The sequence below is a fragment of the Rhodoferax sp. AJA081-3 genome (assembly GCF_017798165.1).
In the GTDB taxonomy this organism is placed as follows: domain Bacteria; phylum Pseudomonadota; class Gammaproteobacteria; order Burkholderiales; family Burkholderiaceae_C; genus Allorhodoferax.
Window position 1 is genome coordinate 1,321,190 of record NZ_CP059068.1, and the last position, 56,270, is coordinate 1,377,459.

Sequence of the window (56,270 nt, forward strand, 5' to 3'; positions counted from 1 at the left end):
CCTCGGGCACCTGCCGGACCAGCTTCTCCGCCTGCTGCGCCAAGGCAGATGTCTCGGCCAGTGTGACACCCGGGTTGAGCCGCAGGCCGATCAGCAAGGTGCCTTCGTTAAAGGGCGGCAAAAAGGTCTTGGCGAAAAACGGCACGGCCACCACGGCCAGCAACACCGCCACGCCACTGGCCACCAGGGCCGCCTTGGGCGCAAGCAGCACCCGCTGCAGGCTGCTTTGGTAGCCCCGTTTGAGCCAGGCCAGCAACCGGGTATCCCCATGGTCTAGCGCGCGCATGCTGGGCAACAGGTAGTAGGCCAGCACCGGTGTGACTGTGACCGACACCAACAGCGAAGCCAGTGTGGAGACGATAAAAGCAATGCCCAAGGGCACGAAGAGCCGACCTTCCATGCCTGGCAGCGCAAACAGCGGCAGGAACACCAGCACGATGATGACGGTGGCGTAGAGGATGCCCGAGCGCACTTCCATGCTGGCTTTGGCGACCAGCTCCAGCGGGTTCAACCGGTGGTCGGGGTGGCGTTCGCGGTCCACCTTGAGGCGGCGCATCACGTTCTCCACATCCACTACCGCATCGTCCACCAGACCACCAATGGCGATGGCCAGGCCACCCAGTGTCATGGTGTTGATGGACAGCCCGAAGTACTGGAACACCAGCGCCGTCGTGAAGATGGACACCGGAATCGCGGTCAGCGCAATGATGGTCGGCCGCAGCGTGCCCAAAAAGAAGAACAGGATCACCGCAACAAAAATCGACGCACCGATCAGCTTGCCCTGCAGCGTGGTGATGGATGCCTCGATAAAACTGGCCTGGCGGAAAGTGACCTGGGGTTCGTCCATGCCCGCAGGCAAAGAACGCTTCATGTCTGTCAACGCGGATTCGATGGTGCGGGTCAGCGCAATGGTGTCGGCTGTGGGTTGTTTCTGGATGCCCAGAATCACCGCCGGCTTGCCTTCAAAACCCGCGTCGCCCCGTTTGATGGCAGGTGCAAATACCACCTCACCAATCTGGCGCAACAAGATGGGTTGGCCGTTCTTGGTCGTCAGTGCAAGGTTCTTCAAATCGTCCAGGCGCGAGGTTCGGCCCAGGTTGCGGATCAGGTATTCGCGGCCATTGAGCTCCAGAAAACCACCCGAGGTGTTGGACGAAAAACCTTTGAGCGCGTCCTCCAGCTGGTCATGGGTGATGCCCAGCTCGGCCATACGCGCCGTATTGGGCTGCACCTGGAACTGGCGCACCTCGCCGCCAATCGGTATCACCTGTGCCACGCCGGGCACGGCCATCAGCCGCGGGCGCAGCACCCAATCGGCATACTCGCGCACCTGCATCGGTGAAATTTTTGCTGTGTCGATGGGGATCGCAATTTGCAAAATCTCGCCCATGATGGAACTGATGGGCCCCATACGCGGCACCACACCGGCGGGCAAGCCTTCTTCCATGGCCGACAGGCGTTCGGACACCATCTGCCGCGCGCGGAAGATCTCCGTACTCCAGTCAAAGGTGACATAAATAAAGGACAGGCCGGCGCTGGAGACCGAGCGCACACTCTCCACACCGGGCAGGCCGTTCATCGTTGTTTCCAGCGGGAAGGTGAGCAGTTGCTCCACCTCTTCGGCTGCCATGCCACCGGCCTCGGTCATGATGGTGACAGTGGGTTTGTTGAGATCGGGGAACACATCCACCGGGGTGCGCGACAGCGTGAACGCGCCATAGGCCATCAACACCAGGGCGGCGATGAGGACCAGCAATCGGTTGGACAGGCTGTTATGGAGAAGCCACTTGAACATAATGTTTGTGACTCCTGCTTAGCGGATCTGGTTGATCAAGGTAGCCCCTTGTGTGGCGAAACGGTCACCCGCCTTCAGGCCCGATGTCACCGCCACCGATGCACCATCCAGCACCTCTACCGTGACGGTGCGCGGCTCAAACCGCTCGGGCGCGGTCTTGACCCACACCACGGCCTGGTTGGCCGGGTTCTTCAGCAGTGCCTGGGCAGGCACACGTAGGCCTTTGACACGGGTGGCTGTCTGCACATAGACCGTAACCGGCTGGCCCACGGCGAGTTTGGACAAGGCCGAACCCTCAGCGCTGAACAGCATGGGCAAGGCCTGCTCGCGCAGACTGCGTGCCGCGCCGATAAAGCGCAAAGCCACGGTGTCGCTACCCAGAGCCAGAGTGGCACCCGCCACATTGCTGGCCACGGCTGTGTCATAGGCCAGGGCCTCGATGCGCAGGCGGGCCGGGTCCACCACCTCAAACACCAGCTCGCGTGCATCCACCACCTGGCCAGCCACCGCGTTGCTGGACGCGATGACGCCTGAGACAGGGGCCACCAAAACGTCGCGGTTGTTCAGCCCGCCACTGACTGCGGCCATGCGTTCGGTCAGGCTGCTGAGTTCGCTCTGCGCAGCCTCTATGTCCTTGCGCGGCACGGTGTCAGCCAATGCTTGCAAGCGTGCCACACGTTTCTCGGCCAGCGCCTTGGAGGCCCGCAACTCGGCCAACACACTGGCCTGGTTGGACCGCTCGATGGCACCGCTGGACGGCACCACATAGGCCAGCACATCGCCTTTCTTGACCGCCTGGCCCACGCTGGGCAGACCCCGCGCACCGGCTTCCAGCCGCCCAGCGACCAGGGCCTGGACCTTGCCACCGGCATTGGGGTCCATCACCACCTTGCCCGCCAACTCCAGCGAGCGGGGCAGTTCGGCTTCCGTCACCTGCAGCGTGCGCACGCCGATTTGGCGTTGCGCGGGTTTGGGCAAAAACACGCTGCCATCGGGCAGGCGTTTGGGACCGTCGCCGCTGGCGGCGGCAGGGGCCGCATCGCCATGGTCGTGGCCCGCATCTGCCCACACAGGAGCGGCTACGGTCAGCAACACGGCACTGAGGACTTGGCAAGCGGCCAGTGTGAGAAAACGGGGCTTGTTCATGCGGCACCTCCAACACGGTTGTTGCGCTCTGCGCCCAGACGGCGCACGGCAAAGGCCAGCAGAGCCAGGACCAACAGCCCGCCGATGGCCCAGGCGCTATAGGTCTTCCACGTTGTGCCGTGTGCGCCGTCGGCATGGGTGTCGGCATGGATATCCAGATCACCGGCCAGCAGGTCGGTCACAGCACCTGCGACCACCGTTGCGGACACACTGATCTCACCGGGCTGCAGTTCTGCGGCCAGGGTGGCCTCAAACTCACCTTCGCCATGGGGTTGAACGGCGACTTTGGTACCACCCAGTTCAAGCTCCAGTGTTGCGCCCTTGACCGGGCTGTTGTCCGCCGCGTGGTCCAGGTACAGCACGATGTGTTTGCCGTCGACCACACCCACCAGTTCAAAGGCTTCGGAGGTGGCGGTGAAGCGGGGTTTGGCCGGGCCACCCACAGCGGCAGGTGCCTCGCCATGGTCGTGGCCTTCGCCAGACCAGCTGCTAAGGGATGCGGCAGCTAACAGTACCGCCAGTACAAAAGGCTTGCGTCGTGTCAAAAAATTCATCATGTCTGTGTTTCTTAGAAAGGGATAGGTAGTGCCGAGGGATGGCCGGGCCTATTCCGGCAACAGCCCCAGGGTTTGGCGCAAGTGGGACTGGGCCGCGGCCCGGTCTATCTGCGCGCGGGCGGCCTGGCGTTCGGCATCCGCTGCCTCGCGTTCGATGCGCAAACGGGTGGGCAGGTCGGTCTCGCCCATGTGATACGACTTTTGAAAGAACGCACGTGACTCTCCCGCCAAGTGCGCACGCTGCTGCGCAGCTTCCAGTTGGGTCTGGGCGGAGGCCAGGCCCACGCGGGCAGCCAGCACCTCACCCTGCAGACGTTCGCGTTCCATGCGCAAGGCCGCTTCGGCTTCGATCGCATCGGCCTGGGCGCTGGCGCGTTTGGCCATGTTGCGGCTGTCCGATCCCAGCGGTATGCGAATGCCCAGCGTGATGCTGTGCTGGTAAGCCTCATCGCGTTGCCCGCGGTCGCGGCTGGTGGCCAGTGTTATCTCGGGGTTGGCGCGGGTTTGCACCTGGGCCAGCTCGGCAGTGCGCTGGGCCACGTCGACACTGAGCTGCAGTTCGGCCACGGCCGGGTGGTCAACGTCCAGGGGCACAGCATCCTCTGGCCCAGTGCGCTCAGGCTCGGCCCCGGCGACGGCAGCAGATGGCGTTGCAACAAGCGTCGCGGTCGGCGTGGGAGACTGTGACACCAGACCGGTCAATGCGCGCAGCCGCTGTTCAGCGGTCGCAACTGCAGCCGTGGCTTCGGCAAGCGCCACCTGCGCACCCGCCACGGCGCCATCGGCTTGGTGCTGATCGGCTCGCGCCATATCACCGGCGCGCACACGCTTGGCCACATCCTGTGCCAACTGTTGGGTGTGCACCAACAGATCACCGGCCAGACCGTGGTCCGCGCGGGCACGGGCCCAGGCCCAATACGCCTCACGCACCTGCGCCGCGGTGCGCAACTGGGCCGCCCGCACCCGGCTACCCGCCGCGCGGGCCTGCGCATCGGCCACTGCAAGCGTGCGTGTGCGTTCGCCCGGCAGCCACAGTGGAATGCTGATGCCAGCCACGGTTTCATCACGCCCCAGGTTTTGGTTTATGCGGTCGGTCTTGGTCGACAACTCCAGCGCCACCGGCTCTACTGTCCAGCGGGTAGCCGCCTGTTGCTGGGCCACGGCCGCGTCTTGCCGGGCTTGCTGCGACAGGGCTTCGGGCTGGCGCTGCCACGCGGCTTCAAACGCCTGATTCAGCGTGGTGGCCGTTGTGGTGGTGGCTGTTGAGGGGCCAGCAACCGGTTCAGCGGCGGCGCTGACCGTGGCAGCCAGGGCCAGCACGGCACAGGGCCACCAGATAACTTGATTGTTTCGGAACATCCGATTCTCCAAAAATGAAAAACATTTGGGGGAATCGGCGAGAGGTGATCAACAGGACCCGGCACCACCGCCACGCACTGCACAAGGCATTGCGTACACGCGAGAGGGGTCGGGATTAAGAAGCCAGCCTCGCCGATCAGGCGAGGTGGGCCCAGTTGGGGCGTTCTGGCAGAGAAGCGGGTTGGGAGGACAAACGCAGTGCAGACAGGCTGTGTGTCTCGGACGGCAAGGTTGCCATAACCAGGGAGAGCGACTGCAACATGGCGGTGCAACAGCCGGCGTGGCAGGTGCCACAGTCCACATCAACCGCACCGGTTGTGGCGGGGTTGGCGCTTGCATCGTTGCCATCAGCGGAAGCTATGTCATCCGCCTCGTGCTGGTGTTCGTGGTGCCCCAGATGCTGGGTCGTGGCGGCTGTGTCACTTTCATGCTGGCAATAACTGGCCACTGCAGCCCAACTGAGCTGCATCGGTAAGAGAACCACGAGAAAGATGAGGAGCCAGCGACGCATAACAGCCAAAGTGTAGCAGCCGACTTTTATTGACCTTGACCCGCGTGTGTGTTTCATGCTGTGGCTCGGATACGCGCGACATTGCGGTTCATGCCGTGGCGAACAACGTTCACATAGAGCCAACGCTTGAACCCGCTCAGGTTGACGCCATGCTGCATGTAAAAGTCGTCTGGTGTGTCGTATAGCCCGAAGTCATGGTTGATCCCGTCCTTCTGGATAAAGGTGTCCTTGCCAACCCAGTCCACTGGCGCGCATTGCAGATTGGGCGTTGCCGCACCGTAGCCACAAAACGGTCCCTTGTGGTCCACAAATTTACGTTGCAGCGCTTGCAGGTAGGGCCGGTCCAGTATGAAACCTTCCAGGCGAACCCACTGGCCTGCGCTCCAGATCTCCACCCAGCTGTGGATGATGTTGCGCGGTGCAAGCTGGTAGGCCAGGCCGGTGATGGCCCCCTTTTGCAGCGCCTTGTCGATGGTGAACCCGTGGAAGCGGCAGGCCACGCCGACCGCACGCAATAGCGCCATCAACAGGGTGCCTTTGGTGTTGCATTGACCAATGCCATCGGCCAGCACCGTGGAGGCCGGAAGGTCATCGGATGCGTTGTAGCCAAAGGCGATGTCGTCACGTACAAAGTTGTAGACCGCGCCGATGCGTTCGTGTTCGGCAAGTTGCATCCATCCGCGTTGCGCGATCAGGCGCTGTATCGCCGCATGTTGGTAGTCCAGCACCGGACTTGTTTGCCGCCAGCGGGCCAGATCTGCAGCCATTGGTGCCACGGAAGAGGGTTGAAGAATGTCCATGGTCTCAAGCCTCGGCGCGCACACGCAACAGGCGCAGCCCATTTCCCACCACCAGCAGGCTGGCACCCACATCGGCAAACACCGCCATCCACATGGTGCCCGTGCCAAGCAGTGTCAGCACCAGAAACACGGCCTTGATGCCCAGCGCCAGAGCTATGTTTTGCACCAGCACCGCATGGGTGTGGCGGGACAGGCGCACAAAACGCGGCAGCTTGCGCAGGTCGTCGTCCATCAGCGCCACGTCGGCCGTTTCGATTGCAGTGCCGGTGCCAGCGGCCCCCATCGCAAAACCGATGTCGGAGCGCGCCAACGCAGGTGCGTCGTTGATGCCGTCACCCACCATGCCTACAACTCTCTTTGCACCGCCCACACCCATTTTGGCCTCGATGGCCTTGAGTTTGTCGTCGGGCAACAGGTCACCATGCGCTTCGTCCATGCCCACCTGCGCGGCAATGGCGTCTGCGGTGTGGGCGTTGTCGCCGGTCAGCATGAGGGTCTGGATGCCCAGTGCGTGTAATTCAGCAATGGCCTGGCGACTGCTGTCCTTGACCGTGTCGGCCACGGCAAACAAGGCGTGCACCTTGTGTTCGTCGGCCAACAGGATGACGGTTTTTCCTTGTTGTTCCAGCGCCGACAACTGCGCCTCCAGCGCGTCGGAGCAACGGCCTTGTTCATGGATCAGGCGGTGGTTGCCCAGGTAGAACAAGGTGTCGTCGATGCGGCCTTGGGTGCCACGGCCTGGCAAGGCCTCAAAGCCGTCCACATCTCGAAGCGCAACAGCATCCGCTTGCGCAGCCTGCGCCACGGCACGCGACACCGGATGGTCGGAGCGGCTGGCCAGGCTGGCGGCCAGGCTACGCGCCTGCACCGCATCACCACCGTTCAGTACCGCAAAGTCGGTTTGTACGGGCTTGCCGTGGGTGATGGTGCCGGTCTTGTCCAACGCCAGCCATGTGAGCTTGCGCCCTTCTTCCAGGTAGACGCCGCCTTTGATCAAAATGCCCTGTCGCGCCGCCGCGGCCAGACCGCTGACGATGGTGACCGGCGTGGAGATCACCAGCGCACACGGGCAGGCAATCACCAACAACACCAGCGCCTTGTAGATCCAGTCAAACCAGGCACCACCCATCAGCAAAGGCGGCAAGATGGCGACGACCAGCGCAATCGCAAACACCACCGGCGTATAGATTTTGGCGAACTGGTCCACAAAACGCTGCGTGGGTGCGCGCGCACCCTGGGCCTCTTCCACCGCGTGGATGATGCGGGCCAGCGTGCTGTTGTTCGCCACGGCGGTTACCGTGTATTCAAACGAGCCAGACGTGTTGACCGTGCCAGCGAACACCGGGTCGCCCTCGGCCTTTTCCACCGGCAGGCTTTCGCCCGTGATGGGTGCCTGGTTGATGGCCGAGCGGCCGCTGAGGATGGTGCCGTCCAGCGCGATACGTTCACCGGGTTTGATGCGCACCCGCGCTCCCACTGCCACCAGTTTGGCATCCACATCGGCCCACGTGCCGTTGGCCTGCATCACCGTGGCGCGCTCGGGGGTCAGCTGCATCAGCCCTTGGATGGCGTTGCGGGCACGGTCCAGCGACTGGGCTTCGATCAGCTCGGCAATGGTGAACAGCACCATGACCATCGCCGCCTCGGGCCACTGGCCCAAAAACAGCGCACCGGTCACGGCAATACTCATCAACGCGTTGATGTTGAGATTGCCGTTGCGGATGGCAATCCAGCCTTTCTTGTAGGTGGTCAAGCCGCACGCCAACACGGCAACCAATGCCAGTGCGGCAGCCACCCATGTGGGCAGGCCAAACCAGTGAGCGGCTTCAGAGCCTGCGGCTGCCACACCGGCCAGTGCCAACGGCCACCAGGGTTTGTGGTGTTCGGCAGCGGGCGCCTCCTTCGTCGATGCTGCACTGGTTACTTCGGGCGTAAAACCCAACGACCGCACGGCCGCCAGAATCGGCTCCAGGGCCAATGGCGCATGGCGCACGGTCAGCACACGCTGCATCAGGTTGAACTCCAGACCCGCCACACCCGCCATGCCACCCAGTTTCTTGCGCAGCAGGCCTTCTTCTGTGGGGCAATCCATTTGCAGGATGCGGATGGCGGTTTGTACGTTGCCGTCCTGCGCCACAGGCGGTGGCGCTTCGGGCGGCACCCGCACCGGGTTTGCGGCTACAGGCGGGTGGTCATGGCCGCAACAAGGGGCATGGGGCGGAAGTGGATGTTGGGCTGGCATAGGGTTTCCGTTAACAGATTCAGCCTATTACACAAGCTGTAGTTACTATAGAGTCAAGCTGTTTCTGGAGTTTTGTGATGAAAATCGGTGAACTGGCACGCAACGCCCAATGCACGGTCGAGACGGTTCGTTATTACGAGAAGGCTGGCCTGCTGGCCGAACCCGCCCGCACCGAGGGCAATTTCCGCGTCTACGGGCCGGAGCACCTGGAGCGCTTGCGCCTGATCCGCAACTGCCGCGCGCTGGACATGAGCCACGAAGAAATCCACGCGCTGCTGAAGCTGGCCAACACGGCAGATGGGGACTGTGGTGCAGTCAATGCGGTGTTTGACCAGCACATGGCCCATGTGGACACCCGCATCCGCGAACTGACCCAGCTCAAACTACAACTCAGCAGCCTGCGCCAGCGCTGCAACAGCGGCACGTCGGTGGACGCCTGTGGCATTCTGCAGGGGCTGGCAGCCATGGAGACCGAACAGCAACCGGGGCGCCACACACATTTGGGTTAACAAACGGTTACTATAAAAACAATAGCGCATTAGGTATATTCCACGGGGGCTACAGGCCAGTTTTTTGCAAATCACTTGGTCCTGCGACCCAACGCAGGCTACACTGTTTGTCCCACATCAGGAGTTCAATTGCCCCCGGTCGCTCCCACTGCCAATGGTTATGTCTACACCCGCCTGCGCCGTCTGGGCCTGTCGGACGCGCTGGCTGCGCAGACGGCGCCCGGCGTAAAGGTGCAGGCATTTGAAGCGGGCAAAAAAATCTGGACCAAGGGCAGTGAGGTGCAGCACTGGCAGTACATCATGAATGGTCTGGTGTCGGCCTCCATCCCCACCACCAATTCCGAATCCACACCCATATCAATCTACGGCAAGGGCTCATGGTTTGGTGAGCAATCCATCATCAACCGCAAGCCCAGTTTTGCGGACTATGTGTGCCTGACGCCAACCGAGGTGCTGCGCATGCCGGCTGCTACCTTTGACGCACTGTTTGGGCAAGAGCCCGAGTTCGCGCGTTATGTGGCCAAGCTTATGGCCTGGCGGGTGCAAAAAACATCCGAGACATTGACACTGATGAAGCTGGGCAACCCCTGCCTGCGCGTGGTGATGGGCCTGGCCCAGTTTGCCGAGGCACTGGCCTACCGCTCGGAGCGACCGCCCACCGTCGCCATGGGCGAAGGGGTAGAGATTCCGATTGCGCAGAACACGCTGGCGTCGCTGTGTGGTGTGTCACGCACGCTGTTTTCGGAGTATGTGCAGCAGCTGGCGCAGAAGGAATGGCTCAAGCTGCACTACGGCAAGCTGGAGATTTTGAACATTGCCACCTGGCTGCGTTTTGCGCGGCGCCAGCGTGAGGACAACGTGAACACCCTCAACCCCACCATCTCAGAACTACTGGAAGTTCTTCGCGTCCTCGGTGAGATGAAGCCTGCGCAGTAGAGAACGCGTGAGGGGCTTTTCTTAAAACGCGACTTCGGTCAAAACACCGCGGGCGCGCAGGTTCAGGCTGGAGATAGGGTCTTGTGCCGGGCTGCCCAGAAAATAACCCTGCGCCAGATCGACACCCAGCTTGCGCAAGGCACGCAGCTCGGCCTCGGACTCTACCGATTTGGCCAGCAGCACACAATCGTGGTTCTGGGTCAGGCGCACCAGGCTGTGGAACATGGCGCTGTTTTCGGTCACCGTATCCACATTGCGGGTCCAGCGTGCGGCTACTTTGACAATGCTGGGCAGCAGCTTGGTCCACACCCGCATGCTGTTGTCCGACACCTTGAAGTCATCCAGCGCAATGGCCATGCCCGCAGCGCGCAGCGGTTGCACGGCCTCCACCAGCGTGGTGATGCTGGGGATGCGGGTGTAGCCCGTGATGTCCAGCCCCATACGTTTGGGCTGCAGCTTGTGTTTGCGCAGCACTTGCAAGAGGGTGTCAGTGCCACCCGACTCGTGCAACTGCACCAGGGTGTAGGCGCTGATATTGACAAACAGCTGGCCCTTGGGCTGGTCGGCCAGAAAATGCTCAATCGCAAGCTCCAGACAACCCAGCTCAAACTGCTTCTGGAAGTGTTGCTCTTTGGCGGCCGCCAGCAGATCTTCGTACGACCAGTCCCCCACGCTGCGGGGCGTGCGTATCAGGGCCTCGTGGCCCATCACCGAGCCGGTGCGCAGGTCAACCATGGGCTGGAACACGGTTGCCAGGGATCGGCTGTCCAACAACTCGCTCACCCGCGGCGCACCAGTGGCGTCAGGGTTCTGGCGGGCGCGCCACCAGTGTTGAATGTTTTGGGTCCAGAAACGCACGGAGGAGGTTTTCATAAGGCAAACGGGGCAATGGGCTACTACAGGTGTATGTATTACAGACAATTCCCCCGTGGGCCGCAAACCCAACCGTCCAGCGCTGAACAATTCAGGGTATTCACCGTGAAAAGGCAAACTCCGTCTGGTCCCGCTTGGCCCGGTACATGGCCATATCGGCCTGTTTGACCAGCGCATCCACTGTACCCCCATCCAGCGGGAAACAGGCAATACCCATGCTGATGCGGATGCTGATACGCCCCACGCTCAGGTGGCACGGGGCCTGCACACAGTCAATGATCTTCTGGGCCAGACTGGCGAGTGTGGGTGTGTCGTTTTCACCCATGACCAGGTACAAAAACTCGTCACCCCCCACGCGGGCAACGGTATCGTCCTCCCGGGTGTTTTCCCTGAGCCGGTCGGCCACCGTTTGCAGCAGCGCATCACCCACATCGTGGCCGTGGGTGTCGTTGACGGCCTTGAATCCATCCAGATCCATAAACATCACGGCCAGTGTGAGGCCGAGCCGCTTGGCCTGCGCCAGCCCGTGTTCCAGCCTGTCGTTGAACAGGGAGCGATTGGCCAGGCCAGTCAACGCATCGTGCATGGCCGCATGGCGGGCCGTCAGCTCCTGCTCGGTGATTTCGGCCAGTTGCAGGTGCAAGTCCTGGCGTTCACTGACCTCCGCACCCAACGCCGCTGTCACCTTGGCCAGCTTGCCCGATGCCTCCTGCACCTTCTCCTCCACCGCCTGGGTTTTACGCAAGGCCGACTTCAGGCTGCCGGAGGGGCTTCCTGGCCGATTCTCCTGCTTCAGGGAGGTGTGGATGGTGGAAAGCTCGGCCGCACTTTCGTCCACCAGCACTTTGACATGCCGGGTTTGCCCCAGCACGTCGGTCAGAGACTCGGTGGGCTCTGCGCCATTCGGCGGGTTGGAGTCTGCGATCATGGGCTGGCCTTATCTGCGGTAATACGCCGAGAGTAACGCCGCCAGAACGGGGCGTCTGTTCGCAAACACACGCTCGGGTGTGGCTCAACGCGTCAGTGCAGACAGCGCAGCAAAACCAATGGGCGCCTTGGCCTTCCAGGGCAGCACATAGGTACGTTGGGCCAGGCCTTGGGCAATGCGCTGCATCTGTTTGTGCTCACCCTCCAGGCGGGCACGCAGCAAGGGGTCTTGTGTGCCCGCCGCGGCAATGCTTTTGTTGATGACCCAGGCAAAGGGTTCAATCTGGGCGCGGCGCAAATCCTCTTGCAGCGCCTGGGCCTGTGACACGGGAGTGGTCTCGGGCAATGTGACCAGAATGATGCGGGTGTAGTCCGGGTCCTGCAGGCGCATCAACGGGGTCACCATGCGCCCGGCGGTATGCCCTTCCAACTCCCGCACCATCTGGCGATGGTAGGCGCCGGTGGCATCCATCAGCAACAACGAGTGGCCGGTCGGCGCGGTGTCCAGCACCACAAAGGCACTGCGCGCCTCGCTAACCACCTTGGAGAAAGCGTGGAACACGGCCACCTCTTCGGTGCAGGGCGAGCGCAGGTCTTCGAGCATCAGCGCGCGCTCGGGCTCACTCAGGCCCGCACCCTTGGTCGCCATGATTTTGTCCACATAACGCTGGGTTTCGGCGACAGGGTCGATACGGTCTACCCGCAAGCCTGGCACCGCGCCGTCCAGCGTTGCAGCCAGATGGGCTGCGGGGTCGGTCGTGCTCAGGTGCACTGTTTTGCCACGCTGCACCAGGCCAATGGCCACAGCAGCGGCGATGGTGGTCTTGCCCACACCGCCCTTGCCCATGACCATGATGAGGCCATGTTCGGCCTGTGCCAGCGCGTCCACCAGGGCATCCAGGCCCTGACCCGCGGGCATGGCGGGGAGCGCCGTGGTCTGCATGCCCACCGCGTGTGCCGGGTCACTAGAAAGCAGTGCCCGCAGCGCCGCCAGCCCCACGGTGTCAAAGGCGCGCAGGGGCACACGGTCTTGCGGCAAGGCCAGCAGGTTTTGGGGCATGGCTTGTAGGGCCTGGGTGCCCAGCGTTTCTATGGCCGCGGCGATGGCATCGTCCGGGTCGCTGGCGTGGAAGACACCGTTGACCACCAGGCGCTGGTTGTGCAGACCCAAGGCAATCAACTCGTCCGATGTGCGCGACGCCTCGTTGATGGCGCCGGCTTCTGCACGGGTGACCAGGACCACGGTTGTTTGGGCGGGGTCACTCAGCGCACCCAGTGCAGCCTTGAAGCGCTCTTCCTGCATCTTCAAACCCGAATGGGGTCCCAAACAAGACGCGCCCCTGTCATTACCCGCCAGAAAACCGCTCCAGGCCTTGGGCAGGCTTAACAGGCGCAGCGTATGGCCCGTAGGCGCGGTATCAAACACGATATGGTCATACCGCTGGTCCGCATCGGACAGCAGCGAGGCAAACTCGTCAAACGACGCAATCTCGGTGGTGCAGGCGCCCGACAGTTGCTCTCGCACGGTGGAGAGTTCGGCGTCGGTTGTCCCCTCCTCCATCTGCGCGACCACACGCTGGCGGTAAGACTCTGCGGCGGTGTTGGGGTCGATATTGAGTACCGACAGTCCGGCTACGTTGGGCACGGGCGTCGGCGTGTTCTTCAGTTCCACACCCAGCATCTCATCCAGGTTGGACGCCGCATCGGTGCTGACCAGCAAGACCTTTTTGCCCGCGTCCGCCAAGTGGATGGCCACCGCGGTGGACAACGAGGTTTTGCCCACGCCGCCCTTGCCGGTGAAGAACAGGTGTCGGGTGGGGTGGCTCAGCAGGTCCAGGCGCTGGGTTCTAAGCCAGCTCTCTACTTTCTGGTGTGTAGGGATGCCGCCGCTATGCACCACCACGCCCCTCATCATCACAGCGGGTGTCGCGGTAATTCCGAGCCGGTGTATTTCGTCTCGGTCTTCGGTTTTGGTGATGCTGACAGCCACGCCCATATCAGTAGCTACCCGTTCAATCATGGCAACTGTGCTTTGACACTTTGCGCAGCCTGACCCTAAAACAACAAGTTCCATATTCATCTCCTCACGTCGAATGACAGCAGCCAATATGGCCCCATAGTTGCAGAAACACCCTTGTATGGCGGTACTCCAGCGCACGTTATTTGGTAGGCGCCGCCAACTGGCTTTGCTGCACGACGGTATGCGAAGCCTGGCATGGGCGCTTTCAAAGCTGTTTCAGCATTTGCGCCAGCTTAGTAACCTTGGCTCGGTACATGGGTGCGATCAGGCAGTAGGTTGACCTGGGTCAAACATTTGGCGGCCTGCCGCGCAGTCTTTGCGCTGGATTGGCGGCATCATTATGAACAAAATGTGCCTCTAGCCCCCGTGAAATATAAGCTTATAGCTATCTATTTCATAGCATATTTCATACACCACGCTTTCACGCTTTACTTCTTTTGCGCACAGGCACCATCGTCGCAGGAAGTCCGCGGGTGCTGCGCGCCTATCGCGGCCCCATCGGGCACCCACAGCACCGGCGCGAAGCCACCACCCTCCGTGCGGAAGTTGGTGGTCTGGCCGCTGTAGGTGCGGGCGGCCAGCAGTTGCACACGCCCAGCATAGGCATAGGCGCGCAGGTCAAACTTCAATTCGGTGGCAGAGTCACCCACCTGTATGGCGCGCAGCGGTGGCGGCACCAGCGCCTGGGCGATGTACTCGCCTTGCAGGATCTGCTCCCACACTTTTTTGGTGAGCTTGTCGCCCCGGTAAACCGCGCGGGCACCGAAGCCATCCAGCGGTTTGAAGAAGAAGTGCTTTCGTTGTTCCCAAAGCGCTGCGGCGTTGTCAGCATTCACGCGCTCACAGGCGGGCACCGCGGACAGTAAGGTTTTCTGGTCAGCGTCCGAAACTCCCAAGGCCTGCAGTGCCACCGCCTGACCGAGCGTGACCAGATGTTGCTTGTTGGCGCGCAAAGCGTGTGCACGCGGATGCGGCGTCACCGCCACCACATCGTCGATGTACGCTTGCGCCAGCGCCGTATGGTCAGGTTCAGAGAGGTCAAAGTCGGTCAGGCGGTTGTAGACCAGATCCAGAGGTGTGTCTGTGGGTAGCGCGCCGCTGTACAGCACGCCGTCACGCAGTTGCAGGCTGGCCGGGTCGGTCACTACGGCCTGTATGCCGTGGCGCTGGAACAGCTCGGCAAACAGCGCGAACTCGGGCGCCAGGTACTGGCTTTGTGGCGCCGCATCCACGATGGCGACGGTGCGCAGGGGGCGTGATGCTTGCCCGCGGGACTGGTTGAACAGGTCCCACTCGGACTGGAACATGGCCACAAACTCTTCTTCCAGCGTGGCCATGTCGCGGTAGCCGTTGAGCGCCTGGTTCATCAGCCCACAGCACACGGCTTGCGCGCGCAGCAACACGGCGTTGAGCATGGCGCCACCGGCGTTGGTGTTGATTTCAATGAGCTGCGGGCCTGTGGGCGTAATGTGAAAGTCGTAACCCATGAACACGCCCAGTGGGCCGCGGTCCACTTGCGCAATGGCGCTTGCTCCGGGCAGCACCTGATCTGCCCAGGTGGGCAGCGATAGTGTGCATTCAATGGCCGCCACCGCAGCCTGCACCGCTTCTATGGTGGCTTGTGCGGCAAACACAGCCGTGCTGGAAAACAGGTGCGGGTGGGTTTGCGCCAATGTGCTGGCTACATCGCGCAGGCCCGCATTGCGGCCAATCTCCTGGCGCAACTGGTCTGCGTCAAGTGTCTGGCAGCGGCAGCCGTGGTTGAGAGCATCCGCCAGCGCGGTGGGAGCAAGGTTTGGGGGATGCATAACTTCTATGGATTTAGCTGGCGCAAGGTGTAATTAGGGGTCTTGTGTTCGTTTGCAAGGTGACATGGGTGATTTCAAACCTATCGTGCAGTTGGTCTGTTGCCGCCTCCAGAAAGTCATCGTCCCCGCCACCTTGCGGCATCACCAGGTGGGCAGTCAAGGCAATCTGTGATGTGCCCATTGCCCATATGTGCAAATCGCTGACTCCTGCCACGCCGGGCAAACCTTCCAGTAGCTTGCGCACCGCTAGCGGGTCCACGCTGTCCGGTACGCCATCAAACAGCAGGTGCAGCGACTGTTTGAATAGTCCCCAAGTCCCGAGCAATATGACGCCCGCAATGGCCAGGCTGACCACCGGGTCCAGCCAGGTCCAACCCATCCAGAGCGTCAATGCGCCCGCGACCACCACGCCCGCCGATACCAGTGCATCCGCTGCCATGTGCATGAAGGCCCCGCGAATGTTGAGGTCGCTATCGCGCCCGCGCATGAATAGCAGGGCCGTTGCGGTGTTGATCACAATTCCTACGCTGGCCACCGCCATGATGGTGACGCCCTGCTCCTGCAGCGACACGTCGCCCGACACAACGCGGCCAATGGCTTCCCATGCCAGACCACCCATGGCAACCAGCAACATCAGAGCGTTGGCAAACGCAGCCAAAATAGTGGCGCGCTTCCAGCCATAGGTATGGCGTGCATTGGGTCGCACTTTGACGGCCAGAGCACCGCCCCAAGCCAGCACCAGACCGGCCACATCACTCAGGTTGTGGCCCGCATCGGCCAAGAGCGCCAATGAGTTGATGCGCCAGCCGTAAAAGGCTTCGATGACCACAAAAGCAATGTTGAGCGCAATGCCAATGGCAAACGCACGGTTGTAGCTGGCGGGGGCGTGGCTGTGGCCATGGTCGTGCGTGTCGCTCATACTGAAACCCCAAACAGCATGCCCACTCCCGCCGTAATCGCCATCGCCAGGCTACCCCAGAAGACCACACGCAAAATGCCTTTCACTATGCCCGCGCCACCGGTATAGGCGGCCAGTGCGCCCAGAACCACCAGAAACAGGAGCGAAGTCATCGCCACCACCGGTGACAGCAGGTCAAAGGGCGTTAGCCAAGCGGTAAGCAAGGGCAAGCCTGCCCCCACCACAAACGACAGTGCCGACACCAACGCAGCCTGTAGCGGGTTGGCGCTGCTTGTCTCAGAGATACCCAGCTCATCGCGGGAGTGCGCGCCCAACGCGTCATGTGCAGTCAATTGTGCGGCTACCTGTTGGGCCAGATTCACGTCCAGCCCGCGCTGCACGTAGATGGCGCTCAGCTCGGCTAGTTCACGAACACCGTCGGTGGCAAGTTCATTTTTTTCGCGCGCAATGTCAGCCCGCTCGGTGTCAGACTGCGAACTCACCGACACATATTCACCGGCAGCCATCGACATGGCCCCTGCCACCAGGCCTGCCAGGCCAGCGACCAGCACTGGACCTTGTGTAGTGCTGGCAGCCGCCACACCCAATATCAGGCTGGCGGTGGAGACAATGCCGTCGTTAGCACCCAATACTGCTGCACGCAGCCAGCCTACGTGTTGGGTTCGATGAGCTTCTGAATGCATAGTGGATCAAATCTTTCTTACGACATTAGTCGCTAAAACTCGCGCGCCAAAGAGGCCGCACTGTATTCCGATCGTCTACTTTGGGCCATGTGTCGCAGCGCCTCTGTGCGCTAAGGCGCCGACAGTCAGGTTCTACGCCTCTATTTCGCACAAGGGCCAAGACTTTTTAGGAAGGCTAAGTGTGCGCATACCGATGAAGACGCTGGGCTACTCAAAAAGATGCACCCTCCAGAAACTATTTACGCAAAACGTGTCCCTAGCCCCTATGCACACAGCGTTATATGCTCCTGAATTGATAGCTACTGCAACGCAGGACGTGACACCAAGTCTTGCACATGGTCCGAGGCATCCAGTTGCACCTGGCAGGCCACCGTCATCTGCTGCTTGACGCGCAACCGGTCGCCGAGAGTGTTGCGCGCCGCTTCGAATAGCCAGGCGCGGGCATTGTTGACCGAACCAAACCGCTCACCTTCCCGCAAGGCCGTGAGAATCATGGCGGGTGCTCCTTGGTGCTGAGGCCTAGATTGAACGCTGGTTGACACGTTTGCTCAGTGCGTCAGCAGACTCTTTGCGTTCGCTGTAGCGGTCTACCAGATAGGGCGAAACGTCGCGCGTGAGCAGCGTGAACTTCACCAACTCTTCCATCACATCTACCACGCGCTCGTAGTAGCTGGACGGCTTCATGCGGTCGTCGTCGCCAAACTCCAGAAACGCCTTGGCCACCGAGCTTTGGTTGGGAATGGTGAGCATGCGCATCCAGCGGCCCAGCACACGCATCTGGTTCACCGCATTGAAGGATTGCGAACCACCACTGACCTGCATCACCGCCAACGTTTTGCCTTGGGTCGGGCGCACTGCGCCCAAACTCAGCGGAATCCAGTCGATCTGCGACTTCATGATGCCGGTCATGGCGCCATGCCGCTCGGGCGATGTCCATACCATGCCTTCGGCCCAGGTCACCAGTTCGCGCAGCTCTTGCACCTTGGGGTGGGAGTCGGGCGCGTCATCGGGCAGCGGCAAACCACTGGGATTGAAGATGCGTGTCTCGGCCCCCATGGCTTGCAACAAGCGCGCGGCCTCTTCGGTCAACAAACGGCTGAAGGACCGCGCCCGCAACGAGCCGTACAACAAGGCGATGCGGGGTGAATGGGACGATGGTGCGCCTGCGTGCAACTGGCCCGCGTCAGGCTTGCGAAAGTGTGCTGCATCCAACTGCGGTAGGGATGGATACATGGGCTCGGTATTGGAATCAGACACGTTGACCCTGTGTGTTGATGACTGCTTCGCCGTCTTCCTTGGTAAACGCGCCGCGCTGGGGATCGGGCAAGATGTCCAGCACCCGTTCGCTGGGGCGGCACAGCATGGCGCCCAGTGGCGTCACCACCACGGGGCGGTTCATCAGAGCGGGGTGTTGCACCATGAAGTCCAGCAGTTGGTCTTCGGTCCACTGTGGGTCGGCCAATCCCAATTCTGCGTAGGGCGTGCCTTTCTCGCGCAGCAGTTCACGCGCGCTTATGCCCATGACTTGCAGCAGCTGTTGCAAACGCTGCTTGTCCGGTGGTGTCTTCAGGTATTCGATGACTTCGGGCTCGGCTCCGCTGTTGCGGATCAGGGCCAGGGTGTTTCGGGATGTTCCGCAGGCAGGGTTGTGGTAAATCGTGATGTCAGACATGTTTGTGTTGTTCGGGTGTGTCGGCTTCAAGCCAGGTAAAAAATGCCACGGCCAGGCCAGCGCCGGCTATCTGCGCCAAGATGAAACCGGGCGCATCGGCGGGCCGGATGCCGGAGAACGTGTCGGTGAGTGAACGGGCTACCGTAACCGCGGGGTTAGCAAAGGATGTGGACGCGGTGAACCAATAGGCCGCGGTGATGTAAGACCCCACGGCCACCGGCACAAAGTCGGGCCGTGTTTTGGCCACATTCAGGATCACGGTGAGCAGGCCGAAAGACGCTACCGTTTCGCTCCACCACTGGTGGGGCCCAGTGCGGGTGTGGGTGGATTCCATCAGCAGCGGCAGCTCGAACATGTAGTGGGCGGCCACCACACCGGCAATGGCACCTAGCACCTGCGCTAGCAGATAAACACCCGCGGTGGCCCAAGCCAGGCGCTTCAGTGCTGCTTCCGTCAACGTGACCAGGGGGTTGAAGTGTGCGCCAGACCGCGGGCCAAAGGTCGCAATCAGCGCGATCAAAGCAGCACCGGTGGCCAAGGTATTGGCCAACAGTGCCACGGCGACATTGCCACCGGCCAGCCGCTCCCCCATGATGCCGGAGCCCACCACGGTGGCCAGCAGCAGGGCCGTGCCCATGAACTCGGAGGCGATGGCTTGTTTACTCACACCCATAACCTCAGTCCTTTGCCAAGGCACGGGCCGTGGATTGCAGCATGGTCTTTTCCAGCTTCTCGGGTGGCAGACTGGTCATCAACTCCAGGCGGCGGTGGAGCGCATGCAGGGTGTGGCGAAAGGCCTCCAGTTTTTCCGTATCCGTGCCGTCGCCAGCAGACGGGTCGGGGTAGCCCCAATGGGCTGTGGCTGGTTGACCCGGCCAATAGGGGCACACCTCGCCCGCCGCGTTGTCACACACGGTGATGACCAGGTCCATGTGCGGTGCACCGGGCGCGGCGAATTCGTCCCAGGTTTTGCTGCGCAGCCCCGCGGTTGAAATACCCGCAGCGGCCAGCACCTGCAGGCCCAGTGGATTGGGTTGCTGGTTGTCCCGTGGGCTGCTGCCAGCCGAATAGGCCTTGAACCGGCCCTGGCCGATGTGGTTGAGGATGGCCTCGGCCAGGATGCTGCGCGCCGAATTGTGGGTGCACAAAAACAATACGTTGATCGCTGTATCTGACATGTCAGTTGTCTCTCTCAGTGGGTTGGGGTTTAGGGTGTGCAGCACACGTCTGCAGGCTGATTTGCTTCACATGCCTGGCCACCGCAGCAGTTGGCGGTGAGGTAGGCAATAAGGTCGTTCATAGCCGCAAAGTGGGCGCTGTAATAAATCTTGCGGCCATCGGGGCGCGCCCCGATCAAGCCCGCATGGCTCAGCTCTTTGAGGTGAAAGGAAAGCGGTGACGCGGCAATGCCCAGCGTCTCGGCGATGCCACCGGGCGTGAGCCCGTCGGGCCCTGCCTGCACCAGCATGCGAAAGACCGCCAGGCGGGTCTCATGGGCCAACGCCGCCAGGGCTTTCACCGTTTCAGCAGATGTCATGGGCATGCTCAATCATTTTAATATTCATTGAATTATAGTATCAACGAAATGAAAGATGGCATGCTGCCCGCTGCTGCACAACAGTCCCAGGGTCAAGCGTGTTGCTGCGCCCAGGCCAAGGCCGCAACACCCACCAAGGTGGTGATCAGCATCGCCCACAGGCCTGGGGTGTAGCCCGCCGATGCAGACCACATCCACCCCAGGGCCAGGGGCGCCGTGGCACGTGCCAATGCCACCGGAACACCCAAAGCACCATTGAGCGTGGCCACGTGTTCGCGGCTGACGTACTGGGCCATGGCGGTGCCTTTGACAATGGTCAGCATGCCATTGCCCATGCCAAACAACACCACAAACAGCACCACGACCCCGGTTTGTGCAGGCCCTGCCCACGGCGCGGCCAGCAAGGCCAGCAGACCCAGCGGTATCAGGGCGGGTATCAGGCGGTTGGCCAGGTGCAGGTCAAAGTGGTGCTCAAAAAAATACAGCAGCAAACGCCCCAGCACCTGAAACGCGCCAATACTGGCCGGAATGGCGATGACCCAGGCCTCGCTCAAGCCGTGTTCGCGCAGCAGGTTGATCATGTGCGCTGGCAGCGCTGACGCCACGGCAGTCATCAACACCAGGAAACTGCCCACCAACAAAAAAGCGGGGGACCGCATCAAACTGGCCAAACCCGCTGCAACCTTTGCGCGACCCTGCGCCGTGTGGACCTTGGCGGGCGGTGCGTGGCGCAACTGCATGGCATGCAAGGGCGCGCAGACCAGCAGGTGAATGGCCGCCAGGCTCAGCATGGCAGCACGCCAGCCCCAACCGCTGATCAACCAGGCCGTCAGCGGAATAAATACCGTGCTGGCCAGCCCGCCCAGAAAGGTCATGGTGATGATGGCCCGGCGAAAGTCGAGCGGAAAACGCCGCGTGACCACCGCAAACACCGGCGTATAAAGAATCGCCGCCATGGCCGCACCCAAACCAGCCCAGGCCAGGTAGAAACCCATGAGACTTTGCACGTTGGCCAAGCCAACCAGACAAATGCCCGCCAACACGGAGCCCGAGGTCATGACGATGCGCTCATGCCCCCGGTCTATCCACCGCCCCACCGGGTAAGCCAATGTGCCCTCCACCAGCAGCGCCAGGCTAAAGGCGAGTGACACCTCCACGCGGGTCAGTGCCAGTTCGGTCTCCACCGGCCCCATGATCAGCGCAAAGGTATAGAAGATGCTGCCCCAACTGATGAGTTGGGCCAGAGATAACCAGCCGACCAGGCCGCGTTGGTAGGTGTTTGTTGCGTGCACTGCTGAATCGTACCGTGGTACCTGCAGCCTATGCGCAGCAACTCACTTTCGCCGCCTGCCCCTTGGCAGGAATGGCGCAACAAGCGCTACCACTGGCCACCGGTGCATGGCCCGCCAGGTTGGTAGAGCAAACACCGGTTTGCGGTAGATCCAACTGCACTTGGTCAGCGGCTGCCATATCGCCGGTAATAGCGGCGACCACCGAGCGGGCCTGCTCGTAGCCGGTGGCCATCAGGAAGTTTGGCGCACGCCCATAACTCTTGGCACCGATGGCGTAAAAACCCTGCTCTGGATGCGCCAGCTCGCGGTGCCCGTGTGGGCGCACCGTGCCGCAGCTGTGTTCATTGGGGTCGATCAGGGGCGCCAAAAGCTCGGTGCTCTCCAACCAGGCATCGTGCTGGGTGCGTAACTCATTGGTGATGTGGTGGTCGGGTCTGGCGCCAGTGGCACCAATGATTGCGTCAACCCCTGACACAGCGGGTAAATCGGGGTTGTCGGCCATGACCGTGAGCGCACCATGCACCTGCACCAGGGCCGCAATCCGAAAACCCAAGTGCACCTCCAGTCGCCCCGCATCCACCAGCTTGCGCAAACGCTCGCCCAGCGCCCCACGTGCGGGCAGACCATCTGCGGCGCCCCCGCCAAACACCTTGGTCGTGTCGCTGCCGCGCACCACCCACACCAGGCGGGTGTGGGGCTCTTGCTCGGCCAGGCTCGCCAGTGCAATCAGGCTGCCCGCTGCAGAGTGCCCGGCCCCCACCACCAGCACCTTCTTGCCAGCGTAACGCACACGTTCCGCGCCCAAAATGTCCGGCATGCCATAACGGATCTGGTCGGCATGCTCCCGCTCACCCAATGCGGGCAGGCCATTGCCACCCAACGGATTCGGCTGCGACCAGGTACCCGACGCATCGATAACAGCCCGCGCGTGGAACTCCTGCACACCCCCGGGCATGTCTACACGCAACACAAATGGCGCAGACGCCCGCCCGCGGGTCTTGACCTTGTCAAACCCCTGGCGGCTGACAGCCTGCACCCGTGCATTGAGATGCAAATACGGTGCAATGCTGGGCAGGCGGCTCAGCGGCAACAGGTAGGTATCGACCAGTTCGGCGGCCGTGGGCAACACATCAGCGGCAGGTGTTAACCAGCCTGCCTGGGCCAGCAGGTCTACCGCCGCCTTGTCGGTGTTGTACTGCCAGGGAGAGAACAGCTGCACCTGGCGATAGCCCTGCAGATGGGCGGCAACGCTGTTACCGGCCTCAAACATTACAAATGGCTGGCCGCGTTGCACCAGGTGGGCAGCCGCGGCCAGGCCAATGGGGCCAGCACCAATAATGGCCACTGGCAATAGGGTTGAAGGAATCAAGTTTTGCATGAAATGTCTCTCGGTGGGTTGATGGATACACACCGGTAAAGACGCAGCTTGCAAAAAAGGTCGCATCTGCCATGCGTTTTGCGCAGCGGCCATTGGTTCAATAATGGAGGCAGCGCGTGGCCCCCAAATTTCTTGCAACCTTTTGGAAGTATTACGTCTTTGGTCTTGTACAGACTGCAACCCCCTACCCACCATGACCCACCAGACGCTCACCGCCACCAACGCCCAAACCATGGAACTCTCGGTGGCCTACCGCACCATGCGCCAGACGCTGCTGGGGTTCTTGCGCAACAAAGTATCAGACCCGACAGTTGCCGAAGACCTGTTGCATGAGGTGTTCCTCAAGGCTTTGACGGCTTTGGAGCGCGGCAATGCGCCCAGCAATATGAATGGCTGGCTCTACACCATTGCCCGCAACGGTGTAGTCGACTTCTACCGCAGCAAGCGCCCCAACGAGGTTTTGCCAGAGGATCTGGCGGCCGTCGAAGCCCATGACGACCTGGCCGAGCAACAACTGGCGCTGTGCCTGAAACCCTTTACCGAAGAACTACCCAGCCTCTACCGCGAGACGCTGCTGGCCACCGACTTTGGCGGACGCAGCCTGCAAGACCTGGCAACACAGTGGGACGTATCGGTATCCGCCGTCAAAAGCCGCGCCAGCCGCGGCCGCAAACTGCTCAAGCAAAAGGTGCTGGATTGCTGCAAGGTCGAAGTCTCCAACACCGGGCATGTGCTGGACTACCATCCGCACGTCAAGTAGCCAGGCGTTTCAGAATTGCATCCCAATGCACCGGCTCGACCGGCGTGATGGACAGGCGGCTGCCTTTTTTGAGCACCAGCAGTTCTTGCAGCTCGGCATCGGCCCGCAAGGCGGGCAATGTCAGATTGCGGGTCTTGCGCAGCACCTGCACATCCACCATCAGCCAACGCGGTGCTTCGGGTTTGGAAGCCGGGTCGTAGTAATGCGACTGCGGGTCAAACTGCGTGGGGTCGGTGTAGGCGCCTGAGGCCACCCGTGCAATGCCCACAATGCCCGGCTCGGCGCAACTGGAGTGGTAGAACAACACGCCGTCGTCCACCCGCATACCATCACGCATGAAGTTGCGCGCCTGGTAGTTGCGCACACCGGTCCACGGCACGGTGGCCTTGGGGGCGGCCAGCGCGTCGTCCACCGAGACTTCGCTGGGTTCCGACTTCATGAGCCAGAATTTGGCCATGTCTTATTGGCCCGTCGCAGGCTGGCGCCCACGCCGCTCCTTGGCTTCAATCAGGCGCTGCACCATGGTGCACACCGCCTTGGCCTGCGCTTCATTCACGTCGATGTTTTCAATGACCGAACGCTTGAACTTGATACCGCTGACGTGGCCACTGCCTTCCACAAAACCCAGGGTCAGAGTGCGGTTCAGGAAGTAGTAACCCAACGCGAACACAAAGCCCACGGCGCCGGCGCCCAAAAAAATGGACGCGCCATTACCCACGGCGCCGGTCCGTGCGGCGTCGGACGCAAACGAGGTGCCAATGAACAGGAAAAACGCCACGATGCCCACCGCAGCCTTCCAGGGCTTGTGGTAACCGTAGTAGGTGGAGCACACACTCTGCAACGGTATCAGTCGCGACTGCGTACCCGCCAGTGACGAACTGGAAAACTCCACCCGGTCCATGCCCACCCGGATGGTGGTCACAGGGTCCACACCCATCAGCGACAGGATCCAGGCGACCAGGCCACTTTCGCGGCCGGTGATGCTGACGTAGTTGTTCTTTTCGTCTATGGGTTTGCTGTCAGCTTTCCAGGATTTGATAACCAGTGCGCTCATGAATAAATTCCCTGCTTGATGTGGTGTAGTTGACGCGCCCGAAAGAGGGCCGGTGAAGCATACCGCAGCCAACAGCGCAAAGGCCCGCCCTAAGACTGCATCACGCCCGTATAAATAAACGCCCCATACCCACCCAACAGCACCACCCCCAGCAACCGCGGCAAACGCCCCACCAGCAGGATGCACATGAAGTGCAGCGCCGCCGCCCCCGCAATGGTGTAGATACCCACCTTGAAAAAACCAGGCACCGTGATGGGGTCAAACAGTGCGAACAGACCAACACACATGGGGATGCAGATATGGCCATCCCCCACCTGGGAGCTGACCACCACATCTTGCCGCCCGGCAAAACCAAAATACAGCGCGATAAACGCATTGGGCAACACCATCAGCGCGCCGCTGAGCCAACCCAGGTCTTTGGCGCTGATATAGGGGCTCTTGACGTGCGACACCCAGTTCACCAGGTAGTCAACACTTTTGAACACGCCATAGGCACTGATGGCGATCAGCACCAGATCGAACACGATCGACCACTGGAAGCTGCGGTTCTTGCGCACGTTGTTCTTCAGAATCTCAAACACATGCAGCGCCTGCCAGAACAGGAACAAGCCTACCAAGACCAGGCCGTCATAAAAGTCCAACACACCGTCCTTGGCCAGCGCCCACAGTGTGCCGGTGAACATAAACAGCGCCACCAGCGTCAGCAGCAGGTCCAGCCGGTTCAGGCGCTGCACAGGGTCGGGCTGCCGGGACCTGGCATGAGCGGCCTTGCCACTTTTGTTGCCATGGGCTGCTGCCGCGCCAAAACACAGCGTGGTCAAGCCCAGAATCAGTGTCAGGTTGGTCACGTTGTTGACCAGGCAGTTTTCCATCACGGTGCTGCCCTGGCCGCCCTGGCGGCTCATCACGTAGGCAAACACCAGGTTCGCAAAGCCCGAGCAGTACGGCATGATCAAGGTGCCCAGCACGGTGCCCTCAAAACCTTTGCTTTCAATGGCCTGCAGGCGCCAGATCATCAGCGCCGATGCGGCCATAAATACGCCCAGTTGTGCCACGGGGTGCACCAGGTGGACAGAGAGCTGCTGGAGATGGCTGAGAACGGAGGTTGGTAAGGGATGGAGCTGCATGGCGTGGCCGCCAAGCATACGCGTTTTACCGCTTCACGCAGCGTCACTTTTGGGCGTGTTTCGGGATTGTTTGTGGCGTCTGTGCGACTGAACTTATGTACACTGACCGCTTCTCTGAAAGACCGCCTCCATGACCACTTCGAGCAGCCTGCCCGCCGACACCACCGCCGAGCGCATCGTGCGCCATTTCCAGGCCGAAGGCTTTCCCGGCATCACCGAGGCGGTGCTGGTGCGTATACGGCTCAAAAAGGGGGACAGGCTGGAGGTGGACGCAGCATTTGACAGGGCGCTGGCGCGGGATGCCGCGCCGCCGGTGCAGGAGTATTTTCAGATCCAGCTGTATGGTTTTTACTCCGAGATCCGCAGCCTGCTGAATATCAAAACCGCCTTTGCCGATGACTTCACCAGCGGCCTGCGCGCCGAGCTGCCCAGCATTTATTTTGATGCCGCGCCCGTGGTTGCCAACGATGCGCTGGCCACCGGCACCAAGTACGACGCCATGCTCAAGCTCGGCGACAACGCAGACGGTTATGCGGTGGCCGTGTTGCTGAACGACCCCACCTCGTCCTTTTTTGAATACATGGAATCCCACGTCGGCTACGACTGGGCCACCATCATCGGCACGCTGGGTGCCGCCGCCACCTCCTTTGTGGCGGACGAAGACCTGCTCTGATCGTTTACTGGGCGCCGCGCTTCTCCGACTGCACCCAGGCATTCACCGTATCGCGCAACATGGGCATGGGCAACTGGCCCGAGGTCAGCACCAGGCGGTGGAATTTCTTCACATCAAACCGCGCACCCAGGGCCGCCTCGGCCTCACGCCGCAGGCGGCTGATCTCCAGCTGGCCAATCTTGTAGCCCAGGGCCTGGCCGGGGCGGGCAATGTAACGCTCCACCTCGGACACCACATCACTCTCGGCCATGGATGAGTTGGCCAGCATGTAGTCGATGGCCTGCTGGCGGCTCCAGCCCTTGTAGTGCAGCCCCGTGTCCACCACCAGGCGCATGGCGCGCAACTGCTCGTCGGACAGGCGGCCGTACCACTGGTAGGGGTCAGTGAACAGGCCCAGCTCCTTGCCCAGGCTTTCGGCGTACAGCGCCCAGCCTTCGACAAAGGCCACGTAAAACGTATTGAAGCGGCGGAACTTGGGCAGCGCCGTGTCTTCCTGCGCAATCGCCACCTGGAAGTGGTGGCCGGGCGAGGCCTCGTGCAGCGACAGGGTCTCCATGCCAAAGATGGGCTGGGCCTTCAGGTTGAAGGTGTTCACATAAAAGACCCCGGGGCGAGAGCCATCGGCCGAGGGACTGTCGTACGAGGCGCCGGCGGCGCTTTCCGCACGGAAGGCCTCGACCTCGCGCACCTCGTAGTCGGCCTTGGGGGCAATGTCAAACAGCTTGGGCAGCAGGCCGTTGATGCGGGTCTGCAGCGCGCGGTAACCCGCCAGCAGGTCTTCGGGCTTCTGGTAGTAATAGCGTGGCTCGTCTTGCAGGTGTTTGAAGAAGGCTTTGAGGTCACCGTCAAACTTCACCTCGCGGCGCACGGCGTCCATCTCGCCCAATATGCGGCCCACTTCCTGCAGCCCCAGCGCGTGGATGGCGTCGGGCGTGAGCGTGGTGGTGGTACTGGACTGCACATAGTGGGCATACCAGGCCTTGCCATTGGGCAGGGTTGACCAGGCCGTGCTGCTGCGGGCCTTGGGCAGGTAGCTGTCGCGCACAAAATTGTGCAGCCGCTGGTAGGCCGGGGTGACCTTGGTGCTGATCAGCTGGCGCATCGCAGCGGTGATACGCGCACGGTCTGCGGCTGGCACGGCATCGGGAAAGGCCTTGATGGGGCCCCAGAAAATACTTTGTTCGGGGTCTGGTGTGATCAAGGCGGCCAGCTGCGGCAGCACTTTCTCCACCACCGGCCGTGGCTGCACCACACCTTTAGACATGCCCACGCGCATATTCGCCACCATGCCGTCAAACTGGGGCACCGCCAGCGTCAGGCGCTGCATCCAGTCGTCGTAATCCTTGGTGGTGCGAAACGGCTGCAAGGACTGCCCCGATCCCAACTGCGCCAGAAAGCTGGGCATGCCACCGGTCTGGCTGATGGGCAACATCCAGTCTGGAAAACGCTGGCCTTGCAGTGACTCTTCCAGCTGCAGTTTCAGGATGCCATAGGACAGGCGGTCCCGGGCATCCAGCGCCTGGGGATTAAACGCCTTGAGCTGCTTGAGCTGGCGTTGCAGGTAACGCTGGTTCTCGGCCCGCCAGGCCGCGGAGGTGTCGTCCACCAACTGGCCGTTGTAACGCGGGTCGCCCAGCGAGGTGGCCAAAACAGGCTCCCGCTTTAACGTTTCTTCCCAGCTGGCATCGAGCCACTGGTTGAAGCGTTCGCTCTCTGACGGTTTGGCAGACGCCGTCAGGGTGACGGCGGCGATCAGCAGGGTGGCAAGGAATTGGCGCATGGACGGATCCAGATTGAAATACTATAAAAATACTAGCGTAGTAGCTATATTCTGCGGGGGCTATAGGCACAAATGACTTAAAGCATTCAGCCAGCAGCTGCTCTGTAGCGGGCCACCAGCCGGTGGTGCCGGTGGCGAAAGACGAAACTATAGATGAGTCTGAGCAGCGGGGCCATCCAGACCATGCGCGGCGAAAAAACAATGCTGTCGCGCACCGTGCAACCAGCGCCAGCGGCCTGGACGGTGCGCACATGCTGCCACATGCGGTTGGTCCAGGACGAGGAGTTCTCCACAAAGCCCGACTCAGGTGTAAACGTGAACGAGCCAAAGCGATGCCGGTCCACCGGCAACACGCCCAAAAACAAAACCCAGCTGGCAAACAAGGCATCCCCACCCTGCCAGTCCGCCAGCCGCACCGCACGCCACTTCTTGGGCGCGGTCATGTGAATCCACGGACCCAGTTCGTAGTTGACCGTGGTCAGTGACTGCTGGGCCCAGAAGTCAGTGGGCGATATCGAAAGCGTGCTGGAGAAAGTGAGTGCGGTCATCAGGGTTCTCTTTTGGTGAGGATGGTGTGGATGCGCGCAATTCTCAAACCCTGTAGCTGCTTCAGGGCAAGCCAAAACCTAAAAGCCGAAGGGCCAAATTGATCCAATGGGTCAAAACGCCCCGTGCTCCGGCGCTGCGTGCCACTTGCCCGGGTTGGGCATCCATGCCGGATCTGCTTCCCTTTCAAGTAGCGCACAGACCACAGCACCCAGCGCCATACCCAGATGTTCTTCTGCTGCCGCCGCACCCGCATCCCCCAGATCAGCGGCCAGCACAAAGCTGCGGAACCGCTCCCAGTCAGCGCCCAGCTGCGCCACCACAATACGCGCCAGGTCGTAAGACAGCATATTGCCGTCATCGTTGCGCAAGAAGGATTTGCCTGACCAGAACTCCTGTATCTCCGCCGCGCCCCAGAAGCCCTGGTGTTTGTCGTGCATCTGCTGGGGCGTGAGCAACCCGGGGCCGGGTGGGCTCAGCCGGTGTTCGGTGTTCACGGCCAGCCCTTCATTGAGCCAGGCCGGAATGGGCAGGTGGCTCACACAGCTGTGCGTCAACTCGTGGGCAATGATGGGCTCGATGAGCCGCATGTCGGCCTTGGCCGTCACGAAGTGGCCACAACCCGCATTGATGTACATGCCGCTGCTACCCGCAAACTCCCCCGCCTCGGGGTAGTAGTGGGACACATAACGGTAGTAGGTCTCTTCGTCGTCGAAGACGATCAGCAGGTCCTTGCCCCACGCCGGGGCCTGTGCAACGCCATCCAACAAACGGACGATTCTCTGCAAGGTCTTGCCCATGTAATCCAGCATGGCGCGGGCCACGTGAGGCTCCAGCGTGGATAGCAGCACCGCCCCACCCTCTTGCCGCAGCTGGTAGGCAGGGCCCAGGCTGGCCTGCAGGTGCTCCAGCCACGCCAGCTCGCAGCGCGCCCATGCGTCCGCCTGCAGCGTGGGGTCACCCAGGCCATCCACCCAGGTCTGGGCCGCTGCCCAGTCCAGATACGGGAATCCGTTGTGGTGCGACAAATGGGTGGACAGCGGGAAGCCTGGAGAACCAGATGCGGTCACTTCAGTAGTCGGCACTGGCACGTGGCGGGCCACGGCCTGTGGATCCGCTGCACGCTTCGGGGTGGATACGAGGGATCGAAAAAACTCAAGCATGGGCGCCTTGCGGTGATGGGATTGGAAATGCTGCACAACGCAGACCCGTTGGTGTCCCATACGGAAATCGATATACAAGAGCACTAGGGTTAACCCTATACTGCGCCGCAGCATCATCACTTTTACAAAAAGGAATTGTTATGACCACCGCTACGTTGAACACCTCAACCATGGCTTCGGCACCATCCACCACCATCGGATTTGCCGCAACAGAACTCGCCGTCGCCGCACAACGCCTGGCACTGGCCATCTGGACGGCATTGGCCGCAAGCTTCACCTGGCACGCAAAGGCGCTGACGCCCCAACAAGCCGCACAACAAGCGGCCCAGGAACTGCGTGTATTTGCGAGCTCCATCGCAGCCAACGACCCCAGCCACGCCAACGACCTGTTCGCCGCGGCTGACCGCCATGAGTTCGGCGACAACTCGTAATCGCTACAAAATCAATAGCGACTCCCTCATATTTCACGGGGGCTAGAGGCATAAATCGCTTACAAGCCATCGGCTAAACGGTCATACACCCCAATAGGGAGTTTTATCGACTATGTGAAGTCAGATGCGCCAGCGGCCCAGCCGCACTGACGCCTGGCCCCTTGCGCCGCGCACTGGGTGCAGGCTGGCCACCAGGGGCCACTTCGTCCAGGCCCATGGTGGCATCGCTGCCCAGGGCTGGCACACTCGCGCCGCGGTGTAGGGTAACGCCCACCACCAAAATGTCCACCATCAGCAAGTGCAGGATGCGGCTGATCATGGGCACCTGGGTGGCAATGTCTTCCACGTGGTCAACGATCAGCGCCAGGTCAGCCTTGCGGGCCAGCGGCGACTGGCTTTCGGTGATGGCGATCACCTTGGCACCGCGTGCCTGCGCGGTCTCAGCCACGGCCAGCAGCTCGGCGATACGGCCGCTGCTGCTGATGATGAGCACCACATCGTCGCTGCGCAGCAGTGCGGCAGAGAGGGTTTGCAGACGCGGGTCGGTGTAGGCCACGGCAGATACACCCACACGCAAAAACTTGAACTGCGCATCGCTGGCGACCGCACCGTAGTGGCCCACAGCATAAATCTCCAGGCGGCTCGACCCGGCAATCATGCGCATGGCGCGGTCCATGCTGTCGCGGTTCAGGTGGTCACGCGCCTGCAAAATGGCCGATGCAGTATTGCCCAGAACCTTGGCGCCCAGCTCCAGCATGGAATCCGATCCCGTGACTTGGGTGTGGGTGATGGGTATGGTGCCCGTCAGGCCCGAGGCCAGGCGCAGCTTGAAGTCCGAGAGGCCCTCACAGCCCAACGAACGGCAGAAACGAATCACGGTGGGCTGGCTGACGTCGGCCGAGCGGGCTATTGTTGCAATCGGGTCGTTCAGCACCGAGCGCGGTTGGGCCAGCACATGCTGGGCCACACGCTGCTCGGCCGGTGACAGGCTGGTGAGTGCACGGCGAATCTGGCCCAAAATGGCCGAGCCGTTGGCACCCTCCAGCTCGCGCAGCTGTGATGCAAGGATGACGGATGCGCCCAAGAGCGTGGCATCGGTTGCGGTGATGACAAAGGTGGGGATGCCCTTCATGTAATCGGTGAAGCGGCCCTTGTCTTCAAACCGCTGGCGAAATGGCGACTGGTCGAAGTACAGCCCCAGGCGCGGCACGATGCCACCACCAATATAAATACCGCCAAAAGCACCCTGGCTGACCGCCAGATTGGCCGCCGCCGTACCCAGGATGGCGCAGAACACGTCAATCGTTTCCTTGCAGATGGCGTCACTGCCCTCCAGCGCCAGTCGGGTGATTTCGGGTGCGTCCAGCGTGCGCTGCGGCTGGCCTGCGCGGTCGGTCAGGGCATTAAAGATCAGCTCGATGCCGTGGCCCGACAACAGTCGCTCGAACGACACGTGGTCATAGGTGCGCCAGGCGTATTGCAGGATGGCGATTTCGCGTTCGTCATGCGGTGAGAAGCTGGTGTGGCCGCCCTCGGTGCCCAGCGCAATCCAGCCATCGTCGGCCGGTATCAGGCCCGAGACACCCAAGCCGGTACCCGCACCAATCAGGCCCACCATGCTGCGCGGCACGGCGGCACCACCGCCAAACTGGCGGCGCTGTTGGGGTGTCAGACTGGGCACGGCCATGGCCAGTGCCGTGAAGTCATTCACCACCACCAGGTTGTCCAGGTGCAGGCGCTCACGCATCTCTTCGATGGAGAACTGCCAGTGGTAGTTGGTCATGCGGACCTGGTCACCCGCCACCGGGTTGGCAATGGCGACTGCCGCGTGTTTGATATCGCCGGCCGTTACACCCTTGAGCTTGGCGAGGTAGGCCGTGACGGCCGCGTGGAAGTCTGTGAAGTCCTGGCAGCGCAGGGATTCACTTTGCTCGAACACATGGGGCGCCACCTCCAGCGCGAACCGGGCGAACGTGCCGCCGATGTCGGCGATCAGGCGCGGGTGGTCAAAACGCGGTTCGGACATGTCGGCTTCCCTTTGTCATTAATTCATCAGTCAAGGGTGAAAGCTTAACCGGGCCGCCGCCCCTTGCGATCAAGGCAGCGTATCGAGCGCGCAGCTGGCCCCAACCAGTGCGGGTGTAGACGCGGTGATCACCCAGACCGGCAGCGTGGACAACAAGGCGCGGTAACGCCCCTTGCTTTCAAAACTATTGCGGAACACGGCGGCGTCAAACGCATCACCCAGGCGCGGCACGATGCCGCCGCCGATATAAACACCACCCAATGAGCCCAAGGTGAGCGCCAGGTTGCCGGCCACATTGCCCAGGAAGCGGGTGAAGTAATGCACGGCCTGCACACATTGCGCATCCGATCCGGCTACCGCAGCGTCGGTCACATCCGCGGGCTCCAGTGCCCGCGCGGGGAGCCCTTCCATGGCACAAATGGCCTGGTAGATATTGACCAGGCCCGAGCCCGACAACACCCGCTCGGCGCTGACATGCTCAAACTGCTTGCGCAGCAAGCCCAGCAGGGTGGACTCTACATCGTCATTGGCCGACAGCGTGACGTGGCCGCCCTCGCCTGCCAAGGCGCTGTAACGGCCATTGGCATCCGGCACCAGGCCCGACACACCCAGGCCGGTGCCTGGGCCGAGCAAACCTATGGTGGAGCCCGCCACTGCGGTGCCGCCACCCAAAGCGCGCAGATCCGTAGGCTTGAGCGCGGGCAGGCTCATGGCCAGCGCGGTGAAGTCGTTCACCACCAGGCAGCGCTCCAGGCCCATGGCCTTCTGGAATGCGGCGATGGAAAAGCGCCAGCTGCTATTGGTCAGACGCACATCGTCGCCGGTGATGACCGTGGCGATGCCGATACCGGCCCAGCGGGGGTTTTTATGGCCATGGGCCAGCAGGTAGTTGGCGGCGGATTCTTGTATGGAAGCGCTGTCTTCGCAGGGCTGCACGGAAATGTCTTGCAGCTCGGCACCGGCCGACGCCTGCCATGCCCAGCGGGCATTGGTGCCACCAATGTCTCCCAACAACCTCGGATAACCCTGATTCATTCCCAAAACTCCCTGGTGCCCCACCGGAACACTGTGTATGTAGTTAAACGACAATAAGTTTACAACCGACTACAAAAATACTACGTTAGGGAAAACGTTGATTTTTATAGGTATTGCCCAATTTTCGCCATGTGACAGGATGCGACAATTTATTAAAACAACAAATTGATTGACAACATCGCAGCCAAAACACGCAAAAACCGGAACAAGCAGCGGAGTTTAACCACATTGGTCGGATAGTGTTTGTAATTTGCCTACATATTCAGACGACGTCGGTTACATGAATGCGCTTTCATGCTGCAATTTTAGGCACATTGTGTTGCTTTTTCGCTTAAACAGCCGGTTTTAAGTGATCTTCAGGCACTACAAATCCAAAACTGGTATTTACCCCTATGTTTGTAAATATCTAGTTTTGATACAAACTAGTCTGTGAGTTGGGAAAACGCCCTCCCATTTACGTGTCTTTCAAGCCCCCGCTCAAAAGACGATTAGCCAGCCCCGAGTACCAGGAGATAAACCAAAATGAGTTCCACCGTTCAGCGCTCCACGCGATCCACCGCGCGCAGCTCCCTCTTCAAACTAGCCCCCGTGGCAGCCGGTTGTGCCGTGCTGATCGTGACGTCGTCTGGCGTTTTTGCGCAGACGGCTGCACCCGCACCCGACCTGAACACGGTCACCGTGGTCGGTATCCGCAAAGGTATTGAAGACGCGATCTCCGTCAAGAAGAACTCCACCTCCATCGTGGAAGCCATCTCGGCCGAAGACATTGGCAAGCTGCCCGACGTCAGCATTGCAGAGTCCATCGCCCGTATGCCCGGTCTGGCGGCACAACGCGTGGCAGGCCGTGCGCAAGCCATCAGCGTGCGTGGTCTGTCCCCCGACTTTGCGACCACCCTGCTCAATGGTCGCGAAATGGTCAGCACCGGCGACAACCGCAGTGCGGAATTTGACCAGTACCCCTCCGAATTGCTGAGCGGCGTCACCATTTACAAGACACCCGACGCCGGCCTGGTGGGCCAGGGCCTGTCTGGCACGCTGGACATGCAAACCGTGCGCCCGCTGAACTTCAAGGAACGCACCGTCTCCATCAACCTGAAGGGCGAGAGCCGCTCCATCGGTTCCATCGCCGACACCAAGGCCACCGGCAACCGCTTCAGCGTGAGTTACATCGACCAGTTTGCCGACCGCACTGTGGGTATCGCGCTGGGCTTTGCCCACCTGGACTCCCCCATCCTGGAAAACCAGACCGGCCTGTACGAGCCCTGGAAAAAAGACACACGCCCCGGTGTAACACCTGGCACCTATATCCATGACGGTATCAAGTCGCTGGCCAAGAGCGGCAACATGAAGCGTGATGGTTTCATGGGTGTGCTGGAAGTGCGCCCCAACAAAAACTGGACCAGCGTGCTGGATGTGTATGCATCCACCTTCAAGCAGACCGACACCAACAACCAGTACGAAGTCAACCTGAGCGGATACAACGGTACCAACCCGTACATCCCGTTCACCTACTCCGCACCTATCATCAGCAACGGCGTGTTGGGCGGCGCCAATGCGGTCAACGTCTACCCCCTGGTGCGTGGCCAATACAACAGCCGCGAAGACAGCATCAACGCCCTGGGCTGGAACAACAAGTTCAAGTTTGACGGCTGGTCTTTGCTGGCCGACGTGAACTACTCCAAGGCCAAGCGCAACGAGCTCTACCTGGAGAACAACACCCAGCTGGCCGCCACACCCAATGGCTCTTCGCTGGACACGCTGTATGTGAACTGGGCCAACGGTGGCTTCCCCACCATCAAGGGCAACCGCGACTACAGCGACCCCACCAAGCTGTTGACCGGCAACTCCATCTATGGCCAAGGCTACGGCCGCAAGCCCCAGGTGGAAGACGAGCTGCAAGGCTACAAACTGGTGGGCACCATCCCCCTGTCCAGTGGATTCTTCAGCGGTGTGGATGTGGGTATCAACCTGTCGGACCGCAACAAACGCAAGCGCCAGCCTGAAGGCCCGCTGGAAGCCAATGGCACACCCACCATTGCCAGCGACCTGCTGTATTCGCCGGTGGACCTGGGCTTCTCGGGCAGCGGCATCATCCCCTCATGGAACGTGCCTGGCGTGATCGCCCGTTACTTCCAGCCGTTCAACCCCTCCGAGATCAACTCCGGCGCCATCAGCCGCGCCTGGGACGTGAAAGAGAAAGTCACTACTTCCTTCGTGAAGGCCGACATCGACACCGAGTGGGGCTCGGTGGGTGTGCGCGGTAACGTGGGTGTGCAGGTCATCAACACCGACCAGTCCTCCAGCTCCGCCTATGTGGACAACGCCTCCAGCGGTGCGGTCAAGCCCGTTTCCAACGGCAAAACCTACACCGATGTGTTGCCCAGCATGAACCTGGCATTCGGTCTGGCAGATGGACAGACCGTGCGCGTGGCAGCGGCCCAGCAGATCGCCCGTGCCCGTATCGACCAACTGCGCTCGTCGTTTGAGTTCAACGTCGACCAGACCACACGCCGGCCATCAGCCAGCGGCGGTAACACCCAGTTGGACCCATGGCGCGCCAATGCGCTAGATATTTCTTACGAGAAGTACTTCGGCACCAAGGCCTACTTTGCGGCAGCGGCATACTACAAGGAGCTGAAGACCTACATCTACGAAGAAGGCCGCACCATGGACTTCTCCAAGTTCACGCCCGGCACCATTGCCATCACCAACATGGGCCAGTACACCGCACCGTACAACGGCAACGGCGGCACCATGCGTGGTTTTGAGTTGTCGGCATCGCTGCCCCTGAGCATGTTGACACCGGCACTGGACGGCTTCGGTATCTCGGCCAGCACCTCGTACAACGACAGCGCCATCCGCGTGCCCACCAACGGCTTCAACAGCTCCACCGTGGGTACCGACACACCGCTGCCAGGCCTGTCCAAGAATGTGTCCAACCTGACCGTGTACTACGAAAAAGGCGGCTGGTCCACCCGTATCAGCCAGCGCCACCGTTCGGAGTTCATTGGTGAGATCGGCAACTTCGCCGGTGACCGCAGCCTGCGCTGGGTCAACAGTGAGAAGGTTGTCGACTTCCAGGTGGGCTACAACTTCAACGAAGGCAGCATGAAGGGTCTGGGTCTGGTCCTGCAGGTCAACAACCTGACCGATTCGCCTTACAGCACCTACGCCGATGCTCCAGACCATCCGCTGGAGTACATGAAGTACGGCACCACCTACTTGTTTGGTTTGAATTACAAGTTCTAAGCGTTTCGGGTTTTCATTAGGGTTCGCCCCACTGCTCACGCGGTGGGGTTTTTTTTGGCCGGTACTATAGGGGCTGATCGCTTATTCAACCTTTCAACTAGAAGTCCCATGAAGCCCTTCTTAACTTGCGCAGCTCTTGTTTTGGCCCTCGCCTTGCCCACACTCACCTGTGCCCAAATAGCTGTTACGCCACAAACGAACCATGAACTATTGCTGGCAGCCTCAGACACACGCCTTGCCGCCAATAAGCGCCTGGTCTATGACTTCTGGCGCGAAGTTTTCGAAGGCGGCCATATGGAGTTGGCCGATAAATACCTGGCAGAGGGTTATATACAACACAACCCGAATGTAGCAACGGGGCGCGCAGGGTTTGTCGAGGCCTTCTCCAAATGGGTCAAACCAAAACCAATCGAGGCCAAGGTCAAGGCCCCGCTGGTTGCTATCACCGCAGAGGGCGATTTGGTCATTCTGAGTTTTGTGCGAGAAGGCGTTGACCCCAAGGACGCATCCAAGAAATACACCACAACTTGGTTCGACATGTTTCGCATCGAGGCAGGCAAGATTGCCGAGCACTGGGACCCTGCGCCCAAGTCATAAGCACAACTTGGTTACCGTGGATTTGAGCCCGGTACTGAATGGCCATTGGGGAGATTGCGCCCATTCGTTCTTTATAGAACAAGAGCTCTTGTTTTTGCCGCACGCTTACGGGGCGTTTTACGCGGCGATAACCCACGTTCACCAATCGTTTACACAACCCATTTACCATTTTTTCTTATGCCAACCCAATCCGAACTATCCGCCTTCCTCATCAAGGAATTTCCCCAAACCCAATGCACCATAGAAACCGTGGGCAACATGGGCGCCACAATACGGCACCCGGTGGGCGCTGGCGAATTGCGGCCCGGCGGCACGGTGTCCGGCCCGGTGATGATGGCGGTGGCAGATGTGGCCTTGTATGTCGCCATCTTGGGCGAGATCGGCATCGTGCCGCTGGCGGTCACCACCAACCTCAACATCAACTTTTTGCGCAAGCCCGCCGGTGACCGTGCCGTCATCGGTGTGTGCAAGCTCATCAAGGTGGGTAAGACCTTGGCGGTGGGTGAAGTGTCTTTGTATTCCGAGGGCAATGACGCGGTGGTGGCCCATGTGGTGGGCACCTACGCCATTCCCCGGGACCGTTAACCATCAGTGTCATAGATGTCCATGCGCCACCACACTGCATTCGTCCTCAGCCTGGTAGCCACCTGTTTGCTCGGCATCATGGCCGGTTTCTTTTATGCCTTTGCCATCGACGTGGCTCCAGCCATGGCGAATCTGGATGCGTCGGCTTACATCACCACGCAGCAGTGGATCAACCGCGTGGTCCGCAACGCCACGTTTGGCGCCACCTACTTTGGATCGGCGCTGCTGCCCCTGGCCGCGGCACTGGCAGCCTTTTGGTGTAGCCAGCGGCGGGTAGGCTTGGCGTGGCTGGCTATCGGCTTGGTGTATTTTGCGGGGGTGTTCTGGCTGACACGCACGGTCAATGTCCCGATCAACGATGCCCTGGCGACCTGGCAGGCCGCCAGCCCGCCCAGTGACTGGGCACATGCGCGTGACAACTGGAACGATGCCAACCTGGTGCGAACCTGGGTTGCGATGGCATGTTTTGTGGCCGCCGTGGTGCTGGTTGCTGTCACACAAGGACGTACACGATGAACTTCACAGAAAAACTGCTGCCGATGGGCACCGCGCTGGCGGTATTGGCTTGCAGCCTGCTGGTTGTGCCGCACCCGGCCTCTGCCCAAGACAACGCCGCGCCAACCAGCCTGCGCGAGCGCATCAAAGAGCGCCGCCAGGCCAGGCAAGAGGCCCGATCGGGTGCACAAACCCCAACCGCAGGCGGCAACCGGATCGAACAACCCGGTGACTACAACTTTACGCTGGAACATGGCGGCCATACCCGCCATTACCGCGTGCATGTGCCGCGCAACTACCAGACGGGGAAGCCCACACCACTGCTGATGGCCTTCCACGGTGGCGGCGGCAATATGGACTACCAGGCATCGGATGAAAACTACGGCCTGATCAGCAAGTCGGAGTCCGCTGGTTTTATTGCGGTTTTCCCCAACGGCTATAGCAAGCTGCCATCGGGAAAATTTGCCACCTGGAATGCAGGCAACTGCTGTGCCGACGCCCGGGACCACAACGTGGACGACGTGGGTTTTGTGCGGCAGATCCTCAGCGACCTCCATGGCCGACTCAGCATAGACCGCAAGCGCATCTACGCCACAGGTATGTCCAACGGCGGCATGATGGCCTACCGTCTGGCCTGCGAGATGCCCGACACCTTTGCCGCGATTGCTGCCGTGGCCGGCACGGACAACACCGCGCAGTGCGCCCCCAAACGCCCCATCGCCGTACTGCACATCCATGCCCAAAACGATGACCGCGTGCTCTACAACGGAGGGGCGGGCCGCAAGTTTGGCGACGTGTCCAAGGTGACGGATTTCACATCGGTGCCCGCCACGGTATCTAGATGGGTGGCGCACAACAGCTGCAGCCCCACACCCCAGCGCACGCTGTCCACAGCGGGCGCCTACTGCGACCGCTACGCGCCCTGCCAGGGCGGCACCAGCGTGCAACTGTGTGTGACCGACAGCGGCGGACATTCCTGGCCGGGTGGCCACAAGGCGCGTGCAGGCGAGACGCCATCCCAGGCGATTTCTGCCAACGATGTGATGTGGGAATTTTTTACAGCGGTATCGGGTGGAGTGGGCTCCCAGCGCTAAGAGTCTTAGAGCGAAATAGGCCTCTAGCCCCCGTGAAATATCACAAGGTTGCTACTTATTTTATAGCATTCAGAAAAGAATGGCTGGTGACCCTGCCAAGCCACCGCTGCGCACCGCCGTAGTGAGGTGCCTGACGACACAGTCCTACCCCTTAACCGCGGATTCCTGTGGAATCCCGCACGATTTTTCGGCTCTTGGTGATGGCCTTCTCGTCTCTGCTGGATGCCAGACACACACGGTGGGCCGGACCTATCAGCCAGAGTTTGTGCAGCATGCGTCCACCATTCTCAGCACGGGAGTCGATGGTGATGGTCGAAAAATCGGACAGCCTGTATTGCTTTGAGTGCACCGTGACGACCAAGCTTAGTTGCTTGGTGATCCAGCCCTCGTTGCGGTTGACGCGGTAGGTGACACGCAGAAAAAGGCAGAGAAAGCCGAAACCAAAGATGGCGACACCTATGCCGCGGATCAGATTGGGATCCGCCATTTGTACGACCCCATCCCGCAATGTGCCCGTTTTCCACCCCTCTGGATGCAACAACATCACCAGACCGAACACGCAGGAAAAAAGACCCGCAACGATGAGGGACCGGGTCGGTGGCTGGAAGAGTAGCGAACCACCGGAGGCATGGGGAACAACGCGGAACATGATGGACGTTAGCGTGGCGCAGGAATGTAGTCAACAACCACCTGGCTGCTGGAATCTGCAATCCGGTTGCCGCCGCGCAGCATGCGGTCGTAACGCACCAGGCGCATGGTGGTGGGCTCTATCCACAAGGTGCCGGTAAAGTGCCCATTGGCGCTACCCAGGTTGACAAAGCCATCAATGGCTACCTTGTAGGTCTTGAGGCGGGCACCCGGTATGTCCAGGTCTTCCAGCGCCACCGTCTTGAAGTCCAGGCTGACACGTGCATCAAAACCTGCCACGCGGTTGAGAAACGTAGCGCGCCAGCGCTTGCCCAGCGAAATGTCGGCCGGGACCATCATGGTGGGTGGGTCCTTCAAACCAGAGTCGTCGCGCACCAGGGCGCCCATCTGGTCATACACCGTCATGCCCCCATTGATTTCCACCCGGTTGTCGTCGGCAAAGGTCACCTTTTGCACTTCGCGCCGCTGAATACCGGTCAACCGATCGGTCGTCACCAGCGTGAACTGGTCACCCAGCGCATACCGGTTGGTACCGCTGGGCAGGGTGGCAATGCCATCGCGCCGGCGCTGCGCCACCAGCAGTGGCCTTTGCAGTTGGTCCGCCCGGAACTGCGCCATTTCGCTGATGAAGCCATTGGGGTAACGCTGCAAAAAGCCAAAAAAATCTGCCGCCTGCTGGGATGCCTTGATACGGTCCCACGCAGCCTTCTCGGCGTCATACCGTTGCTGTCGTTGGCTGGCACCCTCGGGGTCGGCCTTGGCAAACCCGGTGTCAAAACTGAAGGCCTCATCCAGATTGGAACTGTCCGACGGGATCTGCCGCCCTGCACTGTGCAAGCGCACCTGCAGGCGTACACGCGTGAAGACGTCTTCGACACGGGCCATGGGTTTTTGCAGCTCTAGCAGCAAGTACCGGGTGTACAGGCCATTGGCCGAGTTTGGCGTGTCGCCATCCGCGGCCACATTGCCGGGTGTGGTGGCGAAGGCCATATAGGTACCGGGTGGTGCATCCACCGGGGCCAGGCCTTTGGTGGCCAGCTGGTTGTCAAACGGGTTGTCGCGGCAGGCGTCCAGCACCACCAGGTTGAGGCGGTTGCCGGCGGCCTTGAAGGCATCCAGCACGCCGCCCACATCCAACGTTTGCGCTGGAATGTCGGCCGCGTCCTTTAGGCGGGCATCCACCGGCACCATGAAGTTGCGCCAGTCGTACTGCAGGCCATGGCCTGCGTAATACAACATGCCAACGCCCTGCTTGCCCTGGAGCTGGTCACGCACCGTGGTTATGGCCTGCGCCATCTGCTCACGTTTGCCATCCCGCAGCTCCACCACCTGGAAGCCCAGGCCCTTCAGCGCAGTGGCCATGGCAGCGGCATCGTTGCCGGGGTTGGCCAGTGCCGCGCCGTCGGGGTATGCGGCATTGCCAATCACCAACGCAATGCGCACATCTCCCGGCGCCCGGGCACTGGCGCTGGCGCAAAGCAGAACCAGCGCACACAAACCAGCACGCAGCCAAGGGGTCAGTGCGGGCAGGCATTGCACCGTGTCTCAGCCCAGGTAGTTGCCGGGTGTGGTGGCGTGCCGCTTCTTGAAGTGGCGCTGGAAATGGGCCTGGTCCGCAAAGCCCAACTGGTGCGCCACATCCGACAAACCCGCGCCCTGCTTGAGCAGCGTCTTGGCACGGTTCAGGCGCTGGTCTATCTGGAAGGCGTGGGGGGTTTGCCCAAAGGCCTGTTTGAACTTGCGTATCAGCTGGTAGCCACTCCAGCCACTGGGTTGTGCCAGTTGCGCCAGAGACAAATCGCACTCCACCTGCGCGCAGATCAGCGCGCGCACTGCGTTCACCACCTGTTCATCTGCACCGGGTTGGGTGGGCACCCCACGGGGTACAAGTGCGTGTTGTGCGATGAAGGTGAGCAGCCATTCGTCGACCTCCAAGGCATCCGCACTGCGGTGGACCAGGGCATCGGCAATGCGGCCCAAGGCCTTGTACACCTGGGGCTTGTCGGTGGCATGGTGTGCCAGTTGCAGGCGCGGCGGGTGTACGGCATCGGCCAACGGCAGAAAACTCTGGTGCACCCACCGGGCGTCCACAAACAACATGCGGTAGGACCAGGCCTGGTCGGCATCGGGGTTGCAGGCATGCGCCAGTCCGGGCTCCATCATCACGGTCATGCCAGGCTTCAGGGCCGTGTTATGGGCGCCGTGGGTATAGACGGCCTGGCCTGCATCGATAGTGCCAAAGGAGTATTCGTCGTGGGTGTGGGTCTGGTAACAGTCGCGCGAGCCGGTGGCCGTGCGCAGTTCCAGGTGGGGCAAGCCGGGGACACGGACAAACTGGTGCGCGGCGGGCTTGGGCATAGACATGGCCGCCATCCTAATCCGAAACGCAGCCACCACATTCAACCGGCCTGCGCCAGCATGCTGTAGACCGTGAACACCAGCAACGCGGCCAACGCCCGATTGAACAGACGCTGGTACGGTGCATGGGCCAACCAGCGGCGTATCAGACGGCCCAGCGCCGCCCAAGCCGCCACCGAGACAAAACACACCACACCCGAGATGGCACAGAACATCACCAGGCGCGCGGCGCTGTCGGGGCCTTCGGGCACAAACAGGCTGACGCCGGACAGCGCCACGAGCCACGCCTTGGGGTTCAGAGACTGGGTCAACACGCCTTGCAGCAAGCCCTGCGTCCAGGCGCTGAGTGTGTCCACACCTGGGCCTTCTGCGCCCGACACACGGGGCGGTGCTCCAGCAATCCGTGCGGCCAGGTACAACAAATAGACGGCGCCAGCGTACTGGGTGGTCTGCGCAATTTGCGGATACAGCGCCAGCAGCACCTGCAAACCGTTGCCCATCAACCAGACCACGGCGCAATAACTCAGTGTGGCGCCCAGCACATGCGGCAACGCGCGCACAAAACCCTGGGTCGCACCCAGCGCCGACGCAATCACATTCACCGGCCCCGGAGAAATGGAACCGGCCAACGCAAACACCGCCATAGAAACCCACACCGCCTGCATAACGCACTCCCTTTCCAGTTGATCTGGTGGGGAGTATTGCGAGAGCGCAGGTTTTTGTATTGAACGAAATTGCACGGGCCACAACGAAGGCTTGCCTGGCGGTGCATGCCAACAGGCTCAACGGTCCAGTACAAGATCAGCCATCACCGGAAAGTGGTCCGATGGATACCGCCGGTCCTGCGAATCGCTCAGGGTGCCAAACTTCAGCACGGTGATCTGGGGGCTGACGAAGATGTAGTCGATGCGTTCGGTGGGTGTGGCGTCCCATCGAAAACCGTTGAATGTGGCCTGAGGGCCATAGGGCGGCGTGGCGCTGTGCTCGCGTGCATCGCGCAGGGCATTGCGCATTGTCGCCATGGGTTCGGTGTCGGGGGTGGAGTTGAAGTCACCCACACAGACGACCGCGTGGTCACCCGCAATGGTTTGGATTTTGTGCAGCAGCAGCTTGGCCGACTCGCGCCTTGCGACTACACCCTGGTGGTCAAAATGCACCGAGAACACATAGAAGTTTTTGCCACTGTGCAGATCGCGCAGTTTCACCCAGCCGGCGATGCGGTTGCAACACGGTGCGTCCCAGCCTTTGGAGGGAATATCCGGCGTCTCACTGAGCCAAAAGTGCCCCTGGTCCAACACGCTGAAACGCGACTTGCGGAAGAAGATGGCTGCGTGTTCACCCGCTGAGCGGCCATCATCACGGCCCACACCCACATGTGCATACCCATCCATCTGCGCAAGATCGATGATCTGCTCTGCCAGACCCTCCTGGGTGCCAAACACATCCAACCCATGGAAACGGATTGACGCGCTGACAAATGTTTTGCGGTGTGACCAGTCATTGGCACCATCACCCGGGTTGGCGTAGCGCAGGTTGTACGAGGCGACGCGCAGGCCGTCTTGCACGGGTGCCGCCTGCACCGGCGCAATCACCCCACAGCAGGCCGCAAGCCAAAGCCAAACAAGGACCTTGGCCACGGCCTAACCCTTGACGCCGCCCGAGGTCAGCCCCCGACACGATCCAGCGTTGCGCGGCCAGAAACACCAGTGTGATCGGCAGACCCGACAACACGGCCGCGGCGGCAAAGTCGCCCCACAGGTAGCGCTGTTCGTACAGGTAGTACTTGGAGCCGACCGCCAACGTCAGGTTGGGCTCTTCGCGCAGCAGCACGGATGCAATGGGGTATTCGATGATGGTGCCGATAAAGGCCAGCACAAACACCACCATCAGAATGGGAACGGCCATAGGCAGCAATACGCGGTAGAAGGTTTGCCACGAGGTGGCGCCGTCCACCTTGGCGCACTCTTCTATCTCGGTGGGTATGGTCTCGAAGTAACCCTTGATGGTCCAGATATGCATGGCCACGCCGCCGATATAGGCCACGATCAGGCCACCATGGGTCTCGATGCCCAACCAGGGAATGAAACCACCAATGGCTTCAAAAATGGCGTAGATGGCCACCAGGGCCACGGCCACCGGGAACATCTGCAGCAACAGCATGCTGTTCAAAATGGTGGTCTTGAAACGAAAGCGCAGGCGGGCAAAGCCATAGGCCGCGGTGGTGGACACAGCAACGATCAACAACGACGAGATGGTGGCAATCTTGATCGAGTTCCACAACCACAACATCACCGGGAACGGCGGCTGCACCACCACGCCGTCGGCCTGTGTATGCGCAAAACCCAGCGCCAGCTTCCAGTGCTCCAGGCTGATCTCAGTGGGGATCAAAGAGCCGGTCGAAAAATTGCCTGGCCGCAGCGAGATAGACACCACCGCCAGCAGCGGAAACAGCGTGACGGCGATCAACACCCACAAACCCACATGGGCTGCGACCACACGCCAGCGTTGGCTTTTACCGGTAACAACGGCCATGGCTAGTGCCCTCCTTTGCGTGGTGTGTCTTTGGATTGCGACAGCTTCAGGTTCACCAGCGACAGGATGGCGATCAAGAAGAAGATGACGGTCGATATAGCCGCCGCCAGGCCGAAGTTGGCCCCGGCATCGGTAAACGCAATGCGGTAGGTGTAGGACACCAGAATGTCCGTGGTGCCGGCTGGCAGCTTGGTGTTCAGATAATCGGGCCGACCATCGGTCAACAAACTGATCAGCACAAAATTGTTGAAGTTGAAGGCAAACGACGAGATCAACAAGGGCATCAGCGGCTTGACGATCAGTGGTGCGGTGATGCGCCAGAAGTTGGTCAGAGGCCCGGCACCCGCAATGGCCGAGGCCTCGTACAAATCAGCCGGCACAGACTTGATCAACCCCGTGCACAACACCATGATGAAGGGATAACCCAGCCAGACATTGACGATCAAAATCATGATCTTGGCCAGCAATGGGTCGGCAAACCAGGCAGGCTTGATGCCGAACACGGCGTTCAAAATGGCATTGATTTCGCCAAAGTTCTGGTTGAACAAACCCTTGAACACCAGGATGGAAATAAAGCCCGGCACGGCGTACGGCAGGAACAGCAGCGTGCGGTACAGCGTGCGGTACTTCAGCGCCTCCCAGTTCAGCAGCACAGCCAGCGTCATGCCTATGGCCGTGGCAAACAGCACGGTCAACCCGGCAAAGGCGACCGTCCACACAAAGATGGAGCCAAAGGGGCCGCGCATGTCGGCATCACCAAACAGGCGGGCGTAGTTGGCCAGCCCCACACCGACCTTGAAGCCGGGTTGCAGGCGGTCACCTTGGGCGTCTTCAAAAAAACCGGTGTCGCGGTTGGGCAGGTACAACACACCATCGGCCAGACGCTTCAGTGCGCCATCCGCCTGGGCTTGCCACAGCGGCTCGAACACGGCGAACTCGCGCAGGCCGGCGTACAACAGCGTGTGCTGGTTGGGCAGTTGCAAACGCAGAGCCATCAGTGCATTGCGATGTTCGATGGTCTGGCGCAGCGTGTAGGCTTGGCCCAATGCCACGTCGCCCGTCAACGGCTGCATCACGATCGGCGTGGTGCTGGCCTTTTGCAAGGACAGGGGTGGCGAAATAAAACGCTCGCCCCCCACACCTTCACCCTGCGGCGTCAGCACCAGGCGTGCGGTGTTACTGGCGTCGGCATACACACTAAAGGCATAGGCACGTGACTCATTAACGTCGGCCTGCTCCAGCAGGTAGTACCGTGCACGGTCTTCACTGAGCAGGTTGCTGGCCGAATAGTTGGTAAAGCCAATTTGTATGGTGTAGACCAATGGGAAGGCCACAAACACCAGCATGGCCATGACGCCGGGAAACAGGTAGCGCCAGGCCAGTGTCTTGGCCGACACATACACGTACAGGCTCAGCGCGCCCAGGCTCAGCACCAGTGCAGCCCACACCGCCTGGCCGCTGGTGTAGATGGCAAACGCCAGCCACAACAGGCCCAGTGCCACCATTGCGGCGATAGTGTTGGAGACCAAAGAGGAAGGAGTGTTGGGTGTTGTCATGTCACTTCACCAACATACGTGCGGCCGCGCCGTCCAGCGCGTCCTTAGGTGTTTGGCGGCCCTGGCTGATGGCCTCCAGTGCGGCGTCCATGGCCGGGAAAAATCGACCCAATTCGGGGATGTTGGGCAAGGGCTCACCCATGCGGGCGTTCTCCATCGTGGCGCGGATATTGGCGTCACCCGACAGTTCGGCAAAATAAACCTTGTTGGCCGGGGTGCCCAGCGGCACGTCAGCAGAGATGGTCTTCAGGCCTTCCACGCGCAGCATGTGGTTCTCAATAAATTCACGCGCAATGTCTTTAACCTTGCTGGGCGCGGCAATCATGCAACCCAACACACCCACGAAGGATTTGGACGGCTTGCCGGGGATGACGGAGGGCACCGGCGCCACGCTGAAATTGACCTTGGCCTTGCGTGCGTTGTCCCAGGCCCAGGGGCCGGTGATCATCATCGCGATCTCGCCACGTGCAAAACCGGACTCCATCTCGGCATACCGTGCGCCGCGCGGCATGTAACCCTCTTCGATCAGGCGCGACAACATATTGGCACCGGCCACGGCACCGGGCGAATTGACGCCCACCACCGACGGGTCCAGTTCACCCTTGCTGTTGCGGCCAAACACCTGGCCACCCGCACCGGCCAGCATGGGCCAGGTGAAGAAGGACTTGTTGTAGTCCCACAGGATGGCTTTTTTGCCTTGTTTGACCAGCTCTTTGTCCAGCGCCATCACCTCGTCAAACGTGGTGGGCACGGTCTTTACTAGGTCGCGGTTCACAACCAGGCCCACAGCCTCGATGGCCAGCGGGTAGCCCCAGACCTTGCCCTTGTAGGTAAAGGCCTTCCATGCGGATTCGTCAATCTCGTCGCGCACGCGTTTGGACGGGTGTATGGGCACCAACAGGCCCGAGCGCGCCCACTCACCGGTGCGGTCGTGTGGCCAGCAAAAAATATCGGGGCCCTTGCCGGCAGCGGCAGCGGCCTGGAACTTGTCGGTGGCACCTTCGGGGTGTTGCACCACCACGTTCACACCAGACTCTTTGGCAAAGGCATCACCCACTTTTTGCAGGCCGTTGTAACCCTTGTCGCCATTGATCCAGACCAGCAGCTTGGGGGCATCGGCTGCATACACGGGCACTGCAAAACTTGCGGCCAAAGCGGCCGCCAGCCCTATCAAAACCTTGCGCTGAACCATCATGCCGCCTCGTGTGCAGAGGCCACCGTGCGTTTGAAGGCCTGGCCCGCGGCATCAAACAGGTAACAGCTGTCGGGCTCTACCCCCAGCTCCAGCGTATCGCCCGCTTTCACACGCACTACACCGGTCAGCTCACAGGTCAGGTCTTCCTGCACGCCGGGGAAAGCGCAATAGGCATGGGTGACGCTGCCCAGAGATTCGACAAAGGTCACCTTCGCCGTCAAGCGGTTCGCATAGGGCACGCGGGTGATGTGTTCGGGGCGGATGCCCAGCGTCACCTTGTCGCCAGGCTTGGCTGTAGGGGCGCTCACCGCACACTGGATCAACGCGCCATCGTTCAGCCGCACGGTCACATCGGTCGCATTGCGGGACACAAACTCGGCAGCAATAAAGTTCATACCCGGCGAGCCGATAAAGCCCGCCACAAACAGGTTGTCGGGGTGTTCATATAAATCCAGCGGTGAACCCACCTGCTCCAGCTTTCCAGCCGACAACACCACGATGCGGTCGGCCAGTGTCATGGCCTCCACCTGGTCGTGGGTCACGTAAATCATCGTGGTCTTCAGGTCGGTGTGTAACTTGGCAAACTCGTACCGCATGCGCACGCGCAGGGCCGTGTCCAAGTTGGACAGCGGTTCGTCAAACAAAAACACCTCGGGCTTGCGCACAATGGCGCGGCCAATGGCTACACGCTGGCGCTGGCCACCGGACAGGTCTTTGGGTTTGCGGTCCAGCAGGTGTTCTATGCCCAGAATCTTGGCGGCGTTTTGCACCAGGCGGTCCACTTCGGCCTTGGGCATTTTTTTGAGCTGCAGGCCAAAGGCCATGTTGTCGTACAGGTTCATGTGCGGGTACAACGCATACGACTGGAACACCATGGAGATTCCGCGCTCGGCCGGAGGTACGTCGTTGACTAGGGCGTCACCAATGTGCAGCGTGCCGCTGCTGATGTCTTCCAGGCCGGCAATCATGCGCAACAACGTGGACTTGCCGCAGCCGCTGGGGCCGACAAACACCACAAATTCACCGTCACGGATGTGGAGGTCTATGCCCTGCAATATGTTGATGTCGCCAAACGATTTGCCCACACCCGATAACTTGACATCCGCCACCTTGTACCTCCATCAAAAAACCCGGTCCAAGCGACACAAGGCATCTCTGAGTATACTCATCACAAAGTAGTAATACAACATGGTAAAAATACCAATCCGAGTAACAAGTCGGCCGATTTTCTCTGACAATTCAAGGGTTTTCCCTAGTCAAATGTACTATTACTACTTACGAAAACTACACCACCGAAGCTATTGATGCCCAAAGAAAACACCCACCGCATTGGCCACAAACCACATCTGCTGGCCATTGCCTGGCCATTGCTGGCGGAGTTGGTATTGGGCTTTGGTGTGGGCTTTGTGGGCATGTGGCTGGTGTCGAAAGAGTCTGACACGGCATCGGCCGCTTTTGGCCTAGCCAACCATGTACAAGGCGCATTCTTCTTACTGTTTCGCATCATCAGCATGGGTGTGGGTGTGGTGATCACGCAAAACCTCGGCGCCGGCAACCGCCGCGATGCCAACCGTACCGCCCTGGCAAGCCTGGGTGCCAGCACGTGGTTGGGTCTGGGCAGTGCCCTGGTACTGTTTGCGGCCACCGGCCCGCTACTGACCGCCATGCAAGCCACGCCCGACGTGCGCGCGTTGGCCACCCCCTACTTGCATGTGCTGGCCTTCGCCCTGTTTCTGGACGCTTTTAATGCCAGCATGGCGTCGGTGATGCGTTCGCACCTGCATACGCGTGAGACCATGTTCAACATCTTGTCCATGCACGCCCTGCACCTGGCCCTGTGTTTTCCGCTGATGCGGGGCATGGGCGCAATGCCCGCCATGGGCATGGTGGGTTTTGCACTGGCGCTGACCATCAGCCGCGGCTTCGGGCTGGGCGTACACCTCTGGTTGTGGCGCGCGGTGCTGGGTTTGTACCCCACCTGGCGCGATGCGGTGGCGGTGCGCTGGGACACCCTGCGCAGTTCGATTGCCATTGGTTTGCCCGGCGCGGCCGAGAACATTGCCTACCGCGTGGCCATGCTGGTGTCGGTCACTGTGGTGTCCACCATCGGCACGGCGGAGCTGGCCACACAGGGTTATGCCATGCAGATCATGAATGTCATCGTCTTGTCCACCGTGGCACTGGGCTTTGCGGGTGAGATTCTGGTGGGGCATTTGATAGGTGCTGGTGAACTGCGCGCCGCCTGGAAACTGGTGCGCAAATGCCTGTTCTGGGGGCTGGGGGTGTCACTGGCCATCGCCATCCTGACGGCCGCTACCGCGCCGTGGACCATGCGCCTGTTCACCCACGACCCGGCCATCATTGCGCAGGCCACTACCCTGCTGTGGATCACTGTGCTGCTGGAGCCGGGCCGCACCTGCAACATTGTCATCATCACCGCGCTGCGCGCCGCGGGGGATGCGCGTTTTCCGGTGGTGGCTGGCGCGGCATCCATGGTGCTGGTGATGGGTTTTGGCTCGTGGCTGCTGGGCATTCACTTTGGCCTGGGGCTCACGGGTGTGTGGATTGCCTATGCGCTGGACGAGTGGGTGCGCGGCGGCATCATGGCAGCACGCTGGTTCCGACTGGGGTGGGTCAAGCAGGCGGTGGCTTCGCGCAGGCTGGTGAACCGGACATCCGCCGTCTGAAGGCATACACTGGCGCCTCCCTACTACGGAGCAAACACAGATGTCCTCAGGTGACTGGAAAGAGATGTTCGACGCCGCCGTCGACGGCAATATACCCCTTTTGCGCTACCACTTGGTGGCGGGCGTAGATGCCAACTACCAACACCCGGAATACATGTGCACACCCCTGGTCGCCTGCATCCTGGCCAACCAGCACGAAGCTGCGGCACTGCTGCTGGAGCATGGTGCCAACCCGCACCTGCGGTCAGAGATCGAGGCGATGACACCGTTGCAGGCGGCCCGCCATGTCGGCAACCCGGAGTTGATCGCGCTGATAGACCCAACCCAAGCGTCCGCACCACCGCCCCCAGCACCCACACGCAAACGGTTCTTCGAGCGGTGGATCGGTTCATGATGTACAGGATGAAAAGTACACACCTTGCGCTGGCAACATGCCTGGCCTGCACCGTGGCCAGCGCCCAACCCGCGGGCACAGCGGCTGCGGCGCAACCGCCTGCAGCACTGGTCACCATCCCGTCACTGGACGTACCCCGCTACATGGGCACCTGGTTTGAAATCGCCAAGTACCCCAATCGCTTTCAGAAAAAATGTGTGGCCGATACACGGGCCCAATACCAGCTGTTGCCCGCAGGCACCGTGCAGGTGACCAACCGCTGCCGCACAGCCAGCGGTGAGATGGACGAAGCAGTGGGTGAAGCGCGGCAAATGGGCCCCGCCACGTCGCCCAAGTTGCAGGTGCGGTTTGCGCCGGCCTGGTTGTCGCTGCTGCCGTTTGTCTGGGGAAACTATTGGGTGATCGATCTGGACGAGGCGTACCAGCTGGTGGCCGTGGGTGAGCCCAAACGGGAGTTCTTATGGATACTGTCCAGAACACCCACGGTCAGCCCGGCCGCCTACGATGCACTGGTGGCACGGCTACAGCGCCAAGGGTTTGAGCCCGCACGCCTGGAGCGCACACCCCAAACGCCGCAATGAAACCACCGCTGTGACCCAGTACCCCGTTACCTGCAAGGCAACGGGACGCACACTCAGTTGACGGCTGTTGAGCTACCCACCGATTTGGCCGGCGCATTGCGGGCAGCGCCGTTGTTGTTCACCGACCAGGGAATAACGGTGGCCTGATCCAACGGCTTGGCTTTGGTGAACAGGGCCTGCCAGAAGAAACCGCTCTGGAAGGCAATCACTTCAAACAGGATGTAACTTTGTGAGCTGCTGCTGAGCCACAGGTTGTAGGTGGGGTAGAAGACTATGGGCGACACCAGCAAGGGCAGGATGATGCGCTCCACCTGCACCGACTCCAGGCCCTTGCCCAGATTGAACAGGTCCCAGTAGTAGTTGGAGAACATGCCCAGTGTCATCCAGCAGGCCAGGTGCCACACAAACACAATGCCGTGGTTGCGGGCCAAGAGGCCAATCCAAGGGGCGGAGCCTTCGTCAGCATTGACGATGAGGACCATGAACGTACCCGTGGTGAGAAACACCACGAAGTAGATGAACATCAGGAATTTGAGCGCTCTGGACATGAATCCCCCGGTGTAATAGTTCGCGCTATCTTACTCGGGGAATCGGCGCTTTTTGCGTTTGGACAAGGGGCAACACTAGTGGTCTACCCCAGCCTGCATTAGATCAACGGCACACCCGTTTTGGACTGCACGTCTTCGCGGCTGACACCGGGTGCCAGCTCCACCAGCTTGAGGCCTTCGGGCGTGACATCCATCACCGCCAGGTCGGTGATGATGCGGTCCACCACACCCACACCGGTCAAGGGCAAGGTGCAGTTGGGCAGAATCTTCAGGTCGGTACTGCCATCTTTTTTCTTGGCCACGTGTTCCATCAGCACAATGACGCGTTTGACACCCGCCACCAGGTCCATGGCACCGCCCATGCCCTTGACCATCTTGCCGGGGATCATCCAGTTGGCCAGGTCGCCTTTTTCGCTGACCTGCATCGCACCCAGGATGGACAGGTTGATCTTGCCGCCACGGATCATGGCAAAGCTGTCGTGGCTGCCAAACAGGGACGAGCCCTTGATGGTGGTCACGGTTTGTTTGCCAGCATTGATCAGGTCGGCATCCACTTCGTCTTCGGTGGGGAATGGGCCAATGCCCAACATGCCGTTTTCACTCTGCAACCACACCTCTTTATCGGCGGGTACAAAATTGGCCACCAGCGTAGGAATGCCGATGCCCAGGTTCACATAAAACCCGTCTTGCAATTCTTGGGCAGCACGTGCCGCCATTTGGTCTTGGCTCCAGGACATGATCAGACTCCCTCTTTCGATGTGATGGTGCGCTTCTCGATACGCTTCTCGGGGTTGGCGTTGAGCACGATGCGGTGCACGTAAATGCCGGGCAGGTGCACCTGGTCGGGCACCATGGCGCCGGTCTCCACAATCTCTTCCACTTCCACAATGCAAATCTTGCCGGCCATGGCCACAGCCGGGTTGAAGTTGCGGGCTGTCAGGCGGAACTGCAGGTTGCCCGATTTGTCGGCGCGGTGCGCCTTGACCAGGGACACCTCGGGCACCAGGGCGCGTTCCATCACATAGGTCTCGCCATCAAACTCGCGCAGCTCTTTGCCGTCGGCCACGATGGTCCCCACACCGGTCTTGGTGAAGAAGGCGGGAATGCCGGCACCACCGGCGCGCAGCTTCTCGGCCAGCGTGCCCTGGGGTGTGAACTCCAACTGCAGCTCACCGGCCAGGTACTGGCGCTCAAACTCCTTGTTCTCGCCCACGTAGCTGGAGATCATCTTTTTGATCTGGCGTGTCTCCAGCAGCTTGCCCAGGCCAAAGCCGTCGACACCCGCGTTGTTGGAGATGACCGTAAGGTCTTTGACGCCGCTGTCCTTCAGCGCGTCGATCAGCGCCTCGGGGATGCCACACAAACCAAAACCGCCAACGGCCATCAACTGCCCGTCTTTCACGATTCCATCAAGTGCGGCAGCCGCACTGGGATATATCTTGTTCATCGCACCCATCTCCTGTGAAGATTCAATAACCGTACGATACTACTTAACTAGCTACGTAGTTTTTCGTAACGCACAACCCTATGGACATTGACTACCGACTGGCATTTGATCTGGCCCCTGTGGGCCTGGCCCTCTCACGCAACCGCACCATCATGGATTGCAACCAGCGCCTGTGCGACATGTTTGGGTCCACACACGAACGGCTGGTGGGCCAGTCGTTCCAGATACTGTACCCCAGCGTGGATGAGTTTGAACGCGCGGGTGTGCGCCTCACACCGATATTGAATCGCAATGGCACCTATGCCGACGACCGCCTGATGCGCCGAGTGGATGGCCGCTTCAAGGACGAGGTGTTCTGGTGCCACGTGACCGGGCGCGCACTCAACCGCGATGCGCCCCACGAAGCCGGTATCTGGTGTTTTGAAGACCTGAGTGCGATACGCCCGGTCAAGGCCGAGCTGACTGCCCGCGAGCGCGAAGTGGCCGCCCACCTGATGCAGGGCATGACCTCCAAACAGATCGGCAAGACGTTGGAGATCAGCCACCGCACGGTTGAGATCTACCGCGCGCGGTTGATGCGCAAGTACAAATCGTCTACAACCGCGGACCTGGTGCACAAACTGATGGCGGGCTGAGGACGGGGGTTTTTGGTAACCGCTTGGTACCAAAACCCCACAGCAAGCGTGGTCAAGTTAAATCAAACGATTGATTTAACTAGGCTAGAATTCGGCGCTTATGAATAAGGCCCCTCCCTCCCCCGTCCAAGCCAAGACCCTGCGCAGCGATGGTGCCGAGGCGCGCAACCGCCTGCTGGATGCCGCGCTGGCACTGTTTGCCGAGAAGGGTTACGCCAAGACCTCCACCCGCGAAATCGCCCAGGCCGCGCTGGTCAACATCGCCTCCATCAGCTACTACTTTGGAGACAAGGAAGGCCTGTACAAGGCCGTGTTCACCGACCCCCGTGTCAATCCGACGGTCCCCCCCGAACACATCGACAACCCCGATCAACCGCTCGAATGGTCTATCGCCAATCTGATGCACTCGTTCGTAGACCCGCTCAAGCAGGGCAATCTGGTTCAGCAGTGCATGAAGCTGCATCTGCGCGAAATGCTGGAACCCACTGGACTCTGGAAGCAGGAAGTGGAGTGCAACATAAGGCCCGCACACAACGCCCTTGCCGCCGCGTTGTGCCGCCACCTTGGTATTTCTCAGCCGGATGACGAAATCCACCGCTTGGCGCTGGCGATCAGCGGCCTGGGCGTGATATTGCAGGTTTGCACCGACGTCACGATCGCGGTGCGCCCCGGGCTGATTGCGTCCCATGGCGCGCTCGACACCTACTGCAACCGGCTGGTGGATTACGCCATGGCCCTGACCGCTGCCGAAGCCCAGCGCCGCGCGCTGCCAAGCAGTTCCAAGGCAAAAAAGCCAACAATCCCACGCGCGCATACCAAACCTGCACACCCCGCTTCTCAGGCTCAAGCTTCCAAACGTACAACCACTCCAACCCGATGATGATGATGAACCCGCACCCTCTTCGCGCATTGGCGCCCCTGGCCGCCGCACTGACTTTGTCGGCCTGTTCCACCTTCATGCCCCCCGCCCAGGTCGAGGCGCAGGCTCCTGCACAGTGGCACACCCCCCTGCCCCACCAGGGCACCGTGGGCGGGCTGACCCAGTGGTGGGAGCGCCAAGGCGACCCCTTGCTGGTGGAGCTGATAGCCGCCGCACAAGCGGTCAGCCCTTCCATCTCGCAGGCGCTGGCCCGCGTGGAGGCATCCCGCGCCCAGCAGGCCAGCGCCCGTGGCGCCCTGCTGCCCAACCTGAATGCCCAATACGCCGCCAGCCGCGGTGTCAGCCAGCCCAATTTCCCGGTGACCAATACCCAGCAACTGGGCCTGCAGACGCAGTGGGAGATTGACCTGGTGGGTGCCAACCGCGCCGTCAGCCGCGCCGCCCAGGCCAATGTAGACGGTACCCAGGCCCAGTGGCACGATGCCCGCGTATCGGTGGCCGCCGAAGTGGCCAACCTGTATTACAGCCAGTCCACTTGCCTGCAGCAGTTGGCGCTGGCCGAGCGGGACGCCACCTCGCGCGGCGAGACTGCACGCCTGACCGAGATCAATGCCAAGGCAGGTTTTCTGGCCCCGTCGCTCGGAGCCATGGCACGCGCCAGTGCGGCCGACGGCAACAGCCGCCTGACCCAGCAACGCGCGCTGTGTGAGCTGAACACCAAGGCCCTGGTCGCCCTGACCGCCATCCCCGAGCCAGACCTTAAGAAAAAACTGACCTCAGCCCCCGTCCATACTACACAGAATGCTCCTATTACTGTAGCAAGCGTGCCCGCCCAGACCATTGCCCAACGCCCCGACGTGTTCAGCGCCGAGCGGGATGTGATGGTGGCCAGCGCCCAGGTGGGTGCGGCCAAGGCCCAACGCCTGCCGCGCCTGACGTTGGCCGGCTCCATTGCCGGTACCCGCCTGACCACAGGGGGTGTGGACACCGAAGGCACCACCTGGTCCTTTGGCCCGCTGGCGGTGAGCCTGCCCATCTTTGACGGCGGCCAGCGCGCGGCAGCGGTCACGGCGTCAGAAGCCAACTACGACGCTGTGGTCAGCGCCTACCGCGGCAAGGTTCGCCAGGCCGTGCGCGAGGTAGAAGAAGCACTGATCAATCTGGCCAGCACCGAGGCCCGCACCCAAGACGCCATCGTCTCCACCAAGGGTTATGCCGAATCGCTGGCGG

At 61.0% G+C, this 56,270-nt stretch carries 57 protein-coding genes (2 of these 57 running past the window's edge); 16 read left to right on the plus strand and 41 right to left on the minus strand.

What is annotated here, in order from left to right; genetic code table 11:
• The 7 genes from HZ993_RS06135 to HZ993_RS06165 all read right to left on the minus strand — a co-directional run.
• On the minus strand, positions 1-1,795 hold the 5' portion of the coding sequence (locus HZ993_RS06135) for an efflux RND transporter permease subunit (protein ID WP_209396369.1). The gene continues 1,325 nt to the left of window position 1, outside the view; 1,795 of the gene's 3,120 nt are visible here — the first part of the coding sequence; it begins with the start codon at positions 1,793-1,795; the stop codon falls past the left edge of the window.
• Positions 1,796-1,813: 18 nt separating this feature from the next.
• Positions 1,814-2,941, minus strand: a complete 1,128-nt coding sequence (locus tag HZ993_RS06140) for an efflux RND transporter periplasmic adaptor subunit (RefSeq protein WP_209396370.1) — start codon at positions 2,939-2,941, stop codon at positions 1,814-1,816.
• Positions 2,938-3,498, minus strand: a complete 561-nt coding sequence (locus HZ993_RS06145; RefSeq protein WP_245213834.1) for a hypothetical protein — start codon at positions 3,496-3,498, stop codon at positions 2,938-2,940. Before HZ993_RS06145 ends, HZ993_RS06140 begins: the two co-directional genes overlap by 4 nt.
• A 48-nt stretch (positions 3,499-3,546) precedes the next feature.
• The gene (locus HZ993_RS06150) at positions 3,547-4,857 is read right to left on the minus strand and encodes a TolC family protein (protein WP_209396371.1); all 1,311 of its coding nucleotides are present in this window, start codon (positions 4,855-4,857) and stop codon (positions 3,547-3,549) included.
• 136 nt (positions 4,858-4,993) lie between these two features.
• Positions 4,994-5,368: a cation efflux protein, CzcI family gene (gene czcI / locus HZ993_RS06155; protein ID WP_209396372.1), complete on the minus strand. Its 375-nt coding sequence runs from the start codon at positions 5,366-5,368 to the stop codon at positions 4,994-4,996.
• A 53-nt stretch (positions 5,369-5,421) separates the two neighbouring features.
• Positions 5,422-6,168 (minus strand): transglutaminase family protein, encoded by a 747-nt coding sequence (locus HZ993_RS06160; RefSeq protein WP_245213837.1) that lies wholly within the window; start codon positions 6,166-6,168, stop codon positions 5,422-5,424.
• 4 nt (positions 6,169-6,172) lie between these two features.
• The gene (locus tag HZ993_RS06165) at positions 6,173-8,410 is read right to left on the minus strand and encodes a heavy metal translocating P-type ATPase (RefSeq protein ID WP_209396373.1); all 2,238 of its coding nucleotides are present in this window, start codon (positions 8,408-8,410) and stop codon (positions 6,173-6,175) included.
• Between the two features lie 77 nt (positions 8,411-8,487).
• Between HZ993_RS06165 and cadR the strand changes: the two genes are divergently transcribed.
• Both cadR and HZ993_RS06175 read left to right on the plus strand, forming a co-directional pair.
• A complete protein-coding gene (cadR, locus tag HZ993_RS06170; protein WP_209396374.1) occupies positions 8,488-8,919 on the plus strand; it encodes a Cd(II)/Pb(II)-responsive transcriptional regulator in 432 nt (143 codons plus the stop codon).
• Between the two features lie 129 nt (positions 8,920-9,048).
• Positions 9,049-9,855 carry a Crp/Fnr family transcriptional regulator gene (locus HZ993_RS06175; RefSeq protein WP_245213839.1) on the plus strand — a complete coding sequence of 269 codons (807 nt, stop codon included), beginning with the start codon at positions 9,049-9,051 and terminating at the stop codon, positions 9,853-9,855.
• Positions 9,856-9,876: 21 nt separating this feature from the next.
• Here HZ993_RS06175 and HZ993_RS06180 read toward each other — a convergent pair whose 3' ends face one another.
• The 14 genes from HZ993_RS06180 to HZ993_RS06245 all read right to left on the minus strand — a co-directional run bounded on the left by HZ993_RS06180 (position 9,877) and on the right by HZ993_RS06245 (position 22,964).
• On the minus strand, positions 9,877-10,728 hold the full coding sequence (locus HZ993_RS06180; RefSeq protein ID WP_209396375.1) for an EAL domain-containing protein: 852 nt from the start codon (positions 10,726-10,728) through the stop codon (positions 9,877-9,879).
• Between the two features lie 100 nt (positions 10,729-10,828).
• Positions 10,829-11,656 (minus strand): GGDEF domain-containing protein, encoded by an 828-nt coding sequence (locus HZ993_RS06185; RefSeq protein WP_209396376.1) that lies wholly within the window; start codon positions 11,654-11,656, stop codon positions 10,829-10,831.
• An 84-nt stretch (positions 11,657-11,740) separates the two neighbouring features.
• On the minus strand, positions 11,741-13,735 hold the full coding sequence (arsA, locus tag HZ993_RS06190; RefSeq protein WP_371816969.1) for an arsenical pump-driving ATPase: 1,995 nt from the start codon (positions 13,733-13,735) through the stop codon (positions 11,741-11,743).
• 368 nt (positions 13,736-14,103) lie between these two features.
• A complete protein-coding gene (locus HZ993_RS06195) occupies positions 14,104-15,483 on the minus strand; it encodes a hypothetical protein (protein ID WP_209396378.1) in 1,380 nt (459 codons plus the stop codon).
• A 13-nt stretch (positions 15,484-15,496) separates the two neighbouring features.
• Positions 15,497-16,402 (minus strand): cation diffusion facilitator family transporter, encoded by a 906-nt coding sequence (locus HZ993_RS06200; RefSeq protein ID WP_209396379.1) that lies wholly within the window; start codon positions 16,400-16,402, stop codon positions 15,497-15,499.
• On the minus strand, positions 16,399-17,085 hold the full coding sequence (locus HZ993_RS06205) for a VIT family protein (RefSeq protein ID WP_209396380.1): 687 nt from the start codon (positions 17,083-17,085) through the stop codon (positions 16,399-16,401). The genes HZ993_RS06200 and HZ993_RS06205 overlap by 4 nt, the downstream gene beginning before the upstream one ends.
• A gap of 299 nt (positions 17,086-17,384) precedes the next feature.
• A complete protein-coding gene (locus HZ993_RS06210) occupies positions 17,385-17,579 on the minus strand; it encodes a hypothetical protein (protein ID WP_209396381.1) in 195 nt (64 codons plus the stop codon).
• A gap of 25 nt (positions 17,580-17,604) precedes the next feature.
• Complete coding sequence (gene arsH, locus HZ993_RS06215) at positions 17,605-18,318, minus strand: arsenical resistance protein ArsH (RefSeq protein WP_209398304.1); 714 nt, start codon at positions 18,316-18,318, stop codon at positions 17,605-17,607.
• A gap of 16 nt (positions 18,319-18,334) precedes the next feature.
• Positions 18,335-18,757, minus strand: coding sequence for an arsenate reductase (glutaredoxin) (gene arsC / locus HZ993_RS06220; protein ID WP_209396382.1), 423 nt, complete (start codon positions 18,755-18,757; stop codon positions 18,335-18,337).
• A complete protein-coding gene (locus HZ993_RS06225; protein WP_209396383.1) occupies positions 18,750-19,430 on the minus strand; it encodes an MIP/aquaporin family protein in 681 nt (226 codons plus the stop codon). Before HZ993_RS06225 ends, arsC begins: the two co-directional genes overlap by 8 nt.
• A 4-nt stretch (positions 19,431-19,434) precedes the next feature.
• The gene (locus tag HZ993_RS06230) at positions 19,435-19,935 is read right to left on the minus strand and encodes an arsenate reductase ArsC (RefSeq protein WP_209396384.1); all 501 of its coding nucleotides are present in this window, start codon (positions 19,933-19,935) and stop codon (positions 19,435-19,437) included.
• Between the two features lie 29 nt (positions 19,936-19,964).
• Entirely contained in the window at positions 19,965-20,294 is a 330-nt protein-coding gene (locus HZ993_RS06235; protein WP_209396385.1) for a helix-turn-helix transcriptional regulator, read from the minus strand.
• 92 nt (positions 20,295-20,386) lie between these two features.
• Entirely contained in the window at positions 20,387-21,586 is a 1,200-nt protein-coding gene (locus HZ993_RS06240; RefSeq protein WP_245213843.1) for an MFS transporter, read from the minus strand.
• A gap of 28 nt (positions 21,587-21,614) precedes the next feature.
• Positions 21,615-22,964 (minus strand): NAD(P)-binding domain-containing protein, encoded by a 1,350-nt coding sequence (locus HZ993_RS06245; protein WP_209396386.1) that lies wholly within the window; start codon positions 22,962-22,964, stop codon positions 21,615-21,617.
• A gap of 193 nt (positions 22,965-23,157) precedes the next feature.
• Here HZ993_RS06245 and HZ993_RS06250 point away from each other — a divergent pair, with 193 nt between their 5' ends.
• A complete protein-coding gene (locus tag HZ993_RS06250) occupies positions 23,158-23,724 on the plus strand; it encodes a sigma-70 family RNA polymerase sigma factor (protein WP_209396387.1) in 567 nt (188 codons plus the stop codon).
• Here HZ993_RS06250 and HZ993_RS06255 read toward each other — a convergent pair.
• The 3 genes from HZ993_RS06255 to HZ993_RS06265 all read right to left on the minus strand — a co-directional run bounded on the left by HZ993_RS06255 (position 23,717) and on the right by HZ993_RS06265 (position 25,905).
• Positions 23,717-24,181, minus strand: coding sequence for an EVE domain-containing protein (locus tag HZ993_RS06255; protein ID WP_209396388.1), 465 nt, complete (start codon positions 24,179-24,181; stop codon positions 23,717-23,719). The genes HZ993_RS06250 and HZ993_RS06255 overlap by 8 nt on opposite strands.
• A 3-nt stretch (positions 24,182-24,184) precedes the next feature.
• Positions 24,185-24,778 (minus strand): hypothetical protein, encoded by a 594-nt coding sequence (locus tag HZ993_RS06260; RefSeq protein ID WP_209396389.1) that lies wholly within the window; start codon positions 24,776-24,778, stop codon positions 24,185-24,187.
• An 89-nt stretch (positions 24,779-24,867) separates the two neighbouring features.
• On the minus strand, positions 24,868-25,905 hold the full coding sequence (locus HZ993_RS06265) for a hypothetical protein (RefSeq protein WP_209396390.1): 1,038 nt from the start codon (positions 25,903-25,905) through the stop codon (positions 24,868-24,870).
• Positions 25,906-26,035: 130 nt separating this feature from the next.
• Between HZ993_RS06265 and HZ993_RS06270 the strand changes: the two genes are divergently transcribed.
• The gene (locus HZ993_RS06270) at positions 26,036-26,578 is read left to right on the plus strand and encodes a hypothetical protein (RefSeq protein ID WP_209396391.1); all 543 of its coding nucleotides are present in this window, start codon (positions 26,036-26,038) and stop codon (positions 26,576-26,578) included.
• Positions 26,579-26,582: 4 nt separating this feature from the next.
• On the opposite strand, the gene HZ993_RS06275 is transcribed toward HZ993_RS06270, so the two are convergent.
• From HZ993_RS06275 to HZ993_RS06285, 3 genes are all read right to left on the minus strand, one after another.
• Complete coding sequence (locus HZ993_RS06275) at positions 26,583-28,358, minus strand: DUF885 family protein (protein WP_209396392.1); 1,776 nt, start codon at positions 28,356-28,358, stop codon at positions 26,583-26,585.
• A gap of 86 nt (positions 28,359-28,444) precedes the next feature.
• Positions 28,445-28,906: a hypothetical protein gene (locus HZ993_RS06280; protein WP_209396393.1), complete on the minus strand. Its 462-nt coding sequence runs from the start codon at positions 28,904-28,906 to the stop codon at positions 28,445-28,447.
• Between the two features lie 111 nt (positions 28,907-29,017).
• Positions 29,018-30,067 carry a hypothetical protein gene (locus HZ993_RS06285; RefSeq protein WP_209396394.1) on the minus strand — a complete coding sequence of 350 codons (1,050 nt, stop codon included), beginning with the start codon at positions 30,065-30,067 and terminating at the stop codon, positions 29,018-29,020.
• A 140-nt stretch (positions 30,068-30,207) separates the two neighbouring features.
• Between HZ993_RS06285 and HZ993_RS06290 the strand changes: the two genes are divergently transcribed.
• Positions 30,208-30,498: a hypothetical protein gene (locus HZ993_RS06290; protein WP_209396395.1), complete on the plus strand. Its 291-nt coding sequence runs from the start codon at positions 30,208-30,210 to the stop codon at positions 30,496-30,498.
• A 103-nt stretch (positions 30,499-30,601) separates the two neighbouring features.
• Here HZ993_RS06290 and HZ993_RS06295 read toward each other — a convergent pair whose 3' ends face one another.
• Together HZ993_RS06295 and glk are read right to left on the minus strand one after the other, a co-directional pair.
• Positions 30,602-32,524, minus strand: a complete 1,923-nt coding sequence (locus HZ993_RS06295; RefSeq protein ID WP_209396396.1) for a glucokinase — start codon at positions 32,522-32,524, stop codon at positions 30,602-30,604.
• Between the two features lie 69 nt (positions 32,525-32,593).
• The gene (glk, locus tag HZ993_RS06300; protein WP_209396397.1) at positions 32,594-33,559 is read right to left on the minus strand and encodes a glucokinase; all 966 of its coding nucleotides are present in this window, start codon (positions 33,557-33,559) and stop codon (positions 32,594-32,596) included.
• Positions 33,560-34,081: 522 nt separating this feature from the next.
• On the opposite strand from glk, the gene HZ993_RS06305 reads away from it, so the two are divergent.
• The 5 genes from HZ993_RS06305 to HZ993_RS06325 all read left to right on the plus strand — a co-directional run bounded on the left by HZ993_RS06305 (position 34,082) and on the right by HZ993_RS06325 (position 39,579).
• Positions 34,082-36,808, plus strand: coding sequence for a TonB-dependent receptor (locus HZ993_RS06305; protein WP_209396398.1), 2,727 nt, complete (start codon positions 34,082-34,084; stop codon positions 36,806-36,808).
• Between the two features lie 210 nt (positions 36,809-37,018).
• Positions 37,019-37,405 carry a nuclear transport factor 2 family protein gene (locus HZ993_RS06310; protein WP_245213845.1) on the plus strand — a complete coding sequence of 129 codons (387 nt, stop codon included), beginning with the start codon at positions 37,019-37,021 and terminating at the stop codon, positions 37,403-37,405.
• Positions 37,406-37,582: 177 nt separating this feature from the next.
• On the plus strand, positions 37,583-37,990 hold the full coding sequence (locus HZ993_RS06315) for a PaaI family thioesterase (RefSeq protein WP_209396399.1): 408 nt from the start codon (positions 37,583-37,585) through the stop codon (positions 37,988-37,990).
• Positions 37,991-38,011: 21 nt separating this feature from the next.
• Positions 38,012-38,506: a DUF1772 domain-containing protein gene (locus HZ993_RS06320; RefSeq protein WP_209396400.1), complete on the plus strand. Its 495-nt coding sequence runs from the start codon at positions 38,012-38,014 to the stop codon at positions 38,504-38,506.
• The gene (locus tag HZ993_RS06325; protein ID WP_209396401.1) at positions 38,503-39,579 is read left to right on the plus strand and encodes a PHB depolymerase family esterase; all 1,077 of its coding nucleotides are present in this window, start codon (positions 38,503-38,505) and stop codon (positions 39,577-39,579) included. Before HZ993_RS06320 ends, HZ993_RS06325 begins: the two co-directional genes overlap by 4 nt.
• Before the next feature lie 151 nt (positions 39,580-39,730).
• Here HZ993_RS06325 and HZ993_RS06330 read toward each other — a convergent pair whose 3' ends face one another.
• The 9 genes from HZ993_RS06330 to HZ993_RS06370 form a co-directional block, all read right to left on the minus strand.
• Entirely contained in the window at positions 39,731-40,228 is a 498-nt protein-coding gene (locus HZ993_RS06330; protein WP_209396402.1) for a hypothetical protein, read from the minus strand.
• 8 nt (positions 40,229-40,236) lie between these two features.
• On the minus strand, positions 40,237-41,766 hold the full coding sequence (locus HZ993_RS06335) for a caspase family protein (protein WP_209396403.1): 1,530 nt from the start codon (positions 41,764-41,766) through the stop codon (positions 40,237-40,239).
• A gap of 6 nt (positions 41,767-41,772) precedes the next feature.
• On the minus strand, positions 41,773-42,591 hold the full coding sequence (locus tag HZ993_RS06340) for an AraC family transcriptional regulator (protein WP_209396404.1): 819 nt from the start codon (positions 42,589-42,591) through the stop codon (positions 41,773-41,775).
• A gap of 35 nt (positions 42,592-42,626) precedes the next feature.
• Entirely contained in the window at positions 42,627-43,250 is a 624-nt protein-coding gene (locus HZ993_RS06345) for a LysE family translocator (protein ID WP_209396405.1), read from the minus strand.
• A 117-nt stretch (positions 43,251-43,367) separates the two neighbouring features.
• Positions 43,368-44,150 carry an endonuclease/exonuclease/phosphatase family protein gene (locus HZ993_RS06350; protein ID WP_245213847.1) on the minus strand — a complete coding sequence of 261 codons (783 nt, stop codon included), beginning with the start codon at positions 44,148-44,150 and terminating at the stop codon, positions 43,368-43,370.
• Complete coding sequence (gene malG / locus HZ993_RS06355) at positions 44,095-45,117, minus strand: maltose ABC transporter permease MalG (RefSeq protein ID WP_209396407.1); 1,023 nt, start codon at positions 45,115-45,117, stop codon at positions 44,095-44,097. The genes HZ993_RS06350 and malG overlap by 56 nt, the downstream gene beginning before the upstream one ends.
• A 2-nt stretch (positions 45,118-45,119) precedes the next feature.
• Positions 45,120-46,673, minus strand: a complete 1,554-nt coding sequence (gene malF / locus HZ993_RS06360; RefSeq protein ID WP_209396408.1) for a maltose ABC transporter permease MalF — start codon at positions 46,671-46,673, stop codon at positions 45,120-45,122.
• Position 46,674: 1 nt separating this feature from the next.
• The gene (gene malE / locus HZ993_RS06365) at positions 46,675-47,868 is read right to left on the minus strand and encodes a maltose/maltodextrin ABC transporter substrate-binding protein MalE (RefSeq protein ID WP_209396409.1); all 1,194 of its coding nucleotides are present in this window, start codon (positions 47,866-47,868) and stop codon (positions 46,675-46,677) included.
• Positions 47,865-48,977: an ABC transporter ATP-binding protein gene (locus HZ993_RS06370; RefSeq protein WP_209396410.1), complete on the minus strand. Its 1,113-nt coding sequence runs from the start codon at positions 48,975-48,977 to the stop codon at positions 47,865-47,867. The genes malE and HZ993_RS06370 overlap by 4 nt, the downstream gene beginning before the upstream one ends.
• Before the next feature lie 195 nt (positions 48,978-49,172).
• Between HZ993_RS06370 and HZ993_RS06375 the strand changes: the two genes are divergently transcribed.
• Genes HZ993_RS06375 through HZ993_RS06385 form a run of 3 tightly spaced genes read left to right on the plus strand, consistent with a single transcriptional unit; the run spans position 49,173 to position 51,530 of the window.
• Complete coding sequence (locus tag HZ993_RS06375) at positions 49,173-50,555, plus strand: MATE family efflux transporter (protein ID WP_209396411.1); 1,383 nt, start codon at positions 49,173-49,175, stop codon at positions 50,553-50,555.
• A gap of 40 nt (positions 50,556-50,595) precedes the next feature.
• Positions 50,596-50,949 carry an ankyrin repeat domain-containing protein gene (locus HZ993_RS06380; protein ID WP_209396412.1) on the plus strand — a complete coding sequence of 118 codons (354 nt, stop codon included), beginning with the start codon at positions 50,596-50,598 and terminating at the stop codon, positions 50,947-50,949.
• An 8-nt stretch (positions 50,950-50,957) separates the two neighbouring features.
• The gene (locus HZ993_RS06385) at positions 50,958-51,530 is read left to right on the plus strand and encodes a lipocalin family protein (RefSeq protein WP_209396413.1); all 573 of its coding nucleotides are present in this window, start codon (positions 50,958-50,960) and stop codon (positions 51,528-51,530) included.
• A 53-nt stretch (positions 51,531-51,583) separates the two neighbouring features.
• Here HZ993_RS06385 and HZ993_RS06390 read toward each other — a convergent pair whose 3' ends face one another.
• The 3 genes from HZ993_RS06390 to HZ993_RS06400 form a co-directional block, all read right to left on the minus strand.
• Entirely contained in the window at positions 51,584-52,054 is a 471-nt protein-coding gene (locus HZ993_RS06390; RefSeq protein WP_209396414.1) for a hypothetical protein, read from the minus strand.
• Positions 52,055-52,176: 122 nt separating this feature from the next.
• Positions 52,177-52,815 carry a CoA transferase subunit B gene (locus tag HZ993_RS06395; RefSeq protein WP_209396415.1) on the minus strand — a complete coding sequence of 213 codons (639 nt, stop codon included), beginning with the start codon at positions 52,813-52,815 and terminating at the stop codon, positions 52,177-52,179.
• Between the two features lie 2 nt (positions 52,816-52,817).
• A complete protein-coding gene (locus HZ993_RS06400) occupies positions 52,818-53,525 on the minus strand; it encodes a CoA transferase subunit A (RefSeq protein WP_209396416.1) in 708 nt (235 codons plus the stop codon).
• An 80-nt stretch (positions 53,526-53,605) separates the two neighbouring features.
• Here HZ993_RS06400 and HZ993_RS06405 point away from each other — a divergent pair, with 80 nt between their 5' ends.
• From HZ993_RS06405 to HZ993_RS06415, 3 genes are all read left to right on the plus strand, one after another.
• The gene (locus tag HZ993_RS06405) at positions 53,606-54,160 is read left to right on the plus strand and encodes a LuxR C-terminal-related transcriptional regulator (RefSeq protein ID WP_209396417.1); all 555 of its coding nucleotides are present in this window, start codon (positions 53,606-53,608) and stop codon (positions 54,158-54,160) included.
• 100 nt (positions 54,161-54,260) lie between these two features.
• Positions 54,261-55,040, plus strand: coding sequence for a CerR family C-terminal domain-containing protein (locus tag HZ993_RS06410; protein ID WP_209396418.1), 780 nt, complete (start codon positions 54,261-54,263; stop codon positions 55,038-55,040).
• Positions 55,037-56,270 carry the 5' portion of an efflux transporter outer membrane subunit gene (locus HZ993_RS06415; RefSeq protein WP_245213848.1) on the plus strand. Its footprint extends 191 nt past the window's final position, so 1,234 of the gene's 1,425 nt are visible here — the first part of the coding sequence; the start codon lies at positions 55,037-55,039; its stop codon lies beyond the right edge, outside the window. Before HZ993_RS06410 ends, HZ993_RS06415 begins: the two co-directional genes overlap by 4 nt.

What these genes read in the sequence shown, in the direction of transcription:
- HZ993_RS06140 (WP_209396370.1), bottom strand. Translation starts at nt 2,941, where the DNA reads ATGAACAAGCCCCGTTTTCTCACACTGGCCGCTTGCCAAGTCCTCAGT.
- HZ993_RS06145 (WP_245213834.1), bottom strand. Translation starts at nt 3,498, where the DNA reads ATGATGAATTTTTTGACACGACGCAAGCCTTTTGTACTGGCGGTACTG.
- HZ993_RS06150 (WP_209396371.1), bottom strand. Translation starts at nt 4,857, where the DNA reads ATGTTCCGAAACAATCAAGTTATCTGGTGGCCCTGTGCCGTGCTGGCC.
- czcI (WP_209396372.1), bottom strand. Translation starts at nt 5,368, where the DNA reads ATGCGTCGCTGGCTCCTCATCTTTCTCGTGGTTCTCTTACCGATGCAG.
- HZ993_RS06160 (WP_245213837.1), bottom strand. Translation starts at nt 6,168, where the DNA reads ATGGACATTCTTCAACCCTCTTCCGTGGCACCAATGGCTGCAGATCTG.
- HZ993_RS06165 (WP_209396373.1), bottom strand. Translation starts at nt 8,410, where the DNA reads ATGCCAGCCCAACATCCACTTCCGCCCCATGCCCCTTGTTGCGGCCAT.
- cadR (WP_209396374.1), top strand. Translation starts at nt 8,488, where the DNA reads ATGAAAATCGGTGAACTGGCACGCAACGCCCAATGCACGGTCGAGACG.
- HZ993_RS06180 (WP_209396375.1), bottom strand. Translation starts at nt 10,728, where the DNA reads ATGAAAACCTCCTCCGTGCGTTTCTGGACCCAAAACATTCAACACTGG.
- HZ993_RS06185 (WP_209396376.1), bottom strand. Translation starts at nt 11,656, where the DNA reads ATGATCGCAGACTCCAACCCGCCGAATGGCGCAGAGCCCACCGAGTCT.
- arsA (WP_371816969.1), bottom strand. Translation starts at nt 13,735, where the DNA reads ATGAATATGGAACTTGTTGTTTTAGGGTCAGGCTGCGCAAAGTGTCAA.
- HZ993_RS06195 (WP_209396378.1), bottom strand. Translation starts at nt 15,483, where the DNA reads ATGCATCCCCCAAACCTTGCTCCCACCGCGCTGGCGGATGCTCTCAAC.
- HZ993_RS06200 (WP_209396379.1), bottom strand. Translation starts at nt 16,402, where the DNA reads ATGAGCGACACGCACGACCATGGCCACAGCCACGCCCCCGCCAGCTAC.
- HZ993_RS06205 (WP_209396380.1), bottom strand. Translation starts at nt 17,085, where the DNA reads ATGCATTCAGAAGCTCATCGAACCCAACACGTAGGCTGGCTGCGTGCA.
- HZ993_RS06210 (WP_209396381.1), bottom strand. Translation starts at nt 17,579, where the DNA reads ATGATTCTCACGGCCTTGCGGGAAGGTGAGCGGTTTGGTTCGGTCAAC.
- arsH (WP_209398304.1), bottom strand. Translation starts at nt 18,318, where the DNA reads ATGTATCCATCCCTACCGCAGTTGGATGCAGCACACTTTCGCAAGCCT.
- arsC (WP_209396382.1), bottom strand. Translation starts at nt 18,757, where the DNA reads ATGTCTGACATCACGATTTACCACAACCCTGCCTGCGGAACATCCCGA.
- HZ993_RS06225 (WP_209396383.1), bottom strand. Translation starts at nt 19,430, where the DNA reads ATGGGTGTGAGTAAACAAGCCATCGCCTCCGAGTTCATGGGCACGGCC.
- HZ993_RS06230 (WP_209396384.1), bottom strand. Translation starts at nt 19,935, where the DNA reads ATGTCAGATACAGCGATCAACGTATTGTTTTTGTGCACCCACAATTCG.
- HZ993_RS06235 (WP_209396385.1), bottom strand. Translation starts at nt 20,294, where the DNA reads ATGACATCTGCTGAAACGGTGAAAGCCCTGGCGGCGTTGGCCCATGAG.
- HZ993_RS06245 (WP_209396386.1), bottom strand. Translation starts at nt 22,964, where the DNA reads ATGCAAAACTTGATTCCTTCAACCCTATTGCCAGTGGCCATTATTGGT.
- HZ993_RS06250 (WP_209396387.1), top strand. Translation starts at nt 23,158, where the DNA reads ATGACCCACCAGACGCTCACCGCCACCAACGCCCAAACCATGGAACTC.
- HZ993_RS06255 (WP_209396388.1), bottom strand. Translation starts at nt 24,181, where the DNA reads ATGGCCAAATTCTGGCTCATGAAGTCGGAACCCAGCGAAGTCTCGGTG.
- HZ993_RS06260 (WP_209396389.1), bottom strand. Translation starts at nt 24,778, where the DNA reads ATGAGCGCACTGGTTATCAAATCCTGGAAAGCTGACAGCAAACCCATA.
- HZ993_RS06265 (WP_209396390.1), bottom strand. Translation starts at nt 25,905, where the DNA reads ATGCAGCTCCATCCCTTACCAACCTCCGTTCTCAGCCATCTCCAGCAG.
- HZ993_RS06270 (WP_209396391.1), top strand. Translation starts at nt 26,036, where the DNA reads ATGACCACTTCGAGCAGCCTGCCCGCCGACACCACCGCCGAGCGCATC.
- HZ993_RS06275 (WP_209396392.1), bottom strand. Translation starts at nt 28,358, where the DNA reads ATGCGCCAATTCCTTGCCACCCTGCTGATCGCCGCCGTCACCCTGACG.
- HZ993_RS06280 (WP_209396393.1), bottom strand. Translation starts at nt 28,906, where the DNA reads ATGACCGCACTCACTTTCTCCAGCACGCTTTCGATATCGCCCACTGAC.
- HZ993_RS06285 (WP_209396394.1), bottom strand. Translation starts at nt 30,067, where the DNA reads ATGCTTGAGTTTTTTCGATCCCTCGTATCCACCCCGAAGCGTGCAGCG.
- HZ993_RS06290 (WP_209396395.1), top strand. Translation starts at nt 30,208, where the DNA reads ATGACCACCGCTACGTTGAACACCTCAACCATGGCTTCGGCACCATCC.
- HZ993_RS06295 (WP_209396396.1), bottom strand. Translation starts at nt 32,524, where the DNA reads ATGTCCGAACCGCGTTTTGACCACCCGCGCCTGATCGCCGACATCGGC.
- glk (WP_209396397.1), bottom strand. Translation starts at nt 33,559, where the DNA reads ATGAATCAGGGTTATCCGAGGTTGTTGGGAGACATTGGTGGCACCAAT.
- HZ993_RS06305 (WP_209396398.1), top strand. Translation starts at nt 34,082, where the DNA reads ATGAGTTCCACCGTTCAGCGCTCCACGCGATCCACCGCGCGCAGCTCC.
- HZ993_RS06315 (WP_209396399.1), top strand. Translation starts at nt 37,583, where the DNA reads ATGCCAACCCAATCCGAACTATCCGCCTTCCTCATCAAGGAATTTCCC.
- HZ993_RS06320 (WP_209396400.1), top strand. Translation starts at nt 38,012, where the DNA reads ATGCGCCACCACACTGCATTCGTCCTCAGCCTGGTAGCCACCTGTTTG.
- HZ993_RS06325 (WP_209396401.1), top strand. Translation starts at nt 38,503, where the DNA reads ATGAACTTCACAGAAAAACTGCTGCCGATGGGCACCGCGCTGGCGGTA.
- HZ993_RS06330 (WP_209396402.1), bottom strand. Translation starts at nt 40,228, where the DNA reads ATGTTCCGCGTTGTTCCCCATGCCTCCGGTGGTTCGCTACTCTTCCAG.
- HZ993_RS06340 (WP_209396404.1), bottom strand. Translation starts at nt 42,591, where the DNA reads ATGTCTATGCCCAAGCCCGCCGCGCACCAGTTTGTCCGTGTCCCCGGC.
- HZ993_RS06345 (WP_209396405.1), bottom strand. Translation starts at nt 43,250, where the DNA reads ATGCAGGCGGTGTGGGTTTCTATGGCGGTGTTTGCGTTGGCCGGTTCC.
- malG (WP_209396407.1), bottom strand. Translation starts at nt 45,117, where the DNA reads ATGGCCGTTGTTACCGGTAAAAGCCAACGCTGGCGTGTGGTCGCAGCC.
- malF (WP_209396408.1), bottom strand. Translation starts at nt 46,673, where the DNA reads ATGACAACACCCAACACTCCTTCCTCTTTGGTCTCCAACACTATCGCC.
- malE (WP_209396409.1), bottom strand. Translation starts at nt 47,868, where the DNA reads ATGATGGTTCAGCGCAAGGTTTTGATAGGGCTGGCGGCCGCTTTGGCC.
- HZ993_RS06375 (WP_209396411.1), top strand. Translation starts at nt 49,173, where the DNA reads ATGCCCAAAGAAAACACCCACCGCATTGGCCACAAACCACATCTGCTG.
- HZ993_RS06380 (WP_209396412.1), top strand. Translation starts at nt 50,596, where the DNA reads ATGTCCTCAGGTGACTGGAAAGAGATGTTCGACGCCGCCGTCGACGGC.
- HZ993_RS06385 (WP_209396413.1), top strand. Translation starts at nt 50,958, where the DNA reads ATGAAAAGTACACACCTTGCGCTGGCAACATGCCTGGCCTGCACCGTG.
- HZ993_RS06390 (WP_209396414.1), bottom strand. Translation starts at nt 52,054, where the DNA reads ATGTTCATCTACTTCGTGGTGTTTCTCACCACGGGTACGTTCATGGTC.
- HZ993_RS06395 (WP_209396415.1), bottom strand. Translation starts at nt 52,815, where the DNA reads ATGTCCTGGAGCCAAGACCAAATGGCGGCACGTGCTGCCCAAGAATTG.
- HZ993_RS06400 (WP_209396416.1), bottom strand. Translation starts at nt 53,525, where the DNA reads ATGAACAAGATATATCCCAGTGCGGCTGCCGCACTTGATGGAATCGTG.
- HZ993_RS06405 (WP_209396417.1), top strand. Translation starts at nt 53,606, where the DNA reads ATGGACATTGACTACCGACTGGCATTTGATCTGGCCCCTGTGGGCCTG.
- HZ993_RS06410 (WP_209396418.1), top strand. Translation starts at nt 54,261, where the DNA reads ATGAATAAGGCCCCTCCCTCCCCCGTCCAAGCCAAGACCCTGCGCAGC.